This is a genomic window from Nitrosomonas sp. (genome assembly GCF_021731985.1).
Lineage (GTDB): Bacteria > Pseudomonadota > Gammaproteobacteria > Burkholderiales > Nitrosomonadaceae > Nitrosomonas.
In genome coordinates this window covers 1-57671 of the sequence record NZ_JAKFWH010000043.1, presented here as the reverse complement: position 1 = coordinate 57671, position 57671 = coordinate 1, and the positions used below count along the sequence as shown (strand labels likewise).

Here is a 57671-nt window from a genome sequence, read left to right as displayed (position 1 = left end):
TTGGGACGATATTATGGATACGCAATTAAAATGCTTAAAATCCGGATCCAATGGGATTGGCATTCCCGATCTCATCATTGCTCAAAATGCAAAGGAAAACCACTGTGCAATATTTTCGCTCGACAAACATTTCCAAATGTTGGGCCAAGTTATTAAAGTCAAACTATATACCGAGCAAAAGAATAACAACATCTAAAGGGCACCTCTAAACTTTGGGGATTCGATTCTCTGACGCGTATTCAGTGGGGTCAGGGGCTAGGTACCGAATCATCGCGAGTCACCCAAAACAAAAATCCCCTCACAATCAGACACTCAGCCATCACTCAACCACCACCTGCTGCACCTGCATCGGCCAAATCCCTTTCTCAATCGCTTCCCGGCCATCAAATACAATATAACTCTGCCGCCCATAATGCGGTAGCGGGCGTATCAGCGCTTCGAGTGATGCGGCATCTTTTGCGGACACGATGGCCAGTGAGGCGCCATCGGCACGAGCCAGTGTCCAGGCTTGTGCGGTGCCTTTTTTGTTGATTTCCTCCGGTCTGGCTGGCAGTTGTTTCGCGGCAAGCCACGCATCGATTGCAGGTTGCAGACCAATGATCAGGGTGGGCGCTGCAGAGAGTTGCTGATTGGCTGCGATGAGCTTGGGTGCGCGCTGTTGCAGTTTGCTGGCGAGGGTCTCGGCGATTTTGCGGACTTCGCCTTTGTCGGTTAAAACGATGGTTTCGGTGGTGGGATTGACCATCACTTCGCGCAGGATGGGCGGTGCTTCATTAGGCGCCAGTTGGCGAAACAAGCGCAAATCCGGATCGAGTGAGACGGATAACGGTTTATCCGGCAATGTCAGCGTGAATGTTTGCTGCTCTTGGTGCAAATCGAGCCATTGAATTTCTGTTTTTTCCTGACTCTGGATCGCAACCGGAACCCGTAGTTGATACGCCGGTTCGGATTGGCTCAGTGTGATCGATAACCCATAGCCTGAATCCGCCGGAGCGCTTTTTGCTTCGCTGATGGTGATTTCCGGTGCGCCAGTGCGTTCCAGCCATTGCGTAAAGAACGGTTGCAGATTTTTCCCTGAAATCATTTCAAACATTTTCTGCAGATGTTGCCAGGAGGTGACTTTGAAGCGCTGCACGGCCCACAATCCTTGGATGCCGAGATTAAAGACCGTTTCACCCAATTCATCTCGTAGCATGAAGAAAAACATCGCCGCTTTGTTATATCCGACAATCTTCGATGCGCTATGCGTGCGCGAGGTAAATGCAGTCAGCGGGGCATCCTGCCCCGGTTGCAACACGGCAAAATCTCGCAACCAGCCCAGGCGCATTTCACGTGCGGCTTCGCTGCTTTCCTGTTCCTTATACGCGTAATCGGCCATGAACGTGGTCAATCCTTCCGACCAATTGCCGCTTCGGTAATCCGGATAAACCCCATTGCCCCACCAGTTGTGCAGCACTTCGTGGCCGAGCGAAGTATCGCGGATAAACGGCAGTTGCAGCACATTGATGCCGAGATAGGTCAATGTCGGCATGCCAAAACCGGTTGGCGTGGGGCTGGAGACAATGCTGAACTCGCTATACGGATACTCGCCTATCCATTTTTCATATAGAGACAGATAGCGTTTGACGGCATCCAGATAGTCGCCCGAAAGATTGCTGATTTGCGGATGGAAGTAGGTGCGCAGTTGAATCGGCCGGTTGTTGATATTTGGGTACGTCTGCGTTTCAATTCCATACGGCCCGGCCATCAAATCAATTCCTTCGGCCGGATGCGGAAATTCAAAAGCGGCGCGGTAGCCTTGTGCGGATTCGCTCTCTTCAATTAACCGCCCTGCCACTAGGCCACGCTGCCCGGCAGGTAATTCCAGTGTGACTTTATAGCGCGCCAATCCGTCCGTAACGCGTGGATACCAGCCGGATGCATCGGGTAAGAAGGTACCGGTTTCCCCGCTGGCTGCAACCGGTCTACCCAAAGTCTGCTGATGATCGAGTGAATCGTCCAGTTGCGCCAATTTCCCCCGCCAATGAATCTCAAACTGATGCTGTTGACTGAGATTGAAAGGAATCTTCCAAAGATGCGGCTGATTGGCCTGTTCACGGCCGATGCCCAGTAAGCCGCCATTAAATAGCGCTTCGGTGACTTCAAATGCCTGCCCCAGCACCAGGTTAATTTCCCTGGGATTTTTAACTGTGATGATGCTTTTGCCTTCGATGGTGCGGGCGATGGGATCGATCCGTACCGTTATATCGTAATCAATCTCGTTATATTTGACGGGGGCCGCAAAAGCAGGCTGTGCAACGCTGCCGATGAATAAAAAAATGAGAAAATTTCTGATGAATGTGTGGCCTGTCATAAGTAAATAAAGTATCGATTAATGGGCATCTCTAATGTTTGAGTAATGGAAACTTGGCGATGATTTGCATTTCTTGATCATCTCTTTTTATTTTGAGTGGCATCCAGGTTCCCGGCGCCTGACGTTTCACGATGGTGACAACATCCTCGGTATTTTTAAGCGGCAAGCCGGCCATTTCAAGAATCACATCGGAATCCTGCAATTTGGCAGCTTCGGCGATGCTATTTTTCTCAACTTGCAGCACCACGGCTCCGCCTCTGCCCATTTCAAAGCGGATACCCAGCCGCTGGAATTGCGGCTGAAAAGATTCGGAAACATTGGGCAGAACGCCAAACACTGCATCCGCCACACCTTTCACGAGATTTTTACAGGACTTATCGCTGTCCCACGGCAACAACGCAGCAACATTCTGAACGCCCAAGTCATGCAACTGATGGGTAACACCAAAACCATGCAGCACATGGCCTGCACCCATCACACCGACAACCAATGGTTTTTCCGAACCGGTAGATTCCGCTAAAGCGCGGTGGAGGACCTGCGCCATGGCGCGATCCCATAATTGCTGCCCGGAAATAAAGCGCCTGAAATCCGGATCATCCTGATTCATTTCCCCTTTCTGTTTATCTTTGCGATCATGCTGCTTATAAATCGGAAATAAATAATCCAAATAAGCCTGGCTTGGTTCGGCAGGTCGCGTCAATCCTTCACGTTGTTCTATTGAGACACCATAAAAACCCTTTTCCGACACCAGACGCCGCAAACTGGCTTCAATATTCAAAGCGCGCATGGGGATATGGTTCATGCGCGCAAAATGAAATAAGGGCAGATACAGATTGGCATCGGTATTCCAGACCCGGTCCCATTCTGACGCCCGCAGAAATTCTTTTTCCGTTAACTCACCGGCTACCCATTTATCCAGCACTGCCTGCACCCGGCGCGGAAACATTTCGAACCCGATCACCATGTTCGGACGCACCGCGTGCAAGGCAACCAGCGTTTGCAATTGCCAGCGGTGATGATCGGCATTGACGTGCGTTTCACCCAGCAGCACCACCGAGGCTTTCGCCGCACGCGAGATCACATCCTGCTGCGTGGTCTGGCCAGAGCCTGGAATCACCCAATTCCCCAATGGCACACAATCCTTTGGCACGGGCTTTTTTGCCGGTGTAATGGCAGCCCAACTATTACTCCAGCACAAACTCAATAACAATGCGGTCAAGCTCAAAATTCTGTTGCGTCGGCTTATACTAAAATTCGTCATTTCTGATCATCCTGTTAATAGATCAATTCCTAAGAAAACACCGTTGATTCCATCCCTGGTTTGACAAACCTACCACGACGGAATGAACACATTACCGTTCGCTCTGAGCTTGTTGTCATCCAACCCACTTACGCGCATTTCTGAACAGGCGCATCCACGGGCCATCTTCAGTCGAGCCAGATCGCGCGTTGGGGTACCAGGAATGTTGCGATACCCGGAACACCCGCTCCGGATGCGGCATCAACACATTAAAACGTCCATCGGGCGTGGTTAACCCGGTTATTCCCTGAAGCGATCCATTCGGGTTATAGGGATAATTCTCGGTAACTTGCCCGTAATTATCCACAAAACGCATCGTCACCAATGCAGTGGCATTCTCCGGTTGCGCGGAAGAAAACTCAACCCTGCCTTCACCGTGCGCCACGGTAATCGGCATCCGGCTGCCCGCCATGCCGTCAAAAAATAGCGACGGGCTTGGCTGTATTTCCACCATCACAAAGCGCGCCTCAAATTGCTCCGACACATTGCGTTTAAAGCGCGGCCAAGCTTCAGCACCGGGAATGATTTCATGCAAATTGCTCATCATCTGACAGCCATTGCAAACCCCCAGCGCAAACGTATCGGCACGCTGGAAAAACGCCTCAAATTCAGACCGCGCGCGGGAATTGAATAAAATCGACTTAGCCCAGCCTTCGCCCGCACCGAGTACATCGCCATAGGAGAATCCGCCGCACGCGACGAATCCTTTGAAATCTTTTAACGACACACGCCCCGCGATGATATCGCTCATATGCACATCGATCGCAGTAAAACCTGCCCGGTCAAACGCCGCTGCCATTTCCACATGGCCATTCACACCTTGTTCTCGCAAGATCGCCATGCGGGGATGCGCTCCGGTTTGGATATACGGCGCAGCGATATCTTCATTCGCATCAAAACGCAGTGCAACCTGCAGACCGGGATCAGCGGCATCCAGAATGCGGTCATATTCCTGTTGCGCACAAACCGGATTGTCGCGCAGTTTTTGCATCTGATACGTGGTTTCCGACCAGGCGCGCTGCAAATCGATCCGTTTCTCTGCCAGCACGGGTTTGTTATTGCGCATCAGGCGGATTTCATCGGTTGCGTTCAGTTGTCCGATGACAAAACTGGCATCGCGTAACCCTGCTTCGGTCAGCACCTGCATGACTTCCTGACGCTGCGCGGTTTTAATCTGCAAAACAACGCCCAATTCCTCATTGAACAGCACAGCAAACAAACGTTCCAGGAAGCGACCGCCCAATTGCTCGGGCCGCAATTCAGATCCGTCGATATCACTACACTGCGCGTCAAAACACAACTGATCCAGATTCACCGTCACTCCGGTATGCCCGGCAAACGCCATTTCGCACAACGTCACAAACAGACCGCCGTCGGAACGGTCATGGTAAGCCAATAGCTTGTGTTCCAGATTAAGCTGTTGGATCGCGGCAAACAGCGCCTTGAGTTTGGCGGCACCGGCTTCACCGTCGATATTCGGCGCGGCATTGCCGACTTGTTTATACACTTGCGCCAGCGCTGAACCGCCCAGACGACTCTGCCCGTGCCCCAGATCAATCAGAATCAATTCGCTGTCACCGCAATCGGTGCGTATTTGCGGCGTCAAAGTTTTGCGCACATCGGTGACACTGGAGAACGCGGAAATAATGAGTGATAAGGGTGCAGTCACTTCTTTGCGAATCTTCGCATGCGTCTTTTGATCGGTTTCTTCCCAGGCGGTCTTCATCGACATCGAATCTTTCCCCACCGGGATGCTGATACCCAGTTGCGGGCACAGTTCCATGCCGACGGTATAAACCGCATCGTATAACCCGGCATCTTCGCCCGGATGACCGGTTGCCGCCATCCAATTGGCCGAAAGCTTGATATTGCCGATATCAGTAATCGCCGCGGCAGCGATATTGGTGATCGCTTCGCCGACCGCCATCCGCGCTGCCGCTGCCGGATCGATCAGCGCCAACGGCGTGCGCTCGCCGATGGCAAATGCCTCGCCGAGATCAGTCTGATACCCCATGCTGGTCACCGCGACGTCGGCGACCGGAATCTGCCACGGGCCCACCATTTGATCGCGAGCCGTCATGCCGCCGACACTGCGATCACCAATCGTGATTAGAAAAGTTTTATCGGCCACCGCAGGCAGATGCAAAACCCGGTAGGCGGCTTCGGTCAAATCCGTACCAGACCAATCGAGTGCCGGATGTATTCTGTCGCCGTGAACAGCAGTGCGAGTCATTTTGGGCGGTTTTCCCAGCAATACCGACAACGCCATATCGACAGGCGGTATTGCTGATTCTTGATCAATCACCAGCAATTGTTCATCAGCGGTTGCCTCACCCACGACTGAGAATGGGCAACGCTCGCGCGCGCAGATGCTTTGAAACAGCGGGAGCGATTCCGGTTTGATGGCTAATACGTAGCGCTCTTGCGCTTCGTTACTCCAGATCTGCATCGGTGACATGCTGGATTCCTCGGAGGGAATATCCCGCAATTTAAAACGCCCGCCTCTGCCGGAGTCATGCACCAATTCCGGAAATGCATTGGATAAACCACCCGCGCCGACATCATGGATGAATAAAATCGGATTGCCTGCACCGGTTCTTTCCAACTGCCAGCAACGGTCAATCACTTCCTGGGCGCGCCGTTCCATTTCCGGATTGCCGCGTTGCACCGAGTCAAAATCCAGTGCTTCCCGATTGGTACCGGTATCCATGCTGGAAGCCGCGCCACCGCCCAATCCAATCAGCATACCCGGCCCGCCCAATTGAATCAGCAAGGTACCGGGCGGAAATTTTTCTTTGCGCACATGCCGGTCCGAAATCTGCCCGATACCGCCGGCCAGCATGATTGGTTTGTGATAACCGCGCATCTCGCCAGCAACGCGCTCTTCGAACGTACGGAAATAGCCCGCCAGATTAGGCCGTCCGAATTCATTATTAAACGCCGCGCCACCAATCGGTCCTTCCAGCATGATTTGCAGCGCAGAAGCAATGCGGCCGGGTTTGCCATACGTTGACTGGCCATCGGGATTAGAACGATCGTATTCCCACGGTTGCGCATAACCGGGAATATTCAAATTGGACACCGAGAAACCGGACAAGCCGGCTTTCGGTTTGGCGCCACGGCCGGTTGCACCTTCATCGCGAATTTCTCCGCCGACACCGGTTGCAGCACCGGGAAAAGGTGAAATAGCGGTTGGGTGGTTATGCGTTTCGACTTTCATTAATAGGTGTGTTTTTTCTTGGGCGTAACCATAAACCTGCTGGTTACCCGGATAAAAGCGCGTTATCTCCGCCCCTTCAATGACGCTGGAATTATCGGCATACGCCACAATCGTGCCTTGCGGATGCGTTTGATGCGTGTTGCGGATCATCGCAAACAGCGATTTGTCTTGGGGTTTGCCATCCACAATCCAATCCGCATTAAATATTTTATGGCGGCAATGCTCGGAGTTCGCCTGGGCAAACATCATCAATTCCACATCGGTCGGATTGCGCGCAGCTTGCGTGAAATGATAGGCCAGATACTCAATTTCATCCGCCGATAGCGCCAACCCCATGGCTTGGTTCGCCTGCCGCAGCGCTTCGATACCGCCGTTCATCACGTCAATGGTGTTAAGGGGCTTCGGTGCAAAATGCTGAAACAACTTGGCCGCATCATCGAATGAACCAAACACGGCTTCCGTCATCCGGTCATGAATGAGTGGCGCGAGACGTGCCTTATCCTCTGCAGAAAGTTTTGTATGACTTTGAATATAAAACGCGATACCCCGTTCAATGCGTTCAATGGCTGTTAATCCGCAGTGGCGCGCAATATCCGTCGCTTTACTCGACCAGGGAGAAATGGTCCCCGGGCGTGGCAATACTAAAAAGAACTCGCCGGGATACGGACTATTCTCCTGCGCCGGATCATTGTTGAGTAACTTTCTCAGCGCACCCAGCTCACCATGCTGCAGGTTTCGTGTTACCGAACAAAAATGCCAGTATTCCGTATGGACCGCGGATACTTGCAGGTTCAGTGTATTAATTTCTTTGAGTAATTTTTCCAGACGAAACGGAGAAAGCGCACGTCCACCACAAAATTGAAGCATCAGAGGAAATAAGCGATTATTTAAAGATTGCAATTTTACACGAGAAGATGTACTTATCGTGGATCATCCAGCGATACTGAAAATTATGACCATTGCCGATCCGGTATTTTTAACCGCCGAAATACGCGACATTGAACATCAGGCCGCCATGCTGCCGAAACCGCCCCGCTTGATGGAAAAAGCAGGCTTGGCCGCAGCGCAAATCGTCCGTGACCAATTGCACAAGAACCCAAACCATCACGTCTTAGTGCTCGCTGGCCCGGGAAATAACGGCGGCGATGCCTTTGTTGTGGCACGTTATCTAAAAGAATGGGGAAATGCAGTCACCGTAGTATTCGACGGGGACCCTAATCGTGTCCCGCCAGATGCCAAACAAGCAATCCAAGCCTGGTTTGATATCGGCGGTGAAATTTCTACCGGCATTCCCGACGGCGATCAAAACTGGGGTGCAGTGATCGACGGGCTGTTTGGCATTGGTCTGGATCAATCCCAGAACCGGCCAATCGCGGGCACATACGGGAAATGGGTGGATACCGTCAATCAACTGAATGTGCCCATCGTGGCGCTGGATATTCCATCCGGTCTGGGCAGCGACGACGGCTGCATTTATGGCACAGCAATCCGCGCCACCACTACCGTGACATTTATTGGACTCAAACCGGGTTTATTCACCAATTTCGGGCCAGAATATTGCGGCACTGTTCTGCTGCGCGAGCTGGATATTCAACTCAATTCACCACCCGCACCGCACACCTGGCTGCTCAATCAAAAACTCACGCAATCGCTACTGCCGCTGCCCCGCTCCGCCAATAGTCATAAAGGTTCTTTCGGCAGCGTTGCAATCCTCGGCGGTTCCACCGGCATGGTCGGCGCTGCGCTGCTGGCAGGGAAAGCAGCCTTGCATCTGGGCGCAGGGCGCGTCTATTTGGGCTTACTGGCACAGGCTGCACCGCCGGTCGATTTCTCGCAACCGGAACTCATGCTGCGCTCCCCGTCCGAGCTGTTCACGTTAAAACCCTTGAATTGTCTGGTGGTTGGCCCCGGTCTCGGCAATACAGCGGAAGCGTTATCCTGGCTGGAGAGTGCACTGAATAGTGACGTGACGCTGGTTCTCGATGCCGATGCGCTCAACCTGATCGCGCAACACCCTCACTTGGGCATAACACTCAGCCAGCGCAACGCTCACACCATTTTGACACCGCACCCCGCCGAAGCCGCCCGCCTTTTGAATACCGATACCGCCGCTGTGCAAAGCAACCGCATGAATGCCGTCCACCAAATCACGCAACAGTTCAATTGTTACGCAGTATTGAAAGGCGCTGGCAGCATTTGTTGTTTCCCGGATGGGAAGCGTTACCTGAACACCAGCGGCAATCCCGGACTCAGCACCGCGGGTACCGGCGATGTGTTAGCGGGAATGATCGGCGCGCTGCTCGCGCAAGGCTTGAATCCGGGTCACGCCTTGTTGCTAGCGGTCTACCTGCATGGTGCGGCGGCAGATAGCCTACTGCAACGTAATCATGGTCCACTGGGAATGACTGCATCGGAAATTATCACTGCTGCGCGTACTTTGCTCAATGATTGGGTTTATCAGAAGATCAAACCGTCGTAACCGTGAAATAACTATTTCCTAGACAAATAGGTAGCGAAATGTATACTTACAACCAAATTTAAGATGGGGGTCAGTCCAATGATCAATAAACTAGCAAGAAGAAATTTATATTTAATTTCAACCCTCAGTCTCTTACTGATTCCAACAACGCAATTATTTGCGGAAGAGCGCCCTATTGTTTTAGTAGGAGAGCAACACCCTTTTTATTCTTCAGGTAGCCTTCATATACCTCGCATCGACACTCATAATCAGCCGGGTTTATACCAGTCTGCATGGTTACAGTTCGACCCGACTATTGACGCATGGCGATTGGAAAGGGTAGCTACTGTTCCGATAATTGAAGACCGCATTAAGCAAGTTGAAGTGATTGTCACAGAATCTTTACCAGCTCAAGTCTACCTTCAAATGAGCGGCGAATTTTCTTTTTCATGTCGCGGTCATCGTTACAGTATTAGCGAGAGACGAACTGCAGAGCCTGGTAGCGGACCAACTAACGAGAAATTCGAAGTGGCCGTGGCCTTCGATGATCGTTCTGCGGATGAAACACCTTGCACGGTTAAAGATAACTTATCTTTTATTGTCCATCCATTACAAGTCTATGGTTTGGTTGCAGGAACCTATGAATATGTTATCAATGGCACACACACCGGAACATTTGAATTAAAGAGTGACAACATCCTACCTTCCTCTTTGATGAAAATTCCCGCCCCAAATTAATGGTTTCCGGTTAAATGATTAAAACCAAACTAGACTTCATCACTACGCCATAATTGCGCTGCCCCCCGCACGCCGGAACTGTCGCCGTGAACATTTTTCAAAATCGGGGTAATAAATTCATCGTTAAAAACATAATGCGCTACTCGCGCACGTCCTTCTGAATAGAGTCTCTCCACGTTGGAAAGTCCGCCCCCCAGTATAATGGCATCCGGATCGAGGATATTAACCACCATGGCCATAGCACGGCCAAAACGATCAAAAAAACGTTGTAGTGCAGCCTCTGCTAAAGCATCGCCTCGTGTTGCCAGCGCCACGATATCTCTGGCTAGCAATGCACTGTCCCCGCCGTGACGTTGAAAATCAGCGGCCAGTCCAGGACCGGAAATCAGCGTTTCAACACAGCCTTTGTGGCCACAATAGCAATCCGGTCCATCCAGCTCCAGGATATTATGGCCCCACTCACCGCCGAGATGTTGATGGCCTTGATGCAATTGCCCGTTGAATACGATGCCTCCACCCACGCCGGTACCCATGATCACGCCGAACACTACGCCATGGCCTTTCCCCGCGCCATCCAGCGCTTCGCTCAAAGTAAAGCAATTGGCATCATTGGCAATGCGTAGCGGCCGATGCAGCAGTGTTTGCAAATCCTCAAGCAATGGCCGCCCATTCAAGCAGACGGTATTAGAATTCTTCATGGTGCCCGTTACCGCCGAAATAGCGCCAGGGGTACCGATTCCAATCGAACATTTCTTGCCAATCTCGGCTTCAAGATGCCCAACGAGTTGTTTAATTGTGTGCAAAATAGCCTGATAACCGTCAGACTGCCGCGTGCTCACGCGCTTTCTCAGCAATTCATGGCTGTTATTATCCAGCACCACACCTTCTATTTTTGTACCACCTAAATCAATACCGATACGCATTGGTTAATTTCAATAGTGTCTCCCCGCGCTATTTTGCTGGATTGTTCATTGCGATGCAAAATTAAGCTACGGAGAGGAATTACAGAAGTAGTCTGAAAAGTTAATCGCAGATATTTTGTAAATGTAAAAGACTGCGTTTAAGCCTGTCGAATAAAACCGATTTTTATGAAGTGATAATTCTTTATTCTGGACAACAATTTGTGAAAAAAAAGAGAGATCAAATTCCAAAATGAATTGATCTCTCTTTAAACGTCTCCCTTTAGCAGATGCTAAGAAGAAAAGCTTGGTTTTGTTATTTTTTTTGATTACGTAATGAAAACCCGATTAAACCTAATCCAACCAGCATCATCGCATAGGTTTCTGGTTCTGGAACTGGTGAGACGTACCACGCAGAATCAGGTGAGAAGCTTGTACCTTGGACATGTAAAGCTAGATCTCCATTGATAGGGAGTGAACTACCTAATCCAAAAGCATCCCAAGAGATCGCTTCAGCTGTTTTGAGCTTATCACTTCCCCCGCCGAAAACATATCTAAAATCAAAACTTCCGCCAGGCCCGCCACCAGGATTCGTGTCAACATCGCTTACCCCTCCGCCAGCAACAGTTGTTACAGAACTTGGTGTTGTGCCATTTACAGCCATCGATCCAATAAATGCGCTAGAGCCAAATACACTTAAGTCAATATTGTACAGAGAGAATGACCAATGACCACTGCCAAGATCATTTATATCCAAATCTGCCAAATGGACACTCGTAGGCCCACCACCAGACAATAATGAACCAAATGAATAAGTTGCTGCTTGAATACCACTTCCAAAAACGAGCGCACCCGTTGCAATAATTGATATTGCTAATTTTCTTAGAATCATTTTTTTACTCCTTTTTATCTTAAAAATATAAATCAGGAAAATTTTAGTTTTAGTTTTAGTTTTAGTTTTAGTTTTAGTTTTAGTTTTAGTTTTAGTTTTAGTTTTAGTTAAGTTAATTTAAGTTAATTCTTAAAAACTTTCACACTTATTCACATTTAAAACACAAATCATCTTCAACGTATTGTAAGTGCTGCCACCTCATCGAGTTTTTATGTTAGAAACCCAACGCTTTAATTTTAAGCTTTAAATAAATTCAATACTATAGACAATTAATCCTTTATTTCCAGTACATTTGTCCTGAATGAATACTGAAATTCATTAACAAAGCAGGAAATTAAGAATATTTCTGGTTGCATGCTGAAGCTATTATGTGTCTGCATATGCCAAGAATTGGCAACACATAATGAAATAAGGCAGTTTATTTAGATGCCAATAAACAAGAAAATTATTGCACTGAAAGTAATATCACTTTTGGCCCTTAAAAAAATCTGAGTGATGCCTTATTTGGCCGTTCACTCTACTTTACGTTTTTGAAATAGAACCCACTTCTTTCCAAGAATTAACTATCATTTTTCGAGCTATCGTCTTATTTGTCATAGGGTTTCATTGATTATCCACAATTTCTGTGGATAAGTTTGTGAATAACTACGTGGCTTGAGCGATTAACTGATAAATTTCCAAGGGTTTCCTTAGATTGATTAATTATTTAACACTTTAATTATATAAAACTTATCATATACTTATGAGATGTTTGCCATCTGAACATGGAACTACCTAAAGTAATCTCTATAACTTCTTCAACCTGTGGATCATTTGAATTGTCAAGGCATAGAATATGAATTTAATTGCAAAAAAATGTATACAAATGTTAACGCATAGTATTTATATAATACCGACAATTACTTCGCATTAAATTCCGCCCGCGCTAACATGGAGAGAAAAAGTATGAATCTTGAACTGCAATAAAAGATTCTCTCAAGCATGAACCGCAAAACTACACATCAGTTCTATCGACATAAGTTGCACCATGTCACACCAAACTTTCGCTCACCAGAAAAACAAACCCCGTCACTGGGACGGGGTTGATTGAAACGCAACAGCTAAATCTGGTTACACGTTTTGTTGCCTGCGTCTTGCCACGAAACCCAGCAATCCCAATCCGGCCAATAGCATGGCGTAAGTTTCTGGTTCTGGAATAGGCGCGGCATTGAATTCCACTTCGCTGAGAAAAACCCATGAGTTATTCCTCTGGATAGTAACCACAAGATCGTTACCGGTGAACGATAAACCGTTAGCAACGAAAGAGAATGGAGATGAGCCAATTGGATCGGCAATCGGGAAGTTGATGCCATCGACAGTGACGCTTGCCGGTGCGCTGACACCACCATAGCCGTCGGCATCATCGAAATAAAAAGTTGCCGAACTGATGTTGACCGGCGAGTTCCAGTGAAAAGTGATCGTCGGATCTAAGGTCCAGCCTACATAAGGTCCATTACCGGAAGGTGCTTCGGTGATATTCCAATTATCGGTAGCGATAATGCCATCGGTCAGATCGCCGCGGCCACCTGTTAAGGCTGCGTTGTCGCACGTCACACAACCAGCACCGCTGTAGATCTCATCCCAGTAATTATAGGAACCAGTGTTACCGTTCAGCATGTTGTAGCTGTCAGGAGTGAGACCGGCATATGCACTGCCCGCAGCACTGAGAAAGGCCAGCACCGATATTTTTGCAAATAACTTAGTTTTCATTTTTCCATCTCCATTCTTGTATAAAACTCACATAAAAAACAATTAATGCGGCAAAAACTTTGATACTTCTCGCGCTTTTTGATGATCAATCCCATTGTTGATTCGATCAAATAATTACCCTCTTTCCATTTAATCACAATAGCAACCTAGCAAATATAGTTGATCTGTCATTTTTTATCAGGACATTGATACTGTAAACCGACCAGCAGATAGATTGACTAGAGCTTTCGCATTCCCGCCTTCATTGTAGTCCACATCAGATCCAATCTTGTTGAAGCTATAAACTTTTCTGGCTGCTTACCGATAAACAATAAAAACTTCGAATCAATATTTTGATCCGATTCATTCAAAAAATTTATTAAAACTCTACTCGTCATAATTAAATAAATGCCTAAATTACGCTTAAAGATCATTAAACAAAGAGCAAAGAATCGCCCGTCTCATACCAGTAATTCTCTTCGCAACTCTGGCCGTCTAATACAAGAGAAATTCGACACAATTTTGGATAACGATGCATTACCCTTAGTTATTGCACCCGTTATTTTTATTGCCCTTGCAGGTTTGGAGTGGTGGCTCTGGAATCTGGAGATATCCACACCTTCTCCGGTTCTCTTAGCAATTATCGCATTTGGCTTAGGTGCCTATTGGTCCTACAAATTATTGGGATATGGAAAATGTGCGGATAAGCAGAAAGACATGCAAATAACTACCAGCCAACACCCAAAACTACACGCCAAAAATGTATCGAATATTTCATGATCTAAAAGCATTTTAAAATTGAGTCTAAGGAAGTTTATACTCCTGGTTTATTTTCTGGAAAATAAACTTCAAAATGCCCAGTAAAGTGTATTACAACAGCGCTTGCCCCGTTTGCAATGCAGGAATCAAAGATCAGCGCAAACGCATGCAGGACTGTGGGGTTAACAATATTGAATGGGTCGATGTGCATAACAACCCGGATGCGGTTTCAGAAGTGGGAAGTTCGCTAGAGCAAGTGCGCGAACGATTGTATGTCAAAGATGACAAGGGCCAGCTTAATATTGGTATTGATGCATTTATCCAGCTTTGGCAGCAAACACCGAATCAGCGCTGGTTAGCCAGATTGTTTCAATTGCCCGTCATCCGGTCACTCGCACGACTGGCCTATAACGGCTTTGCCTGGCTGCTTTACCGCTGGAATCGGGCATTAAAGCACTGGTAGAGCCCCTTCTTAACCCTGTTTTTCAAGAATATCGACATTACACTACGCCATTTTCCAGTCCAAACTGGCCACGGCGTAGAGTGGTATCAATTTCTCTCCTGCAAACGCAAATTGTTCCGGAACAGTCCATTTTTCTTTTTTGAGTGTGATATAGCCGGTGTTGCGCGGCAATTGATAGAAATCTGCGCCATAAAAGCTGGCGAATGCTTCCAGCTTATCCAGCGCACCGGCTTGCTCAAATGCTGTCGCATATAACTCAATGGCTGCATGGGCTGTAAAAATCCCTGCACAACCACAGGCATTTTCTTTATTGATCTGCGAATGGGGCGCACTGTCCGTGCCAAGAAAAAATTTCGGATTACCACTGGTAGCTGCTTCCAGCAAAGCCTGCCGATGAATCTCACGTTTCAACACAGGTAGACAAAAGTAGTGGGGACGGATGCCGCCTTGGAAGATTGCGTTCCGATTCAACAATAGATGATGTGCGGTAATGGTAGCCGCAACCTGCCGGGATGCTTCTGTTACAAATGCCACGGCATCACGGGTGGTGACATGCTCAAACACAATGCGCAAATTCGGAAAGCGCTGCGTCAGCGGCGCAAGTATCCGGTCGATAAAAATTTTCTCTCTGTCAAAAACATCCACATCGGGATCCGTCACTTCACCGTGCACCAACAATGGCAGATTATTCTTTTCCATTGCCTCCAGGGCAGCATAGCTTTTGGCAATATCGGTCACCCCGGCATCTGAATTCGTCGTTGCGCCCGCCGGGTACAATTTCACACCCTGCACTACCCCGCTCTCTTTTGCCCGGATAATTTCTGCTGGCGGCGTATTATCCGTCAGATAGAGCGTCATCAATGGCTCAAAACCGGATTGCAGCATTGTCGGCAATGCTGCCCGTATTCGTGCGCGATACGCCAGTGCCATATCAGTGGTTACAACCGGCGGTTTAAGGTTCGGCATAATAATGGCACGCGCAAATTGTTTTGCTGTATGGGGTAGCACGGCGCGCAGCTGCTCGCCGTCGCGCAAATGCAGATGCCAATCATCAGGGCGAGTAATGGTTATGCTGGTCACGTTTTACCAGGTGTTATTTTGATTGGTTGCATTATAGCGCAGCCATTTCGGCTATTCGGGATATCCTGTTGCCTTCAAGTCTAGCGCCAACTGATAAAGTGTATTTTTGTTTTCGCCAGTAATCGCTGTAGCCAGTTTAACTGCCTGCTTTAATGGCAATTCAGCGAGCAAACATTCTAATGTATGCCGAGCCTGTTCGCTGGTCTCGGATTTATCCAGGATTTCTGCACCGGATAGCAACAAAACAAACTCGCCTTTTTGCTGATTGGTATCTGCCTGGAGCCAGGCAAGTGTTTCTTCCAGTGTACCCGTATGGATCGTTTCAAATAACTTGGTTAATTCCCGGGCGATGGTCAATTGGCGTTGTGCCCCAAAGGTATCCATCATATCAGCCACACATTCCAGGATACGATGAGGCGCTTCATAAAATATCAACGTACACTGCTGCGATTTTAACGCGGTCAACTCACGTTTGCGCAACCCGGTTTTAGCAGGCAAAAAACCATAAAACAGAAAATGAGGATTCGCAATACCGGCTGCTGACATTGCGCAAACAGCGGCATTAGCACCTGGAACCGGAATAACCGGATAACCTTGTTCACGCACGCATTTAACCAGAATTGCGCCGGGATCAGAAATACCCGGCGTACCTGCGTCAGTCACCAAGGCAACACTTTTCCCGGAATTCAATAGCGCCAATATTTTGTTTGTAACCGCCGCCTCATTGTGTTGGTGCAAGCTGACCAGCTTTGCCGTGATGGAATGCGCTGCTAATAAATGTCTGGAATTTTGTATGTGCTCAGCCGCAACCACATCCACTTTCGTCAGTACATCCAACGCACGCAAGCTGATATCGCTTAAATTTCCTATTGGTGTGGCAACCACATATAATGCAATTTTTTCCAGCATAATCCTCACTATGCAACGTTTTCTGACAATTGTTCTGGCGCTAATCTTTGCACTATACGGCAGCCAGATGGCAATGGCCACTCATCCGGAAGAACATTCTGAACCGTACAGCGCGTCCGAACCGCCCCTAGTGCCACATATTGCGCTGCTATTACCGCTAGAGTCGCCGTCATTTGGAGCGGCGGCCAACATCGTAAAAGACGGTTTTGTAACCGCCGCAATGCGCGGACAACCACTACCATTGATCATCCGGATATATTCCACCACGGACGATCCACTCGATATTCTCGTTACTTATTATGAAGCAGTAACTGCTGGCGCTGTATTCGTTGTGGGGCCACTTACCCGCGATGGTGTTTCGGCCATGGCTTCCAGCAACCTGTTAAAAGTACATACTTTAGCATTGAATACAGTGGATAATACTGCGACATTGCCACCCAAATTTTATTTGTTTGGCTTGCAAATGGAAACAGAGGCCGGTCAAATCGCAAAATTGGCGCAGAATAGCGGCAGGAGCCATGCCATCGTCATCGGCGATGACGGCCCGTTATCCAAACGCTTGCAAAATGCTTTCATACAACGATGGCAAAGTGAGGAAGGCAAAACCGCTGAATCATTCCGCTATTCCGAGGATCCAGCCAGACTGCAGCAATTTCGCAATTTGACAGTAGGCAGCAATCATCTGGTTTTCCTAGCTCTGGATTCCGCCAAATCACGAGTGCTGCGGACATACCTTGACCCGGATGTGCCAGTGTATGCCACATCGCAGATTTTTACCGGCGCCAACAACTTCCTGCTCAATAATGACCTGAATGGCATCCAGTTTCTCGATATGCCTTGGTTAATACAACCCGATCATCCTGCTGTCATGGCCTACCGCCACACCGACAAAGCCCAGAGTCCCGACATGGAACGGCTTTATGCCTTGGGTATTGATGCGTTCCGTTTGATGACCTACCTACTGCAACCACAATCCGTTGAAGAAATTTCTTTTGACGGTGTAACCGGGTATATTCATTTTGCACCACCCAATCAATTTATCCGTGAAGCCGTTGCTGCTCAATTTGAGCAAGGTAAAGTACGGCTTCTGGATATACAAAAAAATACCACAGAAAATGAAGGGCAGTGATGCCGAGCAAATAGCCGTATCGTATTTGCAACGGCAACATTTAGTGCTGATCGCACAGAACTACCGCTGCCGTTTTGGAGAAATTGACCTGATTATGCGTGACGGCACCACTTTGGTTTTTATCGAGGTCCGCATGCGAGCCAACGAAATATTCGGCGGCGCTGCAGCCAGTATCACACCGGCAAAACAGGCCAAACTACTGCGCACCGCACGGCATTATTTATCTGGATTAAACAACGAACCATCCTGCCGTTTTGATGCGCTACTGCTATCAGGTGTAAATGGCCAGGAAATTGAATGGATCAAAAATGCGTTTGGTGAATGATCTACTCGTCATTTCAGGTCTATACCACTTTGTTCTTCATTCTTTCTGTTATGATATTTGAAATACTGGTTTCAAAATAATCATAAAAAGAATGCTATGGCAGAACAATTCCTAAAAATCAGGAATGCAAATAAATCTTTTACAAAAGAAGGGAATAGCTTACCTGTCTTGAATGACATTAGCCTAGATATGTATACAGGAGAATTCCTAGCCATTCTAGGGCCATCAGGATGTGGAAAATCAACTTTGCTGAATATTTTGGCTGGCCAGAACAGTCTAGATGATGGTTCTATTTCGTATCCTGACAAACCAACAAAGAATTTAAATGATCGAAATCGAATTGCTGTTGTGTGGCAGGAAGAGTCCTTAATACCATGGAAAACTGCGTATGGCAATATCGAGTTCTCTCTTATTGCAACTCAAATTCCTGATAAGTGTCGTGAAGAAGTATCAATCAAATGGTTGCATGCTGTAGGACTCAAAGGATTTGAAGACTACTATCCCTCGCAGCTTTCACAAGGGATGCGCAAACGAGTAGCTTTAGCAGCTGCACTTTCTACTCATCCACATTTACTGCTGATGGATGAACCTTTTGGTGCACTTGATGTTTATTCCAAATTACAGATAGAGAAGGAAGTTGTACGCTTGTGGGAGCAATTAGATACTACCATTATCCTGGTTACTCATGATGTCCAAGAAGCGATAGCTCTCTCTGATAGAATCGTAATTTTGACTCAAAGACCGGCAAAAATTAAATCAATACGTGAAAATCCTTTACCACGTCCGCGTAATTTAGATGCACTCTACGGAAATATAGATTTTCATAATCTTGTTAGAGAACTATGGGTGGAATTAACACAACAGGATTAACTAAATGACATCATGGCATTTACAGGTTTTGCGCTGGAGCTTAATTATTCTGCTTATAACAATCTGGGAGTTTTCTATTAAATATGGAGCAATAGATGTCTATTATTTTAGTTCGCCCAGCCTCATATTCAGAAACTTCCAATTTTGGTTAGAAGAAGATCTAATTTTCAAGCATTTGAGTGTGACATTATCAGAAGCAGGAGTTGGTTTCATATCGGGGTTGATATTGGGAATTACATTAGGCTTCTTATTTGCCGCTAATCCGAGAATTGATGCCATTTTACAACCCTTTATTACGATAATGAATGCAATGCCCCGTATTGCTTTTGCACCATTAATAATTCTTTGGTTTGGGTTTGGGTTTCTCTCTAAAGTTGTTATTGTGATCTCCCTTGTCTTTTTTGTAGTTTTCTTCAATACCTACCGTGGTTTCAAGGAAATCAATCCGATATTACTTAAGAATGCAGCTGTATTAGGAGCTACTCGCTACCAAATTCTAAGGCACATTTATCTTCCTGCCACTGTGTCTTGGACATTCGCCAGTCTTCGTGTCAGTGTTGGCTTTGCCATTATCGCGGCAATTCTAGGTGAGTATATTGGTTCCAGTGCTGGCATTGGTTTTCTCATTAACAATGCTCAATCAAATTTCGATGCTACTGGTGTCATGACAGGATTGGCTCTTTTGACAATTGTTGTTGCTATCCTCGATGTTCTTCTTAAACGCATTGAATCACATTTCACTAAGTGGCAGGTTGTTGACCAATCGGAGGAAAGTAAAATATGAAAAACTTATCATTCATCATATCTTTATTCTTTTTATTAATATCAAGTAATGTCTTGTGCCAGCAACCTCATCTTGAAAAGATAAAAATTGCAAGTGGCGGACACTTAGTACACTTTATGCCTTTCGATCTTGCTGTTGCGAAGGGTTTTTTTATTGATGAAGGCTTGGATCCAGAAATCATTTTCTTACAAGGTGGAACTGCTACTGCCCAAGCACTTTTGGCAAATCAAGTAGACTTTAGTCTCAATAGCATAGATCACGCATTTAAAGCAGCAATTCAAAGAAAAGATAATTTGCGGATGGTAGTATTGCTCAATAAGCTTCCTGGTATGACATTAGTTGTAGATTCAAGATTGCGCAACGATATTAAAGATATATCTGATTTGAAAGGAAAATCTCTTGGCGTCACTTCTAAAGGCTCTGCTACACACATGGTTTTGGCATCGTTGCTTAGCAATGCTAACATAAACCCTGCTGATGTAACTATTTTTGATGTTGGATCTTCAACTTTTCCTCCAGCGCTGAAAAATCAGCAAATTGTAGGAGGAATCGCCTTAGAGCCCTTTGCATCTACCCTAGTTGAGCAAGGAAAAGCTTTCATTCTTGCTGATTTGAACACTTTAAGAGATACAGAACGTTATTTAGGTGGAGTATACAACCAAGCGGGTGTCTTAACGCGACAGGATGTTATCGACAATCGCCCTGATCTAGTGCAGAAAGTAGTTAATATTCATATCCGTGCACTCAGCTGGATTAGAGAACATACTCCACAGGAAATCACTGATGCTTTACCAGGAAAAATTGTTGGGTCAGATAAGATTAGATATGCGAAAACGCTTGATAAGCTGAAGGAATTTTATAGTTTGGACGGAATCATTAATCCCAAAGGAGTAGAAAATGTGTATCATTCTATGATGACATCAGGGACTCTTGCCAATAAAAATACCATTCTAAATCGAGAAAAATTTTTTACTAACTACTTTGTCGAAAAATCGCAATCTGACTCTATAATTAAAAAAAACATATCAACAAATAATAATGAATAATGCTTCATTTAAACCTCAAGCTTCTTGAGCAATCCACTTGCGTAAATGAACTATTTTGGGCTGCAATTAGCGCTCTTATTGGCGCTTTTATTGCTTTTATTTTTTGGTTTGTCATAAAAAGACCTGAGGAAATAGAACAAAAGGCGGAATTAGAAAAAATAACAGCTCGTTTGGATGAAGCTAACCGAAAGTTAAATGAAGACGAAAACACACAACAAAAGAAATTGGGTTTTGTACCCATAACTGTAGGATTAAAATCGTTTGAAGATCGTATTTGCCAAAGAATGAGCACTGCTAATAAAAGCGTCAAGCTTTGTCTTTCAACTCCGCTAATATACTCATTAAAAGCTCATCCATGGAGAACATATAGTCGGAAATCTTTAAATCAAAATTACTCTGACTACTGGCCAAACGATTTCTGTGAGGAATTTAGGAAAATTCTTATTAAACATAGAAACACATATCAGGAACGACTTGAGGTTGAATTAATATTTCTCGATGAAAGATCAATTAAAAATCTCCTTCAAGAATTGAATCCTAGTGTACCTTATGCTGAATATAGCGAATCACTCAACTTCTTTATTGATGAAGTACTGAGAAATGATGAGAAAGCAGGCGAAACACTGTGTAAATTAGATGTGCATCGCGTCATGAAAATTCCTTTTTACCTTGCATTATTCGATGTTGAAGAGGAAAAAAATAGTAGAGGTATTGTGGCATTTGCAAATGACCGCACTTTGCTTCATGAACACAAGAGTAATAAAACAACTCAAGATCTTAATGGAACCAGAAATCTTGCTGAGAATCTACAGTCTTATGAATTTACTAACCCGGCTGTTGTTCGATTCATGAACCAGTTATTTGATCAAACAAAACTCTTGAGTGATCAGCAATTAACAAGTTTTTTAGAGATTTGTATTACTAATGGTTTTTCTTGGTCTGCAATTGCTCATGGAGTTTCTGGCGATGGCAAGGAATTGAAGCCCCATGCCACTCTGCTTCATACTACTGGGAGTATTGACACTAAACTATGACATTAACTATTGCATTACGAGGTTATCATTGGTCACAAGGGGAATTGGAGACAACATCTCCAGAAGGTATTTTTTATCTTGCCCTCAACATGACATCGGCATGTAATTACCGTTGCCCTTATTGTTTCGTGGGATTGAAGAACCTTAGACCCTCACCAAATGAGCTTAATGTTGACGAAAAGAAACGCTTGATAAATCAAGCAGCGAACTGCGGTGCCAAGGTTGTAGTTATGCCAGGTCGAGGTGAACCATTAGCCGATCCAGATTTCTGGAGCATCCTCGAAGAAGCAAATCGATCTGGTCTCTGGGTAGTAGTTTATACTAATGGTCATTTCTTGGATCGTGAAAAGATTATTCGCCTTAAACAGGCGGATATTTCGCTTTATCTCAAAGTGGATTCCTTTGATGAAAAGATTTATGAAACAATGGTTGGTAAGAAGGGTGTATTCGCTCGCATTCGAAGAAACCTTGATTTACTCGTCGAGCACTTCCACGAGCCACTGATTGATAACAACAGAATCATTTCTCGAGTTGGAATTAATTCGGTTGTCTCCGTTCAATCTGCGGCTTCTATACCAGAGATAGATGAATGGTGTGCTGATCGTCAGATATTTTATACTTGTCGTTCACCAGTTAAGGTTGGTGAAGCCGATCTAACTTGGAATTTTTTGGTAGAAAAGCAAGCCGATAAATTGCGAGCTATAGGACGCAAATATGCTGATCGAAATTTCACTTCTGCAACTGAAGCAGGGCAATGTGGCATTTACAGATTTGGGATTACAGTTGAGAATACTGGTGAAATTTATGTCTGCCCAGATGCGCGAGAGGGATTTGGACGCATCGGAAACATTCGTAATCAGTCTCTTCATGAACTCATCCGCAGACGAAATACGCTTTATCCACTTAATTCCTCCCCCGGGTATTGTTTTGTAAAATCCTTAAGGAATCCTGAAGAGCAGGCAACTTCAGCTGAATCACAGTCTAAAACTACGACAGAATCTATTCCTATTTTCTCGATTAAATCAAATTTAGGCTTGTGATTTTATATCTAAAATCTATGCAAAACTTCTAAAGAATAGACTAATTATCATTACTGATCACAATTAAATAACTACTGATCAGAACAGGTAGTTGTCTAGTTTTTACAAATGAATACTGCGCCCGCCATCCACAGCAATAATCTGCCCGGTGATATAAGGGGCATCGACAATCAGAAACTGCACTGTTTTGGCAATATCATCCGGTTCGCCGCAGCGTTTGAGCAGTGTACTGGCGATAATATGTTGGCGCGCCGCTTCGTCGGCCCACTCCCCATCTTCCGGCCATAAAATAGGCCCTGGCGAAACACCATTGACACGCACGTCGGGCGCCATTTCCACGGCCAGCGACTTGGTCAGTGATAATAGCCCGCCTTTGGCAGCATTGTAGATTACGTAATTCTTTAATGGCCGTTCGGTATGGATGTCGACGATATTCACGATGCAGCCACGTTGCACTTTCAGAAATGGAGCTGCCGCTTGGGATAAAAACAGTGGCGCCCTAAGATTGCTGCCAACCAGATCGTCCCAATCTTCCAGCGTACAGTGCTGAAGTAGTGTCGGGAAAAAACTCGAGGCGTTGTTAATCAATACATCCAGTTGCCCGAACCGATTGGCTGCCTTTTCGATCAATTCGGGCAATAATTCTGTGTCGAGCAGATCTGCCTGCACCAAAGCCACTGAATCGGGACGCTTTTGAGTTAATTCATCGTACAATACCTTGGCTTCATCGAGTGAAGACCGGTAATGCACAACCAATCTGGCACCTTGTGCATGCAACCTGCGGCAGATGGCGGCACCCACCCGCTTTGCGCCACCAGTAACCAATATCACTTTCCCTTGCACATACGCCTCCTTCAAAGTGCTGCTAAACTATGGCTCGTTTCATTGACAACTTTTGCAATTTACCACAAAGAAATATTCCTGCTTATGTCTTTACATGCCACCTTGCCGCCTGCCAGTGAAATCGCACTGGCTCACAGTCACGCTGTACAAACGTTAATTCGCGATAAAATTCATGCAGCGGGCGGTTGGATTTCATTTGAGCAGTTTATGAATCTGGCGTTGTATGCACCGGGAATGGGTTATTACAGTAGCGGAGCAACCAAACTGGGCAGCGCGGGTGATTTTGTCACGGCACCGGAAATTTCTTCGTTGTTTGGCCGCACATTGGCATTACAGGTTTTACAGATTTCCCAACAAATTAAACACGCTGATATTCTCGAATTTGGTGCCGGATCCGGAAGATTGGCACTGGATATACTGCTCGAATTGGAAAAATCCAATGCTTTACCTGGAAAATATTTTATTCTGGAAGTCAGTGCCGAACTCCGGCAGCGGCAACAAGCACTGTTCACCAATAAAGCGCCGCACCTTGTGCAGGTAATCGAATGGTTAGAGCAATTACCCGCTCAATTTACTGGCACCATTCTCGCCAATGAAGTGCTGGATGCAATGCCCGTCCATATTGTGACGTGGCATAATAATGAGTTGTTTGAACGCGGTGTTACTTGGCAAAACAATCAGTTTGCCTGGCAAGATCGCCCTATTAATCATGCAGAACTCAGTCACAGTGCCAGACAGTTACTGCCTCAGATCAATCCGGACAATCGCTTAGCCTATTCCTATGTAAGCGAAATTAATCTTACCGCTGGCCACTTTATGCGTAGCCTGACAAGCATCTTACAACAAGGCGTCATTCTATTGATTGACTATGGTTTTGGCCGTAGCGAGTACTATCATCCCCAGCGCAATCAAGGCACACTGATGTGCCACTACCGGCATTATGCACATGATGATCCGTTTTACCTGCCTGGCCTGCAAGATATCACCAGCCATGTTGATTTTAGTGCAATCACTCAGGCTGCGGAAGATAGCGGATTACCACTTTTAGGTTATACCACCCAAGCTTATTTTTTGATTAATTGCGGCATTACCGGAATCCTTGCACAAACACCCGCAGAAGATACGAACAGCTTTTTGCCACAATCCAGTCAACTGCAAAAACTGATCAGCCCTGCTGAAATGGGTGAATTGTTTAAGGTCATTGCTTTTGGAAAAAACTTTTCTGAATCCCTTATCGGGTTTAGTGCTGGTGATATGAGTCGTTTATTATAAATTTTTAGTAAAGAAAACGAAAATAATGCCGATATCAAATTCGGCAAATTTTCTCATAGTTTTAGCCATCGCTTTTCAACGAAATTTCTTGTAGTGCAAAAGCTCGCAAAAAGCAGAGTTGAGTAAGCACTACACCCTAAACTAAAATCTTGAGATCGGATTAATGTTGATTTTTAACAAGCTGGAATTCAGCCAGAACTTCCGCAGTATCCTAGAGCAAGCTGGGCAAATTCCTCCATTTCCAGAGACTGCTCGCGAACTTTTGAAGCTACGTAATAATCCCGATGCGAATCTAGAACAACTCACCGGCTTAATTGAAAAAGACCCCAGTTTGGCAGCTTTTATTCTAAAGTATGCCCGCATGTCTATTTTTGGCTACGGCAACCGGATTACTTCTGTCCATCATGCCATATCTTTGGTATTAGGTTTTAATACTGCACTCAATCTTACGATGAGTATTGCCTCGTCGGGTTGTCTCAAGCTACCCAATCATGGCGCACTGGGCCGTGTTCGTATCTGGAGCCAAACATTGGAATGCGCCGCATTATGCCGCGAACTCTGTCATATCATGACAAAGAAAAACCTTATAAACTGTGAGCTTATTTATCTCAGCGGGTTATTCCACAATTTTGGATATCTATTATTTGGGCATCTCTACCCTAAAGAATTCTCTTATCTAAATGATTTGGTTACTCGCTATCCGGGGCAGGATGCGCGCTCACTCCAGTTACAGGTTTTCGGTATCACACATGATACAATTGGCATGTATCTGATCAAATCATGGAATTTACCGGAAGAGATTGCAATCACCGTAGCTGAACAACACTTCCCGGATTACTCTGGGAAACATGCGTCTTACGTCAAGCTGATCGCCGTTGCCAATCGGTTACTACAAAATCCTATGTTGACTGATGGCTGCCCCTATGTCGACACGACAATACTCATGGGAAGCCTAGGAATCAATGAATTGGAAGCTAACGCGGCGCATGAGAAAGTCCATGGGTGTCAAAGCGAATTTCTCACACTGGCCCAAGAGTTGGTAGCTTAGAAGGATCAAGGATCAACAGTGCGATCTACCGTCGTCAGTGTAATCGACTCCCAATGACAATTTTAACTTTTCAACCTGTATTGAGTTAAACTAGGCATTTATGCCTAATTTTTATCATCCCGATCAAATTATCCGTCCGGAAATTCTCGCGCTTTCCGCTTATCATGTACCGCCTGCAACAGGCATGATCAAGCTGGACGCGATGGAGAACCCATACCCGTTACCACTCGTAATACGTGACGAAATTGCACAATTAACGGCAAATGCGCCGGTAAACCGCTATCCCGATGCAAGTGCCGCTCAACTTAAAGCAACATTACGTCAGGCTTTGGCTATTTCCGATGACATGGATATCCTGCTAGGTAATGGATCGGATGAAATCATCCAGATCATTGCCATGGCACTAGCTCGGCCTGGTGCAGTATTAATGAGTGTTGAGCCTGCATTTGTCATGTTCAAAATGATCGCCGCATTCGCAAACATTCAATATGTTGGAATACCTTTACAAAAAGATTTCTCGCTCGATTTGGGAACCATGTTAGCCGCAATTGCAGAACATAAACCTGCCGTCATTTTCCTGGCCTATCCTAACAATCCAACCGGAAATTTATTTGACCCCGCAGCTATTTTAAGCATTATTCAGGCAACTTCTGGCATTGTTGTTGTCGATGAAGCTTACCATGCATTTGCTGATGCAAGCTTTATGGATAAACTAGCCCAGCACCCCAATCTATTGTTAATGCGGACACTGTCCAAGTCAGGATTGGCCGGCCTAAGACTGGGGCTATTAATCGGCCGGTCTGAATGGTTAGTGCAACTGGAAAAGGTGCGTTTGCCTTATAATATTGGCATAATGACGCAATTAATTGCTGAGAAGGTATTGCACCATACCGCAGTATTATCAGAGCAAGCGGAAGCGATCAAGTCGGAACGCACAAAAATGAGAACATTTCTTGGTACAATAGCAAATATTGAGGTATATCCTTCGGACGCTAATTTTATTTTGTTTCGTATCCATGCAGCCAGCCAAATCTTTCAGGCACTTAAGCAACGCAAGATACTCATCAAGAATCTTGATGGCACACATCCATTATTAGAAAATTGTTTGCGTGTAACGGTAGGTACACCCGATGAAAACTCTCAATTTTGCACAACATTACACACCATACTGAGTGAATCAGTTTAAAATCCACTCAAATTCCTTGTATTAATCAAAGATTTTATTCTATGCGCCGGGCACAAGTTACACGAAATACGCTGGAAACTCAGATCAGCATCAATCTGAACTTGGATGGAACAGGCAAATCTGTTCTGGAAACAGGCGTGCCTTTTCTGGATCATATGCTCGACCAGATTGCTCGCCATGGCATGATAGATCTTGAAATTATTGCCAAAGGTGACTTGCATATCGATGCACATCACACGGTGGAAGATATTGGCATTACTTTTGGCCAAGCCTTTATCAAAACAGTAGGGGACAAAAAAGGATTGCGCCGCTATGGGCATGCCTACGTACCGCTTGACGAAGCGTTGTCACGTGTAGTCATAGACCTATCCGGGCGTCCCGGTTTGGTATTCAATGTTGATTTTGTCCGGGCGCGTATTGGTGATTTTGATGTCGATCTCATCCATGAATTTTTTCAGGGATTCACTAATCATGGCTTGATAACGCTGCATATCGACAATATCTCCGGAACGAATGCGCACCATCAGGCTGAAACCGTGTTTAAAGCGTTTGGGCGTGCGTTGCGCATGGCTATAGAACATGATTCAGCGGCAAGCGGGATTATTCCATCCACCAAAGGCACTTTATAAGTAACCTTGTTTAACCACATCATTGTATGACTGATATCGTAATTGTTGATTATGGAATGGGAAATTTACGTTCCGTACAGAAAGCGTTTGAACATGTTGCACCGGCTGCCTCGATTGCAGTCACCAGCGATCCGGATATCGTGCGGAAAGCCAAACGTGTCGTCGTACCAGGACAAGGCGCCATGCGCAATTGCATGCATGAGCTGGAAATTCGTGGATTACGTGAAGCCGTCATGGAAGCAGCTGTTCACAAACCGTTTCTTGGCATCTGTATCGGCTTACAAATGTTGTTTGAAGAAAGTGAGGAAGGACATGTGAAAGGTTTAAATATCCTGCCTGGCAAGGTCGTGCACTTTCCTGCCACGGCCATGACGACAGCAGACGGACAAAAACTTAAAGTACCGCATATGGGCTGGAATCAAGTTTATCAGGCTATCGAACACCCTTTATGGGAAGGTATCGCAGAAGATGCGCGTTTTTATTTCGTGCACAGTTATTATGTCGAGACCACTGATTCCGCATCAATCGCAGCACGAAGCAATTATCCTTTCCCATTTACTTGTGCTGTTACAAAAGATAATATTTTCGCTGTACAGTTCCATCCAGAAAAAAGCCAATTGGCAGGATTAACCTTATTAAGTAATTTTGCCAAATGGACACCCCATTTCCAAAACTAGAAAGTAATAAATTGACTCTATTAATCAACTATTAACTCTGATTAAGCCATGCTGATTATTCCTGCAATAGATCTCAAAGATGGACACTGTGTTCGTCTCAAACAAGGCGTTATGGAAGATGCGACCGTATTTTCCAAAGAACCCAGTGAAATGGCAACACATTGGTTAAGCCAAGGTGCGAGGAGACTTCATCTTGTCGATTTAAACGGTGCATTTGCCGGCAAACCAAGAAATGAAGCAGCAATATGTGAAATTGTGCGAGCCATTAATAACCAGATTCCAATTCAACTGGGCGGCGGCATTCGTGATCTCGATACAATCGAACGTTATCTGGACAATGGTATCACCTACATCATTATTGGTACTGCAGCGATTAAAATTCCCGGTTTCTTGCAAGATGCTTGCAATGCCTTCCCGGGCCAGATTATGGTTGGATTGGATGCAAAAGATGGCAAGGTTGCTGTTGATGGCTGGTCTAAAATAACCGGGCATGACGTAGTCGATCTGGCAAGAAAATTTGAAGGCTACGGCGTAGAAGCGGTTATTTACACCGATATCGGCAGAGATGGCATGCTCAGCGGCATCAATGCCAAGGCCACAGTTGAATTGGCCAGAGAATTAACCATACCAATCATTGCCAGCGGCGGGATTACCAATATTGATGATGTGCACATACTGTGCGAAATTGAATCAGAGGGTATTATAGGTGCAATTACCGGCCGCGCTATCTATGAAGGTTCGCTGGATTTCAAGGAAGCCCAGATTTTGGCTGACAAACTGAGTAAGAGTACCGGTATCTCATAAAATAAGCCCTTGCAACTGAAGATTATTACAATTCATCCCCCTTATTCTCACAACCGGTTTTTAAAACTGATGAGCCTCGCTAAACGTATTATTCCATGTCTGGATGTAACCAATGGACGTGTTGTTAAAGGTGTTAACTTTGTTGAATTACGTGACGCAGGTGATCCGGTAGAAATCTCACGCCGCTATGATGAACAAGGCGCTGATGAACTGACTTTTCTGGACATCACAGCCAGCTCTGATAATCGCGATCTAATTCTGCATATCATTGAGGAAGTCGCTGCGCAGGTATTTATTCCGTTAACCGTTGGCGGCGGTGTGCGTCAGGTTGCTGATGTTCGCCGGTTACTCAATGCCGGCGCTGATAAAGTTAGCATCAACACATCGGCAGTACTGAATCCGCAACTGGTTGCCGATGCCTCAGATCATTACGGTTCTCAATGCATCGTTGTGGCGATTGATGCCAAGCAAGTTAGCTCAGCCGGAGAGTCGCCACGCTGGGAGGTTTTTACCCATGGCGGACGCAAAGTAACCGGTATTGATGCCATTGAGTGGGCAAAAAAAATGCAATCCCTGGGAGCCGGTGAAATTTTACTCACCAGCATGGATAGAGATGGCACACGTAACGGTTTTGATATCGCCTTGACCCGCGCTGTTTCAGATGCGGTTGATATACCGGTTATTGCCAGCGGCGGCGTTGGCAATCTGGATCATTTGGTTGCAGGCATTCTGCAAGGACATGCAGATGCTGTATTAGCAGCTAGTATCTTTCACTATGGCGAATTTACCGTGCAGCAAGCCAAACAGTATATGGCACAGCATGGTATTGAAGTACGGTTATAGTGTTAGAATTGTTGGCGGAATTTGTAACATAACTCTAAAAAGTCCTAATTTATTTATGCCTGATACCTGGCTTAGCAAAATCAACTGGTCTGAAGATGGACTGATACCAGTGATCGCTCAGGAAGCGGATAGTGGTAAAATTCTTATGGTTGCGTGGATGAACCGGGATGCACTTAAGCTGACGGTAGAAAAACGTGAAGCAGTATACTGGTCACGTTCGCGCAAAAAACTTTGGCATAAAGGTGAAGAATCTGGTCACATTCAAAAAATAAAAGATATCTATTTGGATTGTGATGAAGATGTACTGCTTCTCATCGTGGAACAAATTGGAGGAATTGCCTGCCATACCGGCAGACACAATTGTTTCTTTCAGAGACTGGAAGGTAATGAGTGGATCATCGCAGCTCCCGTTATTAAAGATCCGGAAGAAATCTACAATAAATGAGTGACATAACTATTCTTCGCCGCCTGGCAGAAACCATTGAATCACGTAAATCAGCCGATGCAAACAGCTCATACGTAGCCAAGCTGCTTCATGGCGGGCAAGATAAAATACTCAAGAAAATAGCGGAAGAATCTGCTGAGACATTGATGGCTTCGAAAGATGGTAATGCAGAACAGGTTATTTATGAAACAGCAGATTTGTGGTTTCATTGCCTAGTATTACTCGCCTACCATGGACTTACGCCGGATGATGTTTTGAAAGAGCTGGAAAGACGCGAAGGTGTATCGGGTATTCAGGAAAAAGCATCACGAACAACGGATTAAAAAATGGATAACTGTATTTTTTGCAAAATTGCAAGAAGAGAAATTCCTTCTAATAAAATCTATGAAGATGAAGAAATTATTGCCTTTAATGACATCAACCCCGTTGCACCTGTTCATTTCTTGCTGATTCCTAAGCTGCATATTGATTCACTCGCCGATGTTCAAGATAATCATCAGATTTTATTAGGTAAAATGCTATTATTGGCACAGAAATTGGCAAAAGAACAAGGCTGCGAAGATGGCTTCCGCACCATTATCAATACCGGCCGTGTAGGTGGCCAGGAAGTATTGCATTTGCATTTCCATATCATCGGTGGCCGGGAACGCCTGCCCGGAATGATTCATCATGGCTAGGCCAGTACTGTTCCATTTAAAAGGAGAAAGTAATGGGCACATTCAGCATTTGGCATTGGATTATCGTATTGGTCATTGTTGTTCTGGTATTCGGTACAAAGAAATTACGCAATCTGGGTAATGATCTGGGAAGCGCCTTAAAAGGATTCAAAGAAGGCATGAAAGAATCAGATACTGAAAATACTCTATCGCAATCAACCTCTATGAATGAATCAGTGATAGAAGTCACGGCAAGCAAGGAAGCTTCCGTGAACACCTTCAAAGACAGCAAATCAGCAACTGAAACCAGAAACAGCGCACCACAGTCAACCAGCGTAAATAACCAGATAACAGACGCAGAAATCAAGGAAAAAACGCAAACTAGAACGTAGATATTCCATTAATCTGCGAAATTTCTAGGCATAATTAGGTCTGACCGATGATTTCATTAATCCAGTCTCAATCAGCAAAACAACATGTTTGACATCAGTTTTATGGAACTACTGGTCATTTCTATGGTTGCATTGATCGTGATTGGACCCGAACGGCTACCCACTGTAGCGCGTACATTGGGAAATTTATACGGACGCTGCCGGAACTTCGTGTATAGCGTTAGAACCGACATCCATAATGAAATGCGTATGGAAGAACTGAAGAACATGCAATCTTCGGTGCAGGAAACGGTTCAATCCATTGAAGATTCCGTGCAACAAGGCGTTGATCAGTTAAAAACAACCGTTGCTGATGTCAAAACTGAAGATAATTCGCCTGTAAACCTGTCCACATCACAATCTCATGAAGAATCCGGGCAACCGGTCTCAGGTAGCAATGAATCTTCCAACAACTCCCTTGATAACGAAAAAAAATAGTAGTCCGGCTGTCTATATGATGTCTATTGATGCTCATTTAGCGTACCCGTCCCACAGCAATCACCATGCTTGAAGGCTCATTCCTATCACACTTGGTAGAACTACGTACCAGAATGATACGTATTCTGGGCGGACTCATGCTGGGCTTTCTTCCCTGTGCCTTTTTCGCGCGAGAACTCTACACCTTGTTGGCGCAACCGCTGCTGGAGAAACTACCGCAAGGCGGCCAGATGATCGCCACGGATGTCGCGACACCTTTCTTTGTACCGATGCAAGTCGCCATGATGATGGCTTTCGTCATTACATTACCGCACACTTTTTATCAAATGTGGGCTTTTGTCGCACCAGGACTCTATTCTCATGAAAAACGTATGGCGCTGCCTTTGGTCATTGGCAGCAGCTTTCTGTTCTTTTGCGGTATGGCATTTGCCTACTTTGCAGCGTTGCCATTGGTATTTGAGTTCATTACTTATTTTGCGCCGGAAGGCGTCGCTGTAATGACAGACATCAGCAAATACCTGAGCTTTGTTTTATCCATGTTCCTCGCATTTGGTATCACTTTTGAAGTACCGGTATTTGTTATCATATTAGTCAGAACAGGCGTAATCACTATTGAGAAGCTAAAGGAAATCCGCCCCTATGTAATTGTCGGCGCATTCGTCATTGCTGCCATCATTACACCACCCGATGTCGTTTCGCAATTTATGCTGGCAGTACCTTTGTGCCTGCTTTATGAGTTGGGTATATTCATCGCTGCTTTTATGATAAAGAAACAGGATCAAGAAACTCAATCTGATGCGTCAACACCTACCCAAACAGATCCTTCAGAACAGAAAGATATTCCTACAAAAACAGACTGACCGATTTGATACCTGTCCCCAACAAGGATAGATAGAAATCGTTATAATGCAACCAACCCGATCCTTCTTACTCTAAAAAACAACCCATTTATGGATGTCTATCTTCGAGGAGATCAGCGATGTCAAATAGCCTTCATGTTATTGATTTAACAAAATTAGCTGTTGTATCTGCCAGTATTTTCAGTCTGTTTGCTGTCGATATCGCGTTCGCACAATCGCCGAATGCAGATCATCGTAATCAGCCACCTTCAAATTCACAGAACCTGACTCCTCAGCCCGCACCCGAAAGCCCGCCGGATCTCGGCAGACCGCCAAGATCCATTCATCGCGTTGGCACCGCCATTAGCACGCCGCGAAACAGCATCAGTATTAAGAGCACAGATGCTGGAACTATCCCCAGGCAACCGCCTACATCAGGATGCATCAATTGCGGCATTGTTGATTTCGTTAATAAAATGGGGCAAGGGAATAACCTGAATGCAATCGCAAGCGGCATCGTCGCTGGAACAGTCGCCAGGGAAATCATCCGCCCACATGGCACCAATCAACCAGACACGACGGGCGGCGCGCCTGGCAATCACGGCGGCAATATGGCTAATTCAGGCAATCCGTATCAAATCGGCATCACTATGAGCGATGGCAGGCAAGCAATCATCGCACTGCCTGATGCGGCCAGCTTCCAGCAAGGCGATAGAGTTAAGCTGATCGATGGCGTGCTGGTCCTTGATCGCTAATGAAGGTTATCATCCAGAGAACTGCCTGTATGTTTTATAAACTTCACCCTGCACAGCCCATGATGCCGCCATTTGCAAATGCTTCATTCATTGAAAAACACAATTGAATTCTTCAATCCTCAAGAAAATTGAACTTCCGATTGAAGGGATGACATGTGCTGCCTGCGCGGCACGTATCGAAAAGAATCTAAACAAGCTCGCCGGTGTGCATGCGGTTGTCAACTTCGCCAATGAAAAAGCGCATGTCAATTATGATGAAAGCCAAATTAAAATGGATGCGTTGATTAGTGCCATAGAAAAATCCGGTTTTCATATTGCTCCGCAATCTGTGCAACTGCAATTGCACAAAATGACTTGCGCGGCCTGTGCCGGACATATCGAGAAAGCGCTGAATAAATTGCCCGGTGTCACAGCCACTGTGAATGTTGCAACCGAAACAGCCAAAGTGAATTTCATACCAGGTTTGGTAACGGTCGACAACTTGATCAATGCCGTGATTAATGCAGGGTATGATGCTAGCGAGATCAGTGAATCCAGCCACACCGAAGAAAAAGCACGGCGCCTGGCAGCCTATCAGGCGGAATTACGTTTGTTCTGGATTTCCTCTGCTCTCACTTTGCCGCTGGTGTTGCAAATGGGCGCCATGTTCTCAGGACATGATATGGACATGCTACCGCGATGGTTGCAATGGCTATTGGCAACCCCGGTGCAATTCTGGATTGGGTGGCGTTTCTATATTGGCGGCTGGCACTCCCTGCGTGGCGGCGGAGCCAATATGGATGTACTCGTTGCATTAGGCACCAGCATGGCCTATTTCTTCAGCGTCATAGTTACAGCATTTGCATTGAATCAGCATGTCTATTTTGAAGCCAGTGCAGCGATTATTACCCTCGTTTTGCTGGGCAAATTGATGGAGGCGCGCGCCAAAGGAAAAACTTCTGAGGCCATTGAAGCGCTGATCAGATTGCAACCTAAAACAGCCCGTATCGAACGTAATGGAGAAATTCTCGAGGTACCAGCAAGCAGCCTGCAAGTCAACGATATTTTCATCGTACGTCCGGGTGAAAATCTGCCTGTTGATGGCGTTGTCATGGAAGGATCATCCAGCATTAACGAATCCATGCTAACCGGCGAAAGCTTGCCCGTCAGCAAACAAGCGGGTGCAAAAGTCTTTGCCGCCACGCTGAATCAACAAGGTCTGCTCAAATGCCGTGCAACCAGTGTCGGAGCACACACCCAACTGGCTGCCATCATTCATTTAGTCGAAGAAGCACAAGGTTCCAAGGCACCCATCCAACGCCTGGCGGATACAATTTCTGGAATATTCGTCCCCATTGTCGTGGCGATCAGCGTCCTGACCCTGGGAATTAACTGGTGGCTCACCCATGACTTTGTTTCCGCGCTGATCAATGCTGTCGCCGTGCTGGTCATCGCTTGCCCTTGCGCACTGGGACTCGCCACACCTACCGCAATTATGGTTGGCACAGGACGCGGTGCGCAGGTTGGTGTACTGGTCAAGAATGCGGCGGCACTGGAAAATGCCGAGAAGATTCAAACCATCGTTGTCGACAAGACTGGCACCCTCACCGAAGGCAGACCGGAAGTCACCGACATTGTCCCAATTGCATCGATCAACACGCAGGACTTTTTGCAAATCGCAGCTTCCCTGGAACAAGGATCGGAACACCCGCTGGCCCGGGCGGTTCTGGACAGTGCACAGAAAATGCAATTACCCCTTCAATCCATTAATAATTTCTCAGCTATCACCGGCAGTGGCATCACGGCTCGCATAAATGGTACCCAATACCTGCTTGGCTCACCCAAATTTCTCAGGCAACAAGGCGCCACCGTGGATGAAAAGCAAATCACCGCTCTGCAGGCAGAAGGGAAAACGGTCATCGGCATTGCCTCCACTGCTAATAACGTTTCTCAAATCCTTGGTTATCTGGCCATTGCAGACCGCTTACGAGACACTTCTCTGAGAGCCATTGAACGCTTGCAATCGATGGGCATTGAAGTGGTAATGCTAACTGGCGACAATGCCGTAACCGCTGCTGCCATTGCCAAACGTACCGGCATTACGCAATATCGCGCTGAAGTTTTACCACAAGATAAAGCCGCAGAAGTCATGAAGCTGAAAGCTGATGGCAAGTTTACCGCCATGGTCGGTGATGGCATCAATGACGCACCAGCCTTGGCAGCAGCAGATGTCAGTTTTGCTATTGGCGCCGGTTCTGATGTCGCCATTGAAGCCGCTGATATCACCTTGATACGCAACGATCTAATGAGTGTTGCCGATGCCATTTCTCTCTCGCGCGCCACACTCCGAAAAATACGTCAGAATTTATTCTTTGCCTTTGTCTATAATACGCTCGGTATTCCATTGGCCGCTATCGGCATGCTCAACCCAGTGATTGCCGGCGCGGCTATGGCCATGAGTTCAGTATCGGTTGTTAGCAATTCACTGCTATTGAAACGTTGGAAAACGAATCATTAGAAAATTATTTAAAGGAAATAGCCATTATCATGCAAACCACCACCATCAAAATAAAGGGCATGACCTGCATGGGTTGCGTCAATAGCATCAAAACCGTCCTAAAGAATCTGCCCGGTGTAATCCAAACGGAAGTTACTCTCGACCCCGCCCAAGCGATTGTTCAGTACGACCCCACTAATACCAGTATTTCCCTACTTAAAGAATCTATTCTTGATGCAGGGTTCGAAGTGATTGATTAGAAAAATACTATTCAGCATTCCATGTCATCCCGATTAGTTCTATTCAGAATCATCGCTGCAAGGAGAAAAACATAATCGACACAAGAGATTCCACAACAAGTTGACACTCTTTATGCTCGTTTTGAACAGAAAGGCTAAATTGTATGAGCTTTATTGTAGAACGCAATGATGTTTGAGTGAGAATTGCACATCAATATTCTGTGATGTGCCTTTAGATGAAAAACGCCCATCTAGCGGATAAGGAATATCCGCTAGATGGGCGTTTATGGTTTTTGTTTTTGGAAACATTTGACTGACTCTGCCCTGTCTACCACTTGCACTTGCAGTGATTGGAAAAGTTCTGATAGCGCTAAAAAACCAATTGCCAGCAAAACTTAAACCACTAAGGACATCAATAAAATTTTTTCAGTCTAGAAAACGCCGTAAATAACTGCTCCAATAACGATAAAAGCAGCTGTTGAAATGAAGAACAATCTTAGAACTTGTGCATCTGTTTCTCTTCTATTGATTTCGCCCATAACTAATCTCCTTGTTTAAGGTATTTCTTTGATTAAGAATTAAAGTCGACAAATAATCGACCCCCCCCTGCTTACACGATCACAAAATTTTTGTGGTCATGAAACTTTATCTCCGCTCCTAAGATTCACTATTACAGTGATCCTTGATTGATGGAACCGAGTACTTCATTCGCAATCATCTCGCATCGCTTGATTACTGCAGTGACAAATTCTAACTCACATTTAACAACAATGAAAGTATTGAAATTAAGCATCTCCCCTATTTATTGTAAAAATCCACTCAATCCGGCAGCATTTTTTCAAACAAACCCCCAGCCTGCCTTACTTATGGCCTTTTCAAAGTCATATCCATCCATTGATTTTAGAATTCTAATGGATTCAAATTACACTCATAATGCTAAAGACTTCACGTAGCCCGTTAGTTCCAGATAGCCACGCCCAGCAGGCTGATTGTCTCTAATCAGTGTCACTGCCCCTTCCCAGTAAACCGCTCCGGTAGATTGGCGTGAATCGAGTTCCTGATCATCCAGCAATGGCGTAAGCTGCCATTCAATCTCACCGGTACGAATATGCATCTCGACAGGATAAACCGCATCGGTATGCGGCGACTTCCAGGTGCGCGTAGGTGTAAATTCCACTTGTTCCGGATTAAAAAATTTAACCTCGCCTGATACATCGCGCAATGCGGCATAGGCCCAAACTTTACCACCATTCTTTTTACGTATTTGAAAAACCATCAAGGATGACCCGTCATCCAGATTGGCACCGACCCAATCCCAACCGTCAGCCTCCGGATCCAGATAAGCAGTCGACCATTCGTGATCAAGCCAAGCACGGCCGTTGACAGTAACCGGCTTATTTTGACGAAAAACCGTGCCGGTTACACTTAAATGCGGTTCGCTATAGTAATAACTTGCTTGCTCTGGCTTCGGTCCTTTGCGGGAAAAACCGTTTTGATCTTGCAGCATCAGCATTTGTGTCGGAGTCAAGGATAATTGCAAACCAAAATCACCGGTTCGCATATCCACCTGATAACGTCCATCCTCCTCACGCACCAGGGTCCAATCATCCAGCTTCACATCGGTATTGCCTGGTCTGGCATAAGCCAGATCAAAACCTTCACGCGCAGATTTCTCAGTATGCATCAGCTTGCCCGCGGCAGGATCGGATAATGCCAGATGCGCGATAATTAAATATTTCGCTGCAAAGCGGCTTGGATTGTCCTGATTCTGGTCAGTCGCATAACGAAAAAAGGTAACCTGAAAGCCCAGTGGTTTCTTATCTGCCGTCTCCAACCAGCCGGTGATATACCACCATTCAATTCGAAAATCCTGATGCGCACCGTAATCATGTGGAAAAGTTAGCTTATAGTCGGGCACGACCGGCAACAACCGGGAAGATTCAGCGATCGTCTCCGCAGCAACCAAGCTTAGAATCAGCATAATCATGCTGACAAAACGCAAGAAATAACGCCTACCGGTATTTTTACTCTCCGCCATCACCAATCCTCCCGCACCGCACGTATCACATTACCGGATACGACCTGCCTCCCGGCCAGCAGTGCCGTCAGCGCCGCTGAAACCAACATAATCCCGGCGATCATCGTCAACCAACCCCATGGCAGATGCAATTGCATGGTCCAATGGAAGGATTGCGGATTGACAATAAAAACCAGAATTAGACTGATACCCCACCCCAATACAAAACCCAACACAATTCCAAGCAGCGTTAACAAACCACCTTCCGCAGCCAGCATCGCAAAAATTTGCCGCCGCATGACACCAATATGGCGCAACATACCGAATTCTTTCGCACGCGCCAATGTTTGCGCCGAGAAACTGGCCGCCACGCCCAATAATCCGATCACGACTGCCACCATTTCCAATATATAAGTCACCGCAAAACTGCGATCAAATATTTCCAAGCTTAATGCGCGCATATCACTCGACCGGGAGATCTCCAGTGCTGCACCGAATGGCAATTGCCGCAAATTTGCAATAGCTGCATCCGGCGTCATCCCAGTCTGTAACCACAAAGCGACCGTATTAACACTCAAATCCCCAGTTAATCTCTGATAATCCGCCAGTTGCATCTGTACCGCGCCAAATTGACGGCCATAATCACGCCACACACCGGCAACCAGAAACTCACTGAATGTTGCGCCGATCGGCAATGTCACTTTTTCTCCTACCCGGTAACCATATAAATCAACCATCGCTTCCGACACCCAGACCGGCATTACATTTCCGGGCAGCGCTCCCGGCGCAATCCTATCATCCGTCAGCGGCAGTGTATTCCGCGCATCGGTTCTATCGACAGGCCTAGCAAACAAGGTGATTTCCGGCCGGTTCGCGTCGAGTGATAGTTGCTGCGTACGGAAAAAATCCACACGATCAAAACCGGGTAGCTCGGCTATCGCCTTTTGCGTGTCGAGTTGGAAACCGCCTTGATCACCGCTTGCCGCAGCGCGCACATATAAATCGGCCGGTAACACATGCCCCAGCCAGTCATCGATCGATACGCGGAAACTCGTCACCATAATCGCCATTGCCACCATCAGACTAAAACTGGCCAGTATCCCCCCCAGCGCGATAGCAGCCTGGTTAGGCGCATTTGCCAGGCGCGCCAGCACCAGTGTAAAAACAGCGCTTAACCGGTAACGCTGCAATTGGCTCAATAGCCTCGAAAAAACCCATGCCGCAAAACGCGGCATCAACGCAATACCACCGATCAACAGTAGTGCAATGGCCAGATAGCCGAAAACCGGCAGCCCAAAAATGGGCGGTAGCTGTGTGAACAGCAGGGCAACCAGTAAACAAATCACAGCAAACCAAGGCGGTGAGAATTTTGCCATGGCCACATCCTCACTGCCGGACCGCAAAGCCAGCGCCGGCTTAGCACGCGCTGCCTCTAATGCCGGTGCGATACTTCCTAGCATTGTCACAATGAGCCCAACCAGAAAGAATATCAATGCAGCCATTGGATCAAAATAAATGCTGGGCTTAACACCCGGAAAAAAGTTAGTACCCAAATCTCCGCCCAGCAACTGAATCGCTGTGGCTGCAATGGCATACCCTAGGCCCAATCCCAGCAGCGAGCCGATCACCCCGAGGATCGCCCCTTCGGTGATAATTTGCCGCAATAGCTGTTGCCGTGTAAAACCCAGGACGCGCAACAGCGCAAATTGCTGGCGCCTCCGAATGACTGAGAGTACCTGCGTGGAAAACACCAGAAACGTGCCGGTAAACAGCGCCACCAGCGCCAGCATGTTCAAGTTGACCCGGTATGCACGCGACATATTGGCAATCCGCTTTTCCTGATCGATTGCCTCAGTCACCCGATACGATTCGCCCAGTTGCTCAGCCAACTTGACTTTAAACGCTGCATGATTGACAACATTCTTTAGCTTCAACTCGATCCGTGACAATAAACCGAGCTGCTGGAAGCGCCACTGCGCCACACCAATATCCATCACCGCAATGCGTTGCCCTGCCCGCGCCCGCACCAAACCGCCTGCCACGCGCAAGGTAATGGTTTGCAAGCCCACATGCAGGGATAGCGAATCGCCTTGTTCAACTTGCAACCATTCCATCGCGGCTGGCGACAGAAAAATAGCATCGCTTGCTAGCCGATCCAGCGTTTTTCCTTCCTCAGTCAATCCCAGTAAATCCGGCGAAATCTGCACCGCCCGAAACATATCAATCCCGATGATTTTCAGTTTGTGATCGTTTCTGTTTTGCAGTTTACCCGGCACCACCACATCCAATTCCAAAACCGGATTCGCTAACGCCACACCTTCGGTGTTGGCCAACAACGGATAAAGCGACTCATCAAAAAACGCTTTCCGGCCATATACCTGTAAATCCGATTGTCCGGAAAGGCTCTTGCTCGCCGCAGAAAATTCATTGAACGCCGCCGTATTGATCAAATGGATTGAAAACGCCATAGCGACACCAATGGCAATGGCAACGAGTGCCACGATCATTTGCACAAAATGCGCACGCCATTCACCGAATAGCAGCCAGCGGGATAACGATGCCGAATTCATTCGCTGTGCTCTGATTTCACCGGATGCAAGCCATCCTTGGTTAAATTCAACACAAAGTCCGCCGTTGCGGCCGCTGCATGCGAATGCGTCACGAGAATACCCGTAGCGCCATTGGTTTTTATTTCCGTGCGCATCAACTGGAGAATCTCGTGCGCCGTATCCGGGTCGAGATTACCCGTCGGCTCGTCCGCCAGCACCAATTTAGGCCGGTGTATCAGTGCCCGCGCAATCGCAACACGCTGCAACTCACCGCCGGATAACTGACGCGGAAAATGATGCCCGCGATCGCGCAACCCCACATCAGCCAGCATCTGTTCCACACGATCCGTTGGCACGCCATTCAACAATAAAGGCAAAGCAATATTCTGCGATAAGGTCAGATGCGGCAATACATGGAATGCTTGAAAGATGAAACCAAACTGCTCGCGCCGCAATTGTGTAGCGGCATCATCATCCAACGATGAAATCGCCATGCCATTAATGCGGATCTCGCCCGAATCCGGCGTATCCAGCCCGGCAATCAGATTCAACAGCGTCGATTTGCCCACACCCGAATCGCCCATGATGGCCACATACTCACCTGCTTTCAGGGTATACGTTAAATGGGTCAACACCTTCCGCCCTTCGGCGTAGGCCTTATTCACATTAATTAGTTCAAGCATCTGCACTGACACCGCTGGATGTGGGACTACTTTCTAAATTCATGGAAACATACCTCTATGACCCGGATAAACTGTAGAAAAAATAAAACCGTACTTTAACAAACACGCCGATTTATGCTTAAATGTACCACGTAACAAAAATTAATTTTAAGCACTTGTAAAAATACAGGAGAAATATTATGGCAAAAGCCAGTGCACGTCACATTTTGGTAAAAACCGAAGAACAATGTAACAACCTGAAAGCAGAAATTGAAAATGGCGCAGAATTCGGTCAATTGGCACAACAACACTCGTTATGCCCATCCGGCAAACAAGGCGGCGACTTGGGCGAATTTGGCCGCGGACAAATGGTTAAAGAATTTGATACGGTCGTTTTCAGTGCACCAGTGGGTGAAGTGCAAGGACCGGTTAAAACGCAGTTTGGGTATCATTTGCTGGAAGTGACTAAGCGGAGCGAATGATCATCTAGTGCTCTGACCGTAGGATACTTTACTGAATTGAATCACAATTTTGCTTTCTTTCGATAATTTAAAACAAAAATGCTGATATACGAAATGATTAACGGTGAATACAGCAACGGGGCTTTTGCTTGCGTGTTTTTTGATAATTCCGGATTCGCAACAAAAATATTTTTTAAAAAGAAAGATATATCTCGGGAAGATATTGAGAAAGTATTTCAATATGAAGTTGATGCTCATGAAATAGCAGCAAAAAATGAAAATATCAAGAAATATGTACCAGAATTCTTTGGAACAATTCAGTGCAATCAGAAGAAAATAATAGATTCCTGTAATAAAGATATATCGGACCGGTTCCATCTTGATCTAGCTTATAAAATGAAGAAAATTGATGCAGTTTCCGAAGAAAAAGGCCTTAATGATAAGAGGCTAATAGAACTATTTACGCAAGCAGGAATTGAATATGTTAAAGATTGCTCTGTATTAATTGATAAGGATACGAACACTTTCGTAATAGACTTTGCTACTAAAGAGCACGAAATTATTCATAAAGATTTATGGGCTGATTCACATTCCAGATAAATTTTGTTTGAAATACTTTCTCATTTTAATTGGTCAATTTCTCTTCTAAAAACCAACCACTTCTGTCAATCCAATTTATTTATCAGTCTCGAATCATTGAAAAAATGCAAACACAAAACCGAGCAAGACAAATCCTGATCCACGGCCTGGCTTTAGTATTAGTCGGCATCATCTGGGGACTGGTGATGCCGCATACGCCCTTCCCTCGGCTGGCACTGAGCGCGCACATTCAAGCTGTGCTGAACGGTATGCTGTTCACGTTGATGGCGGTGCTGCTTCTTACGCTGCCGCATAAGGTCAGCGCGCGCTCGGCTTTAGTCATGCTCTGATTGCCGCTTGCTTGACGTGGCTCACCGTCGTTTCCGAAATCGCCAATGCCTGGTGGGGTACTGCGGAATCGCTGGCAATCGCGGCGCAGCAGACCGGTGCAAGCGGCGCTGCTGCGTGGCAGGAGCAGTTTGTAAAACTGACGCATATCCCGGCCATTATCGGGCTAATCGTCGCCTGGATACTGCTCATTGCCAGATTTGTGAAGAAACCCGATTCTCAAGATTAATCCATCCAGTTTATAGCAATCACAGCAGCGCCCGCTATCCGGCGGGATTCATTAATGACAGATTTCCCTAAGAACACGCAAACCCGCTGGCAGAGCATCAAAAAAGCAGCGCAATTTATCGCCCCTTACCAGCGCCAGGTCGCCTACAGCTTACTGGCTCTGTTATTTACTGCGACGATTACGTTATCCATCGGACAAGGTATCCGCTTGCTCATTGATCAAGGATTTGCGACACAATCCAAAGAACTGTTGAGTCAATATGTGGTGATCTTTTTACTGCTGGTGATAGCCCTGGCTGTGGGTACTTTTACCCGTTACTACTGGGTCACCTGGCTGGGCGAGCGGGTGATTGCCGATATTCGCAGCAAAGTATTCAATCATCTGATTCATCTGCACCCGGGGTTTTTTGAGGAAAACCGCAGCCTCGAAATCCAATCGCGCCTGACCGCCGATATGACGTTACTGCAAACCGTGATCGGGTCATCCGTATCGTTCGCGTTACGTAATCTGATCATGATGATAGGCGGCATTATCTGGTTATTTATCACCAATGCGAAACTGGCCGCACTGGTCACAATTTGCGTGCCGCTGGTGGTGGTGCCGATATTGATTTATGGCCGCCGCGTGCGGCATTTGTCGCGCCAAAGCCAGGATAAAATCGCTGCGGTCGGCGCTTATGTCGGTGAAGTGCTTGGCCAGATCAAAACAGTTCAAGCCTACAATCATCAATCCATTGATCAACGCAAATTTTATGACCAAGTAGAAGAAGCCTTTGCCGTCGCAAAACAGCGCGCCACGCAACGCGCTTTACTGATCGCCATCGTCATCCTGCTGGTGCTGGGTGCCGTGGGATTCATGCTATGGGTGGGCGGCATTGATGTGATCGAAGGCCGTATCAGTGCAGGCGAATTGGCTGCTTTTGTATTCTATAGCGTCATCGTTGGTTCGGCCGTTGCCTCTATTTCGGAAGTGATTGGTGAGTTACAACGTGCCGCCGGAGCTGCCGAGCGGACGATAGAATTATTACAAGCGCCGAATCTGATTCAATCGCCTGATAAACCCAGTCCATTGCCGAAAGTATCTGGAAATATCGACATCGAGCAATTGTGCTTTGCCTACCCTTCGCGTCCCGATGTGCTTGCTATCGATCATTTGACGCTGACTATCCGGGCGGGAGAAACGCTGGCCTTGGTAGGCCCTTCGGGTGCGGGAAAATCTACGTTGTTTGATTTGTTGCTGCGCTTCTTTGACAATCAATCCGGCAGTATCAAATTGGAAGGTATTGATATCCGGAACCTGGATATTTTTGTCTTACGCCGGTGCTTTGCACTGGTCGCACAAAACCCGGCTTTATTTTATGGCACCATCAGCGACAATCTGCGCTATGCCCGACCCGATGCCAGTGATGCGGAAGTGGAAGCTGCGGCCGATGCAGCCTACGCGCACGATTTTATCAGCAAATTGCCGCAAGGCTATCAAACACAGTTGGGAGATTCCGGATTGGGACTGTCGGGCGGGCAAAAGCAACGGCTGGCCATTGCACGCGCCATATTGGCTGACGCACCGATACTTTTATTAGATGAAGCCACCAGCGCGCTGGATGCGCAAAGTGAGTTTTGGGTGCAGCAAGCGCTGCAACGATTGATGCGCAACCGCACTACACTGGTTATTGCTCATCGTTTGGCAACCGTGCAATCCGCCGATCGGATTGCCGTGCTCGATCATGGCCGACTGGACGCATTGGGGACGCATACCGAATTGTTGCAATCAAGCGAGTTGTATGCACGGCTGGCTGCACTGCAATTACAACCGCAATAAGCACCCTTACGCTGATTGGTCGGTTACTTGGTGGTTAAGCCCGGCACCTGCCGATTGAATCACGCGTGATAATGTATTGCGTGCGGCGCGCATCCCCGTCCCCATTTGCATAAGTGTAGTTAAATGGACAGAGCGTTTTAGTATCAATGCCGTCAGACGAATGGGATTTACCGCGCCATCCGGATAGACGGCGCCGAAAAGTGCTTCCGGGGGTGAGAATTGAAGCGGATCGATGATGGCGCGTACTGCGATAAACGGAATGCCAGCCGCCGCCGCTACTGCTGCAATCGCAGCGCTTTCCATATCCACCGCACAGGCACCCGTTGCTTGCGCCAAATCCAGTTTTGCTTTGGTACCTGTCAATGGCACATCACTGTTCGCTAAGATACCATTCTGTACAGTAATCTCTGCCGGGAGCAGATTTTGTAATCGGTCACGCCAGGCTATGTTTACAGGCAACTGAGCATCCATATGTATCGCATCCGGCAAAACCAAATCGCCCGGCTTCAAATCGGGACTCAATGCTCCGGCAACACCGAAACTCACCAATGCCGATACGCCATGCTGATGCAATCCTTCAGCCGCTATCCGAGCGGCCTGAGCACCCATACCGCTGAGCCACAAAACTGCCAGGTCATCAACCGGCATGATTGTATTGAACGGAACACGCGCGGAAGACACGCAACTGGCCTCAGCCCGTAAGGCTGTCACCAGCCCGGTTATAGGCACGCAGCCACTGTTCTGGTCAACGCACGGTAACGTGCCAGTGCCCATAATGGGAAGAATTTTGAATATCCGTGATAGCGTAGATAGAAAACGCGCGGAAAGCCGGGCGCCGTGAACCAAGGTTCTTCCCACAAATGATCACTCGATTGATTGCGCAACAAGTAATTAATGCCTCTGCGTACCGATTCGCTGTTTACCTCACCGGCCGCCATCAAACCCAGCACAGCCCAAGCGGTTTGAAACGCGGTACTGGTTTCTGGAAACTTACCAGCAAGCTGGGTATCCAGATAAGAGTCGTTGGTTTCACCCCAACCGCCATCCGCTCTTTGTACGGATTCTAACCACTGCACGGCACGGCGCACCGATTTATGTTGCATATCAAACTGAACCAAACGGAATGCTTCCAGAACAGACCATGTACCATAAATATAATTAGTACCCCAGCGCCCGAACCAAGCACCGTTGGACTCCTGTTCCCGCAACAAATAGCTGATACCGCGCAGCACAGCATGTTGGTGATGCGATTTACCATATTTTCCAAGAAAACCAACACAACGCGCTGTCACATCGCTGGTCGGCGGATCGATCAACGCGCCGTGATCGGCAAAAGGAATCTCATTCAGATAGTGGTAAGTATTGTCGATGTTAAAGGCTGCAAAACCGCCATTGCGCGACTGCATGCCACACAGCCAGTTGGCTGCGCGTTCCAAAGGCTTCTGATAACGCTCTGCATCGCCCTGGTCCATTGCCCAGGCAACCGCAGCGGTATCATCAAGGTCAGGATAATGCGGATTCGCATATTGAAAAGCCCAACCGCCGCCTGGCAAATCCGGACAATTATCGCGCCAGTCACCCGGCTCATCCAGAATCTGTTGTTCCACCAGCCAATCCAGCGCCTGCAGCACCGGTTTCTGATCCGTCGTTGGATCTTCCTGCAACGCCAGACTTGTTAACACGGTGTCCCAGACCGGCGAGGTACAAGGCTGGCACCAAACGCGTTCCCCTTCATCGACCAGCAATCCGCGCAATGCATTGCGGCACTGCACGCGATTGGGATGATCATACGCATAGCCCAGTAATGCCAATGATTCATGCGCATTGACCATAGCTGGAAAAATTGCACCGATGCCACATTCTCCGTTCAAACGTTCAAGGGTCCAATTTTCTGCACGGCGTATGGCGTATTGACGTATTGATTGGGGAAGTCTGGGTTCCACGCGCGACAATACGCGCTCAGTCAACATAAAAAAGCGTTTTAGCAGCGTTCCCGCCTTTGGGAAATAATTCTTTTCTTCTTCCGGTGGAATGATAAACAGCTCACGAATGTGCACTTGTCGCGGATTAACAGCACGCGCCTTCATCGTACACAGAATGGACAAAGGCACCATCACGGTCCGTGACCAGTAAGAAACTTTACTCAGATGAAAAGGAAACCAGCGCGGCAACAGAACAAGTTCTGCCGGAACAACGGGTACACCACGCCAAGGAATCTGGTCATACATTGCCAGCAACAAACGGGTAAAAACATTCGCTTTGGCTGCGCCGCCGCGTTCCAAAATAGCTTCCCGTGCGCGCACCATATGCGCTGCATCGGGAGAATCGCCCACCAGTTTCAGGGCATAATACGCTTTAATGGTGCAACTGATATCAAAAGCCCCGCCATAATACAGCGGCCAGCCACCATGGCTAAGATCCTGCTTATCACGGATGAAACGCGCTATTCTGGTTTCTAATAAAACATCCACTTCATCCATGAAATGCATCATCAAAATATACTCTGCAGGGATCGTGCAATCCGCTTCCAACGGGAAACACCAATGCCCATCCGCATTTTGTAAAGACAACATGGCCGCGCGAGCTTGGGAAAATTTAATTTCCAGCTCACTGGTATTGATTGCTTCCTGATTCAGGTTTGATGCTGTCTTCGAAAAAGCTGTCTCATCTTCAAGAGTAGAATCACCTTGTTGCTGCGATATATTAGATATTCTTTGAAACCCGTCCATATTCCTAAGCGCCCTGTCTGTTACAAATATCCCAATAGATTTAATGCCTATTATCAATTCTGCTTGGCTGAAATGGATTTTTCACATAAGATTTCTTCCTGTAAATATCTAACAAACTCGTTTAAATCACCTGGCTATCAAGCCTCATTAATCATAATTTCTTTTCTTTTTTTATTTTTGTTTTTTCTAATTCTTTTTCAAACGGATTATCTTGAAAAGGATCATAGTAAAGATCTAATGGCAGTTTACCATCATGAATCAGAAATTCACGTTGCTGCAGCGATGCTTCACGTACAAACAAGTAGGGATCCAGCGCGGCTTCATCGCGAATACGCATTGGACCGGATAAACGAGCGCGTTTGTCGATAGCACCCAGGATAGTTAAAGGAGCAGCGAATGTTGTACCTACCGCAAGACCAGCGTAAAAAAGTACATTAGTCAAAAGACCCACCGGAATATTGGTTACATCACGCTCACTACTGGGACCTAAAAGCGGAATAAACAAATAAGAACCCGTATTCACACCCCATACGCCTAATGTTTGCCCAAAATCTTCATCATGCTTTTTTAGCCCCATGTGGGTGGCCATATCAAAAAAGCCAAACATTCCGACCGTTGAGTTCACAAAAAAACGCAGTGTGTCTTCAGCGCCCTGCTTGACTTTGCCTTGTAAGAAAGAATTCAGCACAACATTAGGATAAGACAGATTATCGTAAAAATTCCCAATAGACCGCTGGGCGTCGTTGGGCACATAGTCAATGTAGGCATTCACAACAGGCTCAAACAACAAACGATCAACGCGATCAGTAAAATTATAAGAAGCTCTGTTCACATTCTCAAGCGGATCAACCGGATCTAAATGCTGATCACTATTCTTTGCCGTTGTTGCACAACCTTGGAAAATTGTGATGCACAAAGATAATACAATAATAATTAGATGGTTATGATTTACTATTGAACTTATATTTCTCAAGATTCCGATCTTCTCACTCATTTGCTTATAAAACAATCAGCCTTCAAACTTTCTTCAGCAATGCAGACGTCGTATTATCAACCCGCTACTCAGTAGCCATTCCATTTGATCAATAAGTGTCCGAACACCCAAGCAGACTGGCACATTATTTTTAATAACCTTTGAGCGGCAGTCAGAAACACTTTAATATTTGTTCCACACTCGCTTCTACCAGACTGTTCTTACGTGCATTTCCGGTCAAAATTAATTCAGCCGCAGTATACACTACTCCTTCAATATGATGCTTCGTTATCCCTGCAAAATAACCCGGATTCCTTCATATTTGACGTGATTAAAGCCACCTTTCCGATGGCCTTAATATGGACTAACCAACAAATAACAGAATCTTTGAATTCTTATAAGCGACATATGAATCACCACAGATCCAGAATTATTTAGACTTGAGGCTATGCACACAACACGTGACTAACACAATGACCTATCCTGCAAACAATTCAACTTTCTCGCTCTCCATGCACAATTTCTATTAATTTTAAAGCTTGCAATTCCATTTCAATAACAAAATCGTCGACTTTTGCACGAAAATGGCGATAAAAAATCATGCTGGGAATCGCCACGAGTATGCCAAATGCTGAGTTATACAAGGCGACAGAAATTCCATATGCTAGCTGCGCCGGGTTGCTTCCGGTAGGCGAATTCGAACCGAAGATTTCTATCATACCGACCAAAGTACCAAACAAACCCATCAAAGGACTCAACGCAGCAATAGTCCCCAACGTAGTCAGATAGCGGCTCAGATCATGCGCAACCACACGACCAGATTCTTCAATCGACTCTTTCATGATTTCACGCGAGCTTTTCACATTTTTAAGCCCGGCAGCAAGAATTCTTCCCAATGGAGAATGTTTCTGCAAATGCGCAAGCATCTCCGGATTGACGCCACCGCGTTTATATTCACTGAGTACTTTAGGCAATAATTCTTTAGGTGAAATAACACTTAAACGCAATGTCCACATCCGTTCCCCAATAATGCCTAAGGCAACTACTGAAGCGAAAATGATTGGCCAGATCGGCCAGCCGGCCGCTTGAATTAAAGATAACACGTGATAGTCTCCTCACTCACTGTAGATCCAGGTATTATTCTGTGGCGTACTATACTACCTGATTTGCTTATTTTATAACTAAGTAACCAATTCGGCACGAATGAATCTTGATCGTGCATTTTCAGCCAGGAAAAATGGCTGATTTTTTATCCACAATTTCTGTGGATAAGTTTGTGAATAGGTAACAAGTTTAAGAATTAAGTTATCAAACCTAAACAGCTTTTCCAGATTGACTGTTTTTTAATCTAAAACAAATACATTAATAAACATTAACTTAATTTACACTTCCTGACCAAAACGGTCTCTAGAATTACATTAATCACGCTGTTTCAGCAAACTATGTGGATTATTACACAATATCAAAATGAGTCTGTTTCCAATCTCAAGTCTTCTCCATAAAGTGCTTACGGTAAGCGAATTAAACAGCAACACCAAGCAATTTCTGGAACAGAACATACCTTTACTGTGGGTTAAAGGTGAAATTTCAAATTTAAAGTGTTATCAGTCGGGCCATTGGTATTTTTCCCTAAAAGACGCCAGTGCACAAATACGCTGCGTCCTATTCAGCCACAAGAATCAATACATGGATTGGCAACCAAAAGATGGTATGCAAGTCGAAGTGCTGGCGCTCGTTACACTGTATGAGCCGCGCGGCGATTTTCAGTTGAACATTGAAACCATGCGCCGTGCCGGCTCAGGTGAGTTATTTGAGGCATTTGAAAAACTTAAATCCAAATTGGAAAAAGCCGGACTATTCAGCCCCGCAAATAAAAAACCGTTACCCGCATTCCCCAAACAAATCGGCATCATCACATCGCCGGATACTGCCGCATTACGTGACGTATTATCGACATTACAACGCCGCATGCCGGCATTGCCGATCATCATCTACCCCACTCTGGTGCAGGGAAAGGCAGCCGCCAATACTATTGCAGATGCCATTAAAATTGCGTGCCGGCGAGCGGAATGTGATGTATTGATACTCTGCCGGGGTGGTGGCAGCATTGAGGATCTATGGGCATTCAACGAAGAAATTGTAGCGCTTGCGATTGCTGCCAGCTCCATACCGATCATCAGTGGCATCGGCCATGAAACAGACTTCACCATTGCAGACTTTGTCGCCGACATCCGCGCGCCCACGCCGACCGGAGCTGCTGAACTGTCCAGCAAGGATCACAAGGAATTAAGCCGCCACCTAAAAACCTTGCACCAGCGCATGTATCGCATCACTTTGCATCATATTGAATACGCAATGCAGAAAATGGATATCCTGACTCATCGTTTAGTTCATCCAGGCGACCGGATCAAACAGCAACACATGCATTTGCAACATTTGCAGAATCGATTCATCAAGACTTGGACACATCAGATCGAAAAACAACACTGGAAATTACTCGAGTTCAATCAACGGCTAGCAGCCGCAAGTCCAGGTATTGTTCGACTGGAGGTGCAGCAAAAAGAATTCGCCGCACGTTTCCGCTACACATTTTCCCGCTATTTCGAAACACTGTCAGTCAACCTGCAGCATTTACAAACACAGTTATCACACCTAAATCCGCAATCGGTTCTGGAACGCGGCTACAGCATCTCCTATACCCTGCAAAACACCGTAATCCGTGACAGCAAACAAATTCATTCCGGCGATAGAATTCAGGTAAAATTCGCGCACGGAATGTGTGAAGCTGATGTCAGAAAAACAAAAGATTCTTGATAAAAGCACAGGGATCTTATATTAATTCCACTTTATTTAATAAGGACATAGATTGTCGATGCCAAAAACTTTTCTGATTCTGGGCGCCATAAATGCCTTTTTATGCATCGCACTGGGTGCCTTTGGTGCACACGGCCTGAAACAAACACTATCAGAAAGTATGCTGGCAGTGTATCAAACAGGAATTCAATATCATTTTTATCATGCTTTCGGGATTCTCATCATTGGCTTGTTATTGCTGCATTTTCCCAAGTCCCGCTTAATCCCGATATCCGGCTGGTTGATGATGGCCGGGATTATTTTATTCAGTTTCAGCCTTTACACATTAAGCCTGACCGGAATGCGCGCACTGGGCATGATCACACCATTCGGTGGCGTTTCGTTTCTCAGTGCATGGGCTTTGCTTGTCTATGCCATCTGGAAAGAAAAATAAGAGCGACTCGTTGTTAGCGCGCAACTTTATCATCTGCAGCTTTTAACCAGGCTGCAGATGTGTCCTATTCAGTTATAAAAGCACCCAAAAACACATCACCTTTATCGCAAATACTTCAAGAACCAGTTGGCTGCAAGCTGTGCAGCCTGCTCTAATGTACCCGGTTCTTCAAATAAATGTGTCGCGCCAGGTACGAGCATTAGTTCTTTCTCGCATTTCATCAAAGCATAGGCTTGCTCGTTCAGCTCAATCACACCGTAATCCGCACCACCCACGATAAGCAGCACCGGTGCAATCACTTGGCTCAGCGCGACTTCTCCAGCCAGATCAGGGCGTCCGCCGCGCGATACCACGGCAGCAATCTCGCTCCCCATTTCTGCTGCGGCCTGTAATGCAGCGGCTGCACCGGTACTGGCACCAAAATAACCGATACGCAAAGCCTTTGCTTCCGGATTAGCCTGCAGCCAAGCTGTGGCGGCAAGCAGGCGGCGCGTCAGCAAGTCGATATCGAAACGCATCGCATAATCTTGATCTTCGGCGCGTGTCAGCAGATCGAATAACAGCGTACCGATGCCTTGTTGCTGCAGCACATTGGCAACAAAAGTATTGCGAGGACTGAAACGGCTGCTGCCGCTGCCATGAGCAAACAGTACGACACCCGATGCAGCGGACGGCAATATAAGTTCGCCACTGAGTTCAACGGAACCGGCTGGAATTTTTACGGTATTCATACTGTCGCTCCGATCCTGACCGGGATACGCTGCCTGCCGAATTGGCCGGAAAATTGTCCAAAACGACCTGCAATCGCAGCATTACAGCTTTCACAACGTCCATCCTGCGTCAGGTGATACTGTTTGATTTCGTACCAGTCGCGCACGATTACAGCATTTCCGCATGCCGGACAATACGTCGTATCGCCTTCAAGGTTATGCACATTGCCGGTGTACACATACTGCAATCCCGCATCCAGCGCGATCTTACGTGCCTGAATCAATGTTTTGGCCGGTGTAGACGGTATATCATTCAGTTTGTAATCGGGATGAAAGGCACTGAAATGCAGCGGCACATCGGTACCCAGTTCTTTCACGATCCAATCGCTCATCGCGCTAATTTCCTGACTCGAATCATTAAGGCCTGGAATCAATAACGTAGTCAACTCAAGCCACACATCGGTTTCATGTTTGAGATATTTCAATGTATCCAACACAGGCTGCAGGTGCGATCCGGTTTGCTTGACATAAAACTCATCGGTAAATGCCTTGAGATCAACATTGGCGGCATCCATCTTGGCAAAAAAGTCACGCCGCGGTTGCGCGTGAATATAACCCGCCGTCACGGCCACAGTCTTGATGTCTCTGGCATGACAGGCATCCGCCACGTCCATCGCATACTCGGCAAAAATTACCGGATCGTTGTAAGTGAACGCAACACTCTTGCAACCCTGTTTTTCCGCACTGCGCGCAACAGCTTCGGGACTGGCTTGATCCAGTAGCTTGTCAAAGCTACGCGATTTGGAAATATCCCAATTCTGGCAAAATTTGCAAGCAAGGTTACAACCCGCAGTGCCAAATGACAAAACACTGCTGCCGGGATAAAACTGGTTTAAGGGCTTTTTCTCGATGGGATCGATACAAAAACCGGATGAACGCCCGTAAGTCGTCAATACCATCGCATCGCCGACGCGCCCCCGGACAAAACAAGCGCCACGCTGCCCTTCATGCAATTTGCAATCGCGCGGACACAAATCACATTGGATCCGGCCATCGCCAAGCTGATGCCAATATTTCGCTGGATATCGCTCAGCGGCACTAATCGGCTCATCCATTGGCATATTCCTTGGAATAATCCGTCTCACGCCATTTACTCACGGTATAGAGGGATAACTTAACATCTTCAGCCCAAAAATCCTCAGACAATCTGGCCTTGGATTTTAACCGAGCAAGAAACTGCCGCGGTTGCGGAAAACTTTCCCATACCTGGGGTAAGAATGTGCTGCGATAAGGCCCATACTCGAACACAACCCCGTCAATATCCGGACGCAATTGCGCCAAAGCATCGGCCTCACTAGTAAAACCTAGCGGTTGCAACTCGGAGAGTAGTGATACTTCCAAGCTGACTGTACCCAACTCATCCGCCGCCAAAGGCGAAAAACGGGGATCGTACAAAGCGGCCGACACGGCATTATTGCTCACATCTTCAATCAATGGATCGCAAGCTTGCAGCGAACCGATACAACCCCGCAATTCACCCCATTGCGTCAAGGTGACAAACGTTGCTCCCGGCTCGGATAGCCACGGCATATTTTCATCAACTTCTGCTGCAGGTGCACTGGATACACGTAAAGCACGGGAAATGGCCGTACGTGCAATTTGTAACAGTATTTTTCCTTGCTCATTTTTCTCAACTAACATGCGCTTATCTCCCATTAGTTAAATGCAATCGCCGCATAACCGACCACTTGGTCGCGTGAACCTGCAGTATCTCCGGAGTTTCTCAGATCTAGCAAATGTGGTGTTAGATGATGCTGTTGAGCGGCGAGGATCAAGCCGTTAATAGCCGTACTCCCACACGCCTGATCATGGTCAATCGGCTGCCGTAACTTCACTATGGACTGAACCGTTTTACGGTCTACATGCTGTGCCGTCGCATACGGAAAATAGTGCGAAAGATCCGAACTGATCACAATCAAGGTTTCTTCCCCACCCCACAACTGTTCCAGCACTTCCGCCACTCCTTCTGCCGATGTCATGCCAACCGCCAGCGGCAGCAAGGTAAAATCGCTCAAAACCTTTTGTAGGAATGGCAATTGCACCTCCAGGGAATGTTCCAGGATAAGCGCTTCCTTACTGATGGTCACTTGGGGTAAATGGGCAATCGCGTTGATTAAATCGGTATCCAATTTCACGCTGCCCAACGGCGTGTCAAAAACATCCACTCCCGGCAAAGCCAGACCCTGCACAGCGACACGATGCGCAGGGCCGAGCAATACGACGCGCCGGATTGCTGCTGCAACAGAATGCAGGCTGGCATACGCTGTCGCAGCGATTGCACCGGAATACACGTAACCCGCATGCGGAACAATCAATGCTTTGGGTTTGAAATCATGAAATTCCGCCTTCGCAAGCAAGTGCTGAACATCCTGTTCAAGCTGCCGTGCATCAGCGGAGTAAAACAAACCTGCCACCGCAGGCGAACGAATCGTAGTCATAGTCCTTTCTTCTCCAGAAGTCTTATTTATATAGGTATAAGACTCAAAATCAAGAAAAAGATTGCAACTGTCTGGTCAATTCACATTCAACGTTCCGATGGAATCCATCCACTATTTAGAATCTTAATTGCATGGCTCTGATGACGCAAGCATAGCCCATAGCGAACCAACGCTGCTTCAAAATCTGGAAAGTTTAACAAGGACATACCCGGCTTTTCCCATAGATCTTGCAGAAGGATCAACGTCAACTGATCATCATTATGACAATCATGTGGAAGAAATCCCAGCGCCTGAGCTGCTTGAAAAGCCAATTGCGCAAGCGGTGGCTTTGCCTTATTCCAGCGGCCGCGCAATTCTCGTAGAAAAATCTGTATCGTTACCGGGCCCATCCCTTTGCCAAGGTTCATGACACGTTGCGCGAGATCATCCGAATCCAAAGCGACGGCGTGCAGATGGTTTAAATTCCCGGCATAACGATCCAGCAAGGCTTGGCTGACTGTAAGCATTTTGGTCGCTGTTTTGTGATCATAACGCGCATAGCCGCCTTCATCGAGTAGAGTATAACCAATCCATCCCAACCCGTACGGACAATACTCTCCGGCGTCAGCGGTGCGTTACGATCAAGTACTTGCCAGGGTATGCGTGGCGATCTTTTCTGAAATAGGCGCGCCATATAATAGGGCAGCAAGCAACCACTTGTAGATTTCCGCTGCATCCAGGTCATCCAGTTGAATGCCCAGTTGCTTCGAATATCGTCCACCAAACTTAGACACCAGCGATAGCGCATCCCGTGGTTTGTCCTGTGGATCAGGAAATGGACGAAGTGTTCTTGCATCGATTAAATCACACATCGATCATTTTGCAGTTGGGCTAAATGATATGAAAGTAATACTTCCGGTCACCACCCATCCCGGTAAGTATTCAACAGATTGGTTGCATTATTGGTAAACCGGGTGATGCTATGACGGTCAATTCTTAGATCTTCCAGGTCCACCTTACGTTCAGGCGAAATTTCTTTGGTACTAAAATTAAATTGAATCAGTGGTGTTACATGATGAGAATCTAAATAAAATTTTCCGGTATTATCGGTATTAGAAACCGGATCATGAACATCGGCAATCACATAAATTAATTCTTGAATCTCTTCGTTTGGTAATGTAATCGAATAAGTATCAAAAAAATGATCCGGAACAGGTGAAGAATTAAATGCAAATGTTTCCAGTCCCAAAACTGCGCCAATAGCCTGCGCCAATCCACCTCCTAAAGAATGACCAGTCACAGTAATTTTAATGCCGGGATACCGGCTGACTACGCCTTGGGCAAATCTAAACGCATCTTTAAATTGATCACTAACAGTCCCAATTCCTATGGCGGCATCTGCTATCGCATCTCGAGCAGTATCTTCCAATTCCTTAAATGAGCAAGGAAAATCGCAAGTTTCAGTACCACGAAATGCCAGCGCTAATTCATTGGTATCGCGGTTTTTATAGACACCGGCATCCATTCCGGAACTTTTCCCGTTGGATTCTATTAACTCCCAAGAATCAACCGTAACATTATCAAAGTCATATATTGCATCAGCAAGTTTCGCATAGGAAATAGACCGCCCCAGCAAATCAACCGCACGCCGCTCCTGGGGAAGTAACATGCCATAAGGTTTCCATGTGGTATTAGGGACATACCCGGGATTGTTGTACAGCGCAACAGTTTTCAGTTCAAACACCGAAACCGCATCATCGGTATCCGCATCGGAATCCGTCACCCAGGCCAGGCTAACGGTATAGCGTTCGGTACCATAAAGCTTCGGCACATCGACCTTGGGTAAAGTCAGCACGCCATTGAGAAATGAGAAGGTAGGACTATCCGCCGCGGAAGCATCGTCAAACTCCACAGTTAACAATTTAAACTGGTTCGGACTATCCGCTCCCAGCCATTGTAATGATGCTTTGTATAACTGATCACCCGATGAATCGGTCACAATGATTTTTTGCAGACAGACGAGACTATTCGCTTCCAGAAAAGTGGCCGGTGCAGTCAAATCCGTACACTCATCCGGCAATGCCTGCACCATTGGCGCAACAACCATCAGAATAGAAAAACTGATTATTCTGATTAACAGGCCGTTGAAAAACCCACCGAGTCGGGTAAAATTTGATTGAACCCACTCATTTCATAAATCATGCGCGGAATAGAACACTCGCAACAACAGCTTTTTAGCTATGTCAATCTGGAAGAACGGATCC

58 protein-coding genes (1 of these 58 running past the window's edge) are annotated in these 57671 nt (G+C 46.5%); 35 read left to right on the top strand and 23 right to left on the bottom strand.

Features of this window, described 5'->3' with window-relative positions:
* Positions 1–196 carry the 3' end of a PIN domain-containing protein gene (locus QZ942_RS05750; RefSeq protein WP_292993733.1) on the top strand. 206 nt of this gene lie to the left of the window's left edge, so only the last 196 of its 402 coding nucleotides appear in the window; the start codon falls outside the window, past its left edge; its stop codon occupies positions 194–196.
* A gap of 123 nt (positions 197–319) precedes the next feature.
* Here the strand turns inward: QZ942_RS05750 and QZ942_RS05745 are convergent, their stop codons facing one another.
* The 3 genes from QZ942_RS05745 to purL form a co-directional block, all read right to left on the bottom strand.
* Positions 320–2353 carry a M1 family aminopeptidase gene (locus tag QZ942_RS05745; protein WP_292993732.1) on the bottom strand — a complete coding sequence of 678 codons (2034 nt, stop codon included), beginning with the start codon at positions 2351–2353 and terminating at the stop codon, positions 320–322.
* A gap of 31 nt (positions 2354–2384) precedes the next feature.
* Complete coding sequence (locus QZ942_RS05740; protein ID WP_292993731.1) at positions 2385–3614, bottom strand: ChaN family lipoprotein; 1230 nt, start codon at positions 3612–3614, stop codon at positions 2385–2387.
* Between the two features lie 115 nt (positions 3615–3729).
* Entirely contained in the window at positions 3730–7740 is a 4011-nt protein-coding gene (gene purL, locus QZ942_RS05735) for a phosphoribosylformylglycinamidine synthase (RefSeq protein ID WP_292993730.1), read from the bottom strand.
* An 85-nt stretch (positions 7741–7825) separates the two neighbouring features.
* On the opposite strand from purL, the gene QZ942_RS05730 reads away from it, so the two are divergent.
* Positions 7826–9352, top strand: a complete 1527-nt coding sequence (locus tag QZ942_RS05730; protein WP_292993741.1) for an NAD(P)H-hydrate dehydratase — start codon at positions 7826–7828, stop codon at positions 9350–9352.
* Positions 9353–9430: 78 nt separating this feature from the next.
* On the top strand, positions 9431–10069 hold the full coding sequence (locus tag QZ942_RS05725) for a hypothetical protein (RefSeq protein ID WP_292993729.1): 639 nt from the start codon (positions 9431–9433) through the stop codon (positions 10067–10069).
* Positions 10070–10098: 29 nt separating this feature from the next.
* Here the strand turns inward: QZ942_RS05725 and QZ942_RS05720 are convergent, their stop codons facing one another.
* The 3 genes from QZ942_RS05720 to QZ942_RS05710 all read right to left on the bottom strand — a co-directional run bounded on the left by QZ942_RS05720 (position 10099) and on the right by QZ942_RS05710 (position 13609).
* Complete coding sequence (locus tag QZ942_RS05720; RefSeq protein WP_292993728.1) at positions 10099–10992, bottom strand: ROK family protein; 894 nt, start codon at positions 10990–10992, stop codon at positions 10099–10101.
* 292 nt (positions 10993–11284) lie between these two features.
* Positions 11285–11860, bottom strand: coding sequence for an FxDxF family PEP-CTERM protein (locus tag QZ942_RS05715; protein ID WP_292993727.1), 576 nt, complete (start codon positions 11858–11860; stop codon positions 11285–11287).
* Between the two features lie 1110 nt (positions 11861–12970).
* Positions 12971–13609, bottom strand: a complete 639-nt coding sequence (locus QZ942_RS05710; RefSeq protein WP_292993726.1) for an FxDxF family PEP-CTERM protein — start codon at positions 13607–13609, stop codon at positions 12971–12973.
* A 387-nt stretch (positions 13610–13996) separates the two neighbouring features.
* Here QZ942_RS05710 and QZ942_RS05705 point away from each other — a divergent pair, with 387 nt between their 5' ends.
* Positions 13997–14368: a hypothetical protein gene (locus QZ942_RS05705; protein WP_292993725.1), complete on the top strand. Its 372-nt coding sequence runs from the start codon at positions 13997–13999 to the stop codon at positions 14366–14368.
* Positions 14369–14441: 73 nt separating this feature from the next.
* Positions 14442–14810, top strand: a complete 369-nt coding sequence (locus QZ942_RS05700) for a DUF393 domain-containing protein (protein WP_292993724.1) — start codon at positions 14442–14444, stop codon at positions 14808–14810.
* A 42-nt stretch (positions 14811–14852) separates the two neighbouring features.
* Here the strand turns inward: QZ942_RS05700 and pyrC are convergent, their stop codons facing one another.
* Both pyrC and rsmI read right to left on the bottom strand, forming a co-directional pair.
* Entirely contained in the window at positions 14853–15890 is a 1038-nt protein-coding gene (pyrC, locus tag QZ942_RS05695; RefSeq protein WP_292993723.1) for a dihydroorotase, read from the bottom strand.
* Between the two features lie 51 nt (positions 15891–15941).
* Positions 15942–16799 (bottom strand): 16S rRNA (cytidine(1402)-2'-O)-methyltransferase, encoded by an 858-nt coding sequence (gene rsmI / locus QZ942_RS05690; protein WP_292993722.1) that lies wholly within the window; start codon positions 16797–16799, stop codon positions 15942–15944.
* 10 nt (positions 16800–16809) lie between these two features.
* Between rsmI and QZ942_RS05685 the strand changes: the two genes are divergently transcribed.
* From QZ942_RS05685 to QZ942_RS05655, 7 genes are all read left to right on the top strand, one after another.
* Complete coding sequence (locus tag QZ942_RS05685; protein ID WP_292993721.1) at positions 16810–17928, top strand: penicillin-binding protein activator; 1119 nt, start codon at positions 16810–16812, stop codon at positions 17926–17928.
* Positions 17915–18253, top strand: a complete 339-nt coding sequence (locus QZ942_RS05680) for a YraN family protein (RefSeq protein ID WP_292993720.1) — start codon at positions 17915–17917, stop codon at positions 18251–18253. The genes QZ942_RS05685 and QZ942_RS05680 overlap by 14 nt, the downstream gene beginning before the upstream one ends.
* 96 nt (positions 18254–18349) lie before the next feature.
* A complete protein-coding gene (locus QZ942_RS05675; RefSeq protein ID WP_292993719.1) occupies positions 18350–19123 on the top strand; it encodes an ABC transporter ATP-binding protein in 774 nt (257 codons plus the stop codon).
* A gap of 4 nt (positions 19124–19127) precedes the next feature.
* Complete coding sequence (locus tag QZ942_RS05670; protein WP_292993718.1) at positions 19128–19907, top strand: ABC transporter permease; 780 nt, start codon at positions 19128–19130, stop codon at positions 19905–19907.
* The gene (locus QZ942_RS05665) at positions 19904–20953 is read left to right on the top strand and encodes an ABC transporter substrate-binding protein (protein ID WP_292993717.1); all 1050 of its coding nucleotides are present in this window, start codon (positions 19904–19906) and stop codon (positions 20951–20953) included. The genes QZ942_RS05670 and QZ942_RS05665 overlap by 4 nt, the downstream gene beginning before the upstream one ends.
* Positions 20953–21987, top strand: coding sequence for a hypothetical protein (locus tag QZ942_RS05660; RefSeq protein ID WP_292993716.1), 1035 nt, complete (start codon positions 20953–20955; stop codon positions 21985–21987). The genes QZ942_RS05665 and QZ942_RS05660 overlap by 1 nt, the downstream gene beginning before the upstream one ends.
* Positions 21984–23027 (top strand): radical SAM protein, encoded by a 1044-nt coding sequence (locus QZ942_RS05655; protein ID WP_292993715.1) that lies wholly within the window; start codon positions 21984–21986, stop codon positions 23025–23027. Before QZ942_RS05660 ends, QZ942_RS05655 begins: the two co-directional genes overlap by 4 nt.
* Positions 23028–23129: 102 nt before the next feature.
* Here QZ942_RS05655 and QZ942_RS05650 read toward each other — a convergent pair whose 3' ends face one another.
* Positions 23130–23870, bottom strand: a complete 741-nt coding sequence (locus tag QZ942_RS05650) for a pteridine reductase (RefSeq protein ID WP_292993714.1) — start codon at positions 23868–23870, stop codon at positions 23130–23132.
* An 84-nt stretch (positions 23871–23954) separates the two neighbouring features.
* On the opposite strand from QZ942_RS05650, the gene QZ942_RS05645 reads away from it, so the two are divergent.
* The 16 genes from QZ942_RS05645 (at position 23955) to QZ942_RS05570 (ending at position 36629) form a co-directional block, all read left to right on the top strand.
* On the top strand, positions 23955–25142 hold the full coding sequence (locus tag QZ942_RS05645; protein WP_292993740.1) for an SAM-dependent methyltransferase: 1188 nt from the start codon (positions 23955–23957) through the stop codon (positions 25140–25142).
* Between the two features lie 163 nt (positions 25143–25305).
* Positions 25306–26190, top strand: a complete 885-nt coding sequence (locus tag QZ942_RS05640) for an HDOD domain-containing protein (protein WP_292993713.1) — start codon at positions 25306–25308, stop codon at positions 26188–26190.
* A 100-nt stretch (positions 26191–26290) separates the two neighbouring features.
* Positions 26291–27376 (top strand): histidinol-phosphate transaminase, encoded by a 1086-nt coding sequence (gene hisC / locus QZ942_RS05635; RefSeq protein WP_292993712.1) that lies wholly within the window; start codon positions 26291–26293, stop codon positions 27374–27376.
* A 41-nt stretch (positions 27377–27417) separates the two neighbouring features.
* Entirely contained in the window at positions 27418–28005 is a 588-nt protein-coding gene (gene hisB / locus QZ942_RS05630; RefSeq protein WP_292993711.1) for an imidazoleglycerol-phosphate dehydratase HisB, read from the top strand.
* Between the two features lie 26 nt (positions 28006–28031).
* The gene (gene hisH / locus QZ942_RS05625) at positions 28032–28682 is read left to right on the top strand and encodes an imidazole glycerol phosphate synthase subunit HisH (RefSeq protein ID WP_292993710.1); all 651 of its coding nucleotides are present in this window, start codon (positions 28032–28034) and stop codon (positions 28680–28682) included.
* A gap of 48 nt (positions 28683–28730) precedes the next feature.
* A complete protein-coding gene (hisA, locus tag QZ942_RS05620; RefSeq protein WP_292993709.1) occupies positions 28731–29486 on the top strand; it encodes a 1-(5-phosphoribosyl)-5-[(5-phosphoribosylamino)methylideneamino]imidazole-4-carboxamide isomerase in 756 nt (251 codons plus the stop codon).
* A gap of 69 nt (positions 29487–29555) precedes the next feature.
* Positions 29556–30329, top strand: a complete 774-nt coding sequence (gene hisF / locus QZ942_RS05615; RefSeq protein ID WP_292993739.1) for an imidazole glycerol phosphate synthase subunit HisF — start codon at positions 29556–29558, stop codon at positions 30327–30329.
* A 55-nt stretch (positions 30330–30384) separates the two neighbouring features.
* Positions 30385–30774 carry a phosphoribosyl-AMP cyclohydrolase gene (hisI, locus tag QZ942_RS05610; protein ID WP_292993708.1) on the top strand — a complete coding sequence of 130 codons (390 nt, stop codon included), beginning with the start codon at positions 30385–30387 and terminating at the stop codon, positions 30772–30774.
* Positions 30771–31097 carry a phosphoribosyl-ATP diphosphatase gene (locus QZ942_RS05605; RefSeq protein WP_292993707.1) on the top strand — a complete coding sequence of 109 codons (327 nt, stop codon included), beginning with the start codon at positions 30771–30773 and terminating at the stop codon, positions 31095–31097. Before hisI ends, QZ942_RS05605 begins: the two co-directional genes overlap by 4 nt.
* 3 nt (positions 31098–31100) lie before the next feature.
* Positions 31101–31451, top strand: a complete 351-nt coding sequence (locus QZ942_RS05600; RefSeq protein WP_292993706.1) for a histidine triad nucleotide-binding protein — start codon at positions 31101–31103, stop codon at positions 31449–31451.
* A gap of 32 nt (positions 31452–31483) precedes the next feature.
* Complete coding sequence (tatA, locus tag QZ942_RS05595; protein ID WP_292993705.1) at positions 31484–31822, top strand: Sec-independent protein translocase subunit TatA; 339 nt, start codon at positions 31484–31486, stop codon at positions 31820–31822.
* 84 nt (positions 31823–31906) lie between these two features.
* Positions 31907–32299, top strand: coding sequence for a Sec-independent protein translocase protein TatB (gene tatB, locus QZ942_RS05590; protein ID WP_292993704.1), 393 nt, complete (start codon positions 31907–31909; stop codon positions 32297–32299).
* Between the two features lie 65 nt (positions 32300–32364).
* Positions 32365–33159 carry a twin-arginine translocase subunit TatC gene (gene tatC, locus QZ942_RS05585; protein ID WP_292993703.1) on the top strand — a complete coding sequence of 265 codons (795 nt, stop codon included), beginning with the start codon at positions 32365–32367 and terminating at the stop codon, positions 33157–33159.
* Between the two features lie 119 nt (positions 33160–33278).
* Positions 33279–33893, top strand: coding sequence for a hypothetical protein (locus QZ942_RS05580; protein ID WP_292993702.1), 615 nt, complete (start codon positions 33279–33281; stop codon positions 33891–33893).
* Between the two features lie 103 nt (positions 33894–33996).
* Positions 33997–36390, top strand: coding sequence for a heavy metal translocating P-type ATPase (locus QZ942_RS05575; protein WP_292993701.1), 2394 nt, complete (start codon positions 33997–33999; stop codon positions 36388–36390).
* Positions 36391–36419: 29 nt separating this feature from the next.
* A complete protein-coding gene (locus QZ942_RS05570) occupies positions 36420–36629 on the top strand; it encodes a heavy-metal-associated domain-containing protein (RefSeq protein ID WP_292993700.1) in 210 nt (69 codons plus the stop codon).
* A 907-nt stretch (positions 36630–37536) separates the two neighbouring features.
* On the opposite strand, the gene QZ942_RS05565 is transcribed toward QZ942_RS05570, so the two are convergent.
* Genes QZ942_RS05565 through QZ942_RS05555 form a run of 3 tightly spaced genes read right to left on the bottom strand, consistent with a single transcriptional unit; the run spans position 37537 to position 41857 of the window.
* A complete protein-coding gene (locus tag QZ942_RS05565) occupies positions 37537–38646 on the bottom strand; it encodes a carotenoid 1,2-hydratase (RefSeq protein WP_292993699.1) in 1110 nt (369 codons plus the stop codon).
* The gene (locus QZ942_RS05560; RefSeq protein WP_292993698.1) at positions 38646–41195 is read right to left on the bottom strand and encodes an FtsX-like permease family protein; all 2550 of its coding nucleotides are present in this window, start codon (positions 41193–41195) and stop codon (positions 38646–38648) included. The genes QZ942_RS05565 and QZ942_RS05560 overlap by 1 nt, the downstream gene beginning before the upstream one ends.
* The gene (locus tag QZ942_RS05555; protein ID WP_292993697.1) at positions 41192–41857 is read right to left on the bottom strand and encodes an ABC transporter ATP-binding protein; all 666 of its coding nucleotides are present in this window, start codon (positions 41855–41857) and stop codon (positions 41192–41194) included. The genes QZ942_RS05560 and QZ942_RS05555 overlap by 4 nt, the downstream gene beginning before the upstream one ends.
* A gap of 179 nt (positions 41858–42036) precedes the next feature.
* Here QZ942_RS05555 and QZ942_RS05550 point away from each other — a divergent pair, with 179 nt between their 5' ends.
* From QZ942_RS05550 to QZ942_RS05530, 5 genes are all read left to right on the top strand, one after another.
* Positions 42037–42318, top strand: a complete 282-nt coding sequence (locus QZ942_RS05550) for a peptidylprolyl isomerase (protein ID WP_292993696.1) — start codon at positions 42037–42039, stop codon at positions 42316–42318.
* Between the two features lie 78 nt (positions 42319–42396).
* Entirely contained in the window at positions 42397–42897 is a 501-nt protein-coding gene (locus QZ942_RS05545; protein ID WP_292993695.1) for a hypothetical protein, read from the top strand.
* Between the two features lie 104 nt (positions 42898–43001).
* A complete protein-coding gene (locus tag QZ942_RS05540) occupies positions 43002–43226 on the top strand; it encodes a hypothetical protein (RefSeq protein ID WP_292993694.1) in 225 nt (74 codons plus the stop codon).
* An 11-nt stretch (positions 43227–43237) separates the two neighbouring features.
* The gene (locus tag QZ942_RS05535) at positions 43238–43453 is read left to right on the top strand and encodes a hypothetical protein (RefSeq protein WP_292993693.1); all 216 of its coding nucleotides are present in this window, start codon (positions 43238–43240) and stop codon (positions 43451–43453) included.
* A gap of 54 nt (positions 43454–43507) precedes the next feature.
* Complete coding sequence (locus QZ942_RS05530; protein ID WP_292993692.1) at positions 43508–45271, top strand: ABC transporter transmembrane domain-containing protein; 1764 nt, start codon at positions 43508–43510, stop codon at positions 45269–45271.
* Between the two features lie 6 nt (positions 45272–45277).
* Here the strand turns inward: QZ942_RS05530 and QZ942_RS05525 are convergent, their stop codons facing one another.
* The 4 genes from QZ942_RS05525 to QZ942_RS05510 all read right to left on the bottom strand — a co-directional run bounded on the left by QZ942_RS05525 (position 45278) and on the right by QZ942_RS05510 (position 50076).
* Positions 45278–46000, bottom strand: coding sequence for a phosphorylase (locus QZ942_RS05525; RefSeq protein ID WP_292993691.1), 723 nt, complete (start codon positions 45998–46000; stop codon positions 45278–45280).
* Positions 45991–48000 (bottom strand): squalene--hopene cyclase, encoded by a 2010-nt coding sequence (shc, locus tag QZ942_RS05520; RefSeq protein ID WP_292993690.1) that lies wholly within the window; start codon positions 47998–48000, stop codon positions 45991–45993. Before shc ends, QZ942_RS05525 begins: the two co-directional genes overlap by 10 nt.
* 151 nt (positions 48001–48151) lie before the next feature.
* Complete coding sequence (locus QZ942_RS05515; RefSeq protein WP_292993689.1) at positions 48152–49009, bottom strand: VacJ family lipoprotein; 858 nt, start codon at positions 49007–49009, stop codon at positions 48152–48154.
* A gap of 458 nt (positions 49010–49467) precedes the next feature.
* A complete protein-coding gene (locus QZ942_RS05510) occupies positions 49468–50076 on the bottom strand; it encodes a MotA/TolQ/ExbB proton channel family protein (protein ID WP_292993688.1) in 609 nt (202 codons plus the stop codon).
* Between the two features lie 364 nt (positions 50077–50440).
* Here QZ942_RS05510 and xseA point away from each other — a divergent pair, with 364 nt between their 5' ends.
* Positions 50441–51787 (top strand): exodeoxyribonuclease VII large subunit, encoded by a 1347-nt coding sequence (xseA, locus tag QZ942_RS05505; RefSeq protein ID WP_292993687.1) that lies wholly within the window; start codon positions 50441–50443, stop codon positions 51785–51787.
* A 58-nt stretch (positions 51788–51845) separates the two neighbouring features.
* Entirely contained in the window at positions 51846–52220 is a 375-nt protein-coding gene (locus QZ942_RS05500; protein ID WP_292993686.1) for a DUF423 domain-containing protein, read from the top strand.
* Positions 52221–52321: 101 nt separating this feature from the next.
* Here the strand turns inward: QZ942_RS05500 and QZ942_RS05495 are convergent, their stop codons facing one another.
* The 7 genes from QZ942_RS05495 to QZ942_RS05465 all read right to left on the bottom strand — a co-directional run bounded on the left by QZ942_RS05495 (position 52322) and on the right by QZ942_RS05465 (position 57514).
* A complete protein-coding gene (locus QZ942_RS05495) occupies positions 52322–52951 on the bottom strand; it encodes a dienelactone hydrolase family protein (protein WP_292993685.1) in 630 nt (209 codons plus the stop codon).
* Positions 52948–54045, bottom strand: coding sequence for an AmmeMemoRadiSam system radical SAM enzyme (gene amrS, locus QZ942_RS05490; protein WP_292993684.1), 1098 nt, complete (start codon positions 54043–54045; stop codon positions 52948–52950). Before amrS ends, QZ942_RS05495 begins: the two co-directional genes overlap by 4 nt.
* The gene (gene amrA / locus QZ942_RS05485) at positions 54038–54631 is read right to left on the bottom strand and encodes an AmmeMemoRadiSam system protein A (RefSeq protein ID WP_292993683.1); all 594 of its coding nucleotides are present in this window, start codon (positions 54629–54631) and stop codon (positions 54038–54040) included. The genes amrS and amrA overlap by 8 nt, the downstream gene beginning before the upstream one ends.
* A 14-nt stretch (positions 54632–54645) precedes the next feature.
* Complete coding sequence (gene amrB, locus QZ942_RS05480; protein ID WP_292993682.1) at positions 54646–55428, bottom strand: AmmeMemoRadiSam system protein B; 783 nt, start codon at positions 55426–55428, stop codon at positions 54646–54648.
* 86 nt (positions 55429–55514) lie between these two features.
* Positions 55515–56006 (bottom strand): hypothetical protein, encoded by a 492-nt coding sequence (locus QZ942_RS05475; RefSeq protein WP_292993681.1) that lies wholly within the window; start codon positions 56004–56006, stop codon positions 55515–55517.
* Between the two features lie 42 nt (positions 56007–56048).
* A complete protein-coding gene (locus QZ942_RS05470; protein WP_292993680.1) occupies positions 56049–56279 on the bottom strand; it encodes a hypothetical protein in 231 nt (76 codons plus the stop codon).
* A gap of 47 nt (positions 56280–56326) precedes the next feature.
* Positions 56327–57514, bottom strand: a complete 1188-nt coding sequence (locus QZ942_RS05465; RefSeq protein WP_292993679.1) for a lipase — start codon at positions 57512–57514, stop codon at positions 56327–56329.
* Positions 57515–57671 lie beyond the last annotated feature (157 nt).

Coding starts and splice junctions, on each gene's coding strand:
- QZ942_RS05530 (WP_292993692.1), top strand. CDS start 43,508: ATGACAGATTTCCCTAAGAACACGCAAACCCGCTGGCAGAGCATCAAA.
- QZ942_RS05470 (WP_292993680.1), bottom strand. CDS start 56,279: ATGTGTGATTTAATCGATGCAAGAACACTTCGTCCATTTCCTGATCCA.
- hisC (WP_292993712.1), top strand. CDS start 26,291: ATGCCTAATTTTTATCATCCCGATCAAATTATCCGTCCGGAAATTCTC.
- QZ942_RS05565 (WP_292993699.1), bottom strand. CDS start 38,646: ATGGCGGAGAGTAAAAATACCGGTAGGCGTTATTTCTTGCGTTTTGTC.
- QZ942_RS05465 (WP_292993679.1), bottom strand. CDS start 57,514: ATGGTTGTTGCGCCAATGGTGCAGGCATTGCCGGATGAGTGTACGGAT.
- QZ942_RS05660 (WP_292993716.1), top strand. CDS start 20,953: ATGCTTCATTTAAACCTCAAGCTTCTTGAGCAATCCACTTGCGTAAAT.
- QZ942_RS05665 (WP_292993717.1), top strand. CDS start 19,904: ATGAAAAACTTATCATTCATCATATCTTTATTCTTTTTATTAATATCA.
- QZ942_RS05710 (WP_292993726.1), bottom strand. CDS start 13,609: ATGAAAACTAAGTTATTTGCAAAAATATCGGTGCTGGCCTTTCTCAGT.
- QZ942_RS05495 (WP_292993685.1), bottom strand. CDS start 52,951: ATGAATACCGTAAAAATTCCAGCCGGTTCCGTTGAACTCAGTGGCGAA.
- tatA (WP_292993705.1), top strand. CDS start 31,484: ATGGGCACATTCAGCATTTGGCATTGGATTATCGTATTGGTCATTGTT.
- tatC (WP_292993703.1), top strand. CDS start 32,365: ATGCTTGAAGGCTCATTCCTATCACACTTGGTAGAACTACGTACCAGA.
- QZ942_RS05725 (WP_292993729.1), top strand. CDS start 9,431: ATGATCAATAAACTAGCAAGAAGAAATTTATATTTAATTTCAACCCTC.
- tatB (WP_292993704.1), top strand. CDS start 31,907: ATGTTTGACATCAGTTTTATGGAACTACTGGTCATTTCTATGGTTGCA.
- QZ942_RS05640 (WP_292993713.1), top strand. CDS start 25,306: ATGTTGATTTTTAACAAGCTGGAATTCAGCCAGAACTTCCGCAGTATC.
- QZ942_RS05545 (WP_292993695.1), top strand. CDS start 42,397: ATGCTGATATACGAAATGATTAACGGTGAATACAGCAACGGGGCTTTT.
- QZ942_RS05540 (WP_292993694.1), top strand. CDS start 43,002: ATGCAAACACAAAACCGAGCAAGACAAATCCTGATCCACGGCCTGGCT.
- QZ942_RS05720 (WP_292993728.1), bottom strand. CDS start 10,992: ATGCGTATCGGTATTGATTTAGGTGGTACAAAAATAGAAGGTGTGGTG.
- QZ942_RS05600 (WP_292993706.1), top strand. CDS start 31,101: ATGGATAACTGTATTTTTTGCAAAATTGCAAGAAGAGAAATTCCTTCT.
- hisB (WP_292993711.1), top strand. CDS start 27,418: ATGCGCCGGGCACAAGTTACACGAAATACGCTGGAAACTCAGATCAGC.
- QZ942_RS05740 (WP_292993731.1), bottom strand. CDS start 3,614: ATGACGAATTTTAGTATAAGCCGACGCAACAGAATTTTGAGCTTGACC.
- QZ942_RS05605 (WP_292993707.1), top strand. CDS start 30,771: ATGAGTGACATAACTATTCTTCGCCGCCTGGCAGAAACCATTGAATCA.
- QZ942_RS05745 (WP_292993732.1), bottom strand. CDS start 2,353: ATGACAGGCCACACATTCATCAGAAATTTTCTCATTTTTTTATTCATC.
- QZ942_RS05680 (WP_292993720.1), top strand. CDS start 17,915: ATGAAGGGCAGTGATGCCGAGCAAATAGCCGTATCGTATTTGCAACGG.
- QZ942_RS05555 (WP_292993697.1), bottom strand. CDS start 41,857: ATGCTTGAACTAATTAATGTGAATAAGGCCTACGCCGAAGGGCGGAAG.
- QZ942_RS05705 (WP_292993725.1), top strand. CDS start 13,997: ATGCCTAAATTACGCTTAAAGATCATTAAACAAAGAGCAAAGAATCGC.
- QZ942_RS05655 (WP_292993715.1), top strand. CDS start 21,984: ATGACATTAACTATTGCATTACGAGGTTATCATTGGTCACAAGGGGAA.
- rsmI (WP_292993722.1), bottom strand. CDS start 16,799: ATGCTGGAAAAAATTGCATTATATGTGGTTGCCACACCAATAGGAAAT.
- amrA (WP_292993683.1), bottom strand. CDS start 54,631: ATGTTAGTTGAGAAAAATGAGCAAGGAAAAATACTGTTACAAATTGCA.
- amrB (WP_292993682.1), bottom strand. CDS start 55,428: ATGACTACGATTCGTTCGCCTGCGGTGGCAGGTTTGTTTTACTCCGCT.
- purL (WP_292993730.1), bottom strand. CDS start 7,740: ATGCTTCAATTTTGTGGTGGACGTGCGCTTTCTCCGTTTCGTCTGGAA.
- xseA (WP_292993687.1), top strand. CDS start 50,441: ATGAGTCTGTTTCCAATCTCAAGTCTTCTCCATAAAGTGCTTACGGTA.
- QZ942_RS05570 (WP_292993700.1), top strand. CDS start 36,420: ATGCAAACCACCACCATCAAAATAAAGGGCATGACCTGCATGGGTTGC.
- hisH (WP_292993710.1), top strand. CDS start 28,032: ATGACTGATATCGTAATTGTTGATTATGGAATGGGAAATTTACGTTCC.
- QZ942_RS05550 (WP_292993696.1), top strand. CDS start 42,037: ATGGCAAAAGCCAGTGCACGTCACATTTTGGTAAAAACCGAAGAACAA.
- hisI (WP_292993708.1), top strand. CDS start 30,385: ATGCCTGATACCTGGCTTAGCAAAATCAACTGGTCTGAAGATGGACTG.
- QZ942_RS05715 (WP_292993727.1), bottom strand. CDS start 11,860: ATGATTCTAAGAAAATTAGCAATATCAATTATTGCAACGGGTGCGCTC.
- QZ942_RS05670 (WP_292993718.1), top strand. CDS start 19,128: ATGACATCATGGCATTTACAGGTTTTGCGCTGGAGCTTAATTATTCTG.
- QZ942_RS05580 (WP_292993702.1), top strand. CDS start 33,279: ATGTCAAATAGCCTTCATGTTATTGATTTAACAAAATTAGCTGTTGTA.
- QZ942_RS05560 (WP_292993698.1), bottom strand. CDS start 41,195: ATGAATTCGGCATCGTTATCCCGCTGGCTGCTATTCGGTGAATGGCGT.
- hisA (WP_292993709.1), top strand. CDS start 28,731: ATGCTGATTATTCCTGCAATAGATCTCAAAGATGGACACTGTGTTCGT.
- QZ942_RS05675 (WP_292993719.1), top strand. CDS start 18,350: ATGGCAGAACAATTCCTAAAAATCAGGAATGCAAATAAATCTTTTACA.
- shc (WP_292993690.1), bottom strand. CDS start 48,000: ATGGACGGGTTTCAAAGAATATCTAATATATCGCAGCAACAAGGTGAT.
- QZ942_RS05730 (WP_292993741.1), top strand. CDS start 7,826: ATGACCATTGCCGATCCGGTATTTTTAACCGCCGAAATACGCGACATT.
- QZ942_RS05685 (WP_292993721.1), top strand. CDS start 16,810: ATGCAACGTTTTCTGACAATTGTTCTGGCGCTAATCTTTGCACTATAC.
- QZ942_RS05645 (WP_292993740.1), top strand. CDS start 23,955: ATGTCTTTACATGCCACCTTGCCGCCTGCCAGTGAAATCGCACTGGCT.
- hisF (WP_292993739.1), top strand. CDS start 29,556: ATGAGCCTCGCTAAACGTATTATTCCATGTCTGGATGTAACCAATGGA.
- amrS (WP_292993684.1), bottom strand. CDS start 54,045: ATGGATGAGCCGATTAGTGCCGCTGAGCGATATCCAGCGAAATATTGG.
- QZ942_RS05700 (WP_292993724.1), top strand. CDS start 14,442: ATGCCCAGTAAAGTGTATTACAACAGCGCTTGCCCCGTTTGCAATGCA.
- QZ942_RS05500 (WP_292993686.1), top strand. CDS start 51,846: ATGCCAAAAACTTTTCTGATTCTGGGCGCCATAAATGCCTTTTTATGC.